Below are 55,457 nucleotides of genomic sequence, written 5' to 3'. Positions count from 1 at the left end.
GCCGCGTTGGTGGAGGCTCTGGTGGGGGAGGGTGTGCGGGCGCGTCTGATCGAGGTCGACTACGCGTCGCACTCCGCGCATGTGGAGGAGGTCCGCGAGCGGCTGCTCGCCGATCTGGACGGGATCACCCCTCTCGCGGGTTCTGTGCCGTTCTTCTCGACGGTGACGGGCGGCTGGCTGGACACGAAGTCCCTGGACGCCGAGTACTGGTACCGCAACCTGCGGGAGACCGTCGAGTTCGGGCAGGCCACGGCGGCGCTGTTGGGGGAGGGCTTCCGGTTCTTCGTCGAGTCCAGCCCGCACCCCGTGCTCACCTTCGGCGTCCAGCAGACCGCCGACGCGGCCGACACCGCCGGCTCCGCGCAGGGCCCCGCCGTGGTCGTGGGCACGCTGCGGCGCGGCGAGAGCGGCCTCGACCGCTTCCTGACGTCCCTGGGAGAGGCCCACGTGGGCGGCCTGCTGCCCGACTGGGACCGGGTGTTCGCCGGACACCGTCCGGGCGGCGTCTCCCTGCCCACCTACCCCTTCCAGCGTCGCCCGTACTGGCTGGAGGACACCGGCCCCGCGGCGGGCGGTCCGTCCGGAACGTCCGCGGCGGGCGACGACTTCTGGGAGGCCCTGGGCGGAGGCGACCTGGACCGGTTCACCACCGCCCTCGGGGTGGCGCCCGAGGACCCGCTGAACGTGGTGCTCCCCGCGCTCGCCGGCTGGCGCACCGAGCGCACCGAGCGTTCGGTGGTCGACTCCTGGCGCTACCGCGTGACCTGGCGGGCCCTGCCCGAGGGTCTCCCGGTCGCCCTGGACGGCAACTGGCTCGTGCTGTCGTCGGACGGCCAGTCCGAGGACGGGACACGCCGGTCGGAGGCGACCGCCCACGCCATGGAGCAGGCCGGGGCCTCGGTGGTCCACCTACGGATCACCGAGGCGGCGGCCGACCGCGCCGTGCTGGCCGACCGGGTGCGCGCGTCCCTCGACGCGCTGCCCGGCCCGGTGACGGGAGTGCTGTCGCTGCTGGGCCTCGACGAGCGCCCGCACTCGGCGCACCCCTCCGTCCCGCTGGGCACCGCGCTCAACCTGGCCCTGCTGCAGGCCCTCGGAGACGCCGGGATCGACGCGCCCCTGTGGTGGGCGACCCGCGGGGCGGTGTCGGTCGGGGGTACGGACACCGGGAGCGCGGTCAGCGCCGCGCAGAACCTGCTCTGGGGCCTGGGCCGGGTCGCCGCGCTGGAGTTCCCGCAGCGCTGGGGCGGTCTGGTCGACCTCCCTGAGGTCCTGGACCCGGACACCGCCGGGCGGCTGTGCCGGGTGCTGGCCGGCCAGGCCGGGGACGAGGACCAGGTGGCCGTCCGGGCCACCGGCTGCCACGGCCGGCGGCTGGTCCGGTCCGCTCTGGGCGACACCGCGCCGCGGCGGAGCTGGCGGCCCGGGGGCACGGTGCTGATCACCGGCGGCACCGGCGGGATCGGCGCGCAGATCGCGCGCTGGCTGGCCCGGCGGGGAGCCGGGCACCTGGTGCTGGTCAGCCGGCGCGGCGCGGATGCGCCGGGTGCGCCGGAGCTCTCCGAGGAACTGGCCGCCCTCGGCACCCGGGTCACCCTGACCGCGTGCGACGTCGCCGACCTGGAGGCCCTGCGCGAGCTCAAGGACGGCCTCGAACAGGACGGCCACCGGATCAGCACCGTCTTCCACGCCGCAGGGGCCGGGCTGCTGGTGCCACTGCCCGACACCGACGCGGACGAGTTCGCCGACACCCTCCACGCCAAGGTCGGCGGGGCCAGGAACCTGGACCTGCTCTTCGACCGGGACACGCTCGACGCGTTCGTGCTGTTCTCCTCCATCTCCGGGGTGTGGGGCAGCGCCGTCCACGGCGCCTACGCCGCCGCCAACGCCTACCTCGACGGCCTCGCCGAGGACCGCAGGAGCCGCGGCCTCGCCGCGACCTCCGTGGTGTGGGGCATCTGGAGCCCCGAGGGCGGGGCCGGCGGGATGGCGGCCGAGCTGGCGGAGGAGACCCTGCGCGGCCACGGCGTGCTCTTCATGCCGCCCGCGGTCGCGATCACCGGGCTCCAGCAGGTCCTGGACCACGACGAGACGGTGGTCGTGGTCGCCGACATCGACTGGGACCGCTTCGCGACGGTCTTCACCTCGGCGCGCCCCAGCCCGCTGATCGGGGAACTCCCCGAGGTGCGCAGCGCGCTGGCCGCCGGACCGGAGACCGGCGGGACCGGGGTCCAGGGAACGCCCTCGGCGCTGCGCGACCGGCTGGCGCCGCTCCCGGCGGCCGAGCGGACCCGGGTACTGGTCGACCTGGTCCGGACCCAGGCGGCCGCCGTCCTCGGCCACGACTCGCCGGACGCGGTCGCCCCCGGCCGCGCCTTCCGCGACCTGGGCTTCGACTCCCTGACCGCCGTGGACATGCGCAACCGACTCAACGCCGCCACCGGCCTGCGGCTCCCGGTCACCGTCGTCTTCGACTACTCGTCGGCGACCGCGCTCGCCGGACGTCTGGAGACCGGACTGCTGGGTGCCGCCGAGGAGCCCGCCACCGTCCGGCAGCCCCCGACGGCGCCACCCGCCGCCGACGACGACCCCATCGTGATCGTCGCCATGAGCTGCCGCTACCCCGGCGGCGTCCGCACCCCCGAGGACCTGTGGCGCCTGGTCGCGGACGGGCACGACGCCGTCTCCGGGCTGCCGTCCGACCGGGGCTGGGACCTCGACACGCTGTACGACGCGGACCCCGACCGGCCCGGCCGGAGCTACGCCGCCGCGGGCGGATTCGTCAGGGACGCGGACCGCTTCGACCCCGGGTTCTTCGGGATCTCCCCGCGCGAGGCCCTCGCCATGGACCCGCAGCAGCGACTGCTGCTCGAAACCTCCTGGGAGGCGATCGAGCGCGCCGGCATCGACCCGTCCACCCTGCGCGGCACCCCGACCGGCGTCTTCGCCGGCGCCTCCTACCAGGGCTACGGCGGCACCCTGCGCGACATCCCCGAGGAACTGGAGGGCCTGTTCATCGCGGGCATCTCCACCAGCGTCCTGTCCGGGCGGGTCGCCTACCAGCTCGGCCTCCAGGGGCCCGCCGTGACCGTGGACACGGCCTGCTCCTCGTCACTGGTGGCGGTCCACCTCGCCGCGCAGTCGCTGCGCTCGGGCGAGTGCACGCTGGCCCTGGCGGGCGGCGCCACGGTGATGGGCACCCCGCTGTCGTTCACCGGCTTCAGCCGGCAGCGCGGGCTCGCCGAGGACGGGCGCTGCAAGTCCTTCGCCGCCTCGGCGGACGGCTTCGGCATGGCCGAGGGCGTGGGCCTGCTGCTCCTGGAACGTCTCTCGGACGCCCGCCGCAACGGCCACCCGGTACTCGCGGTGCTGCGCGGCTCGGCGATCAACCAGGACGGCGCGAGCAACGGACTGACCGCGCCCAGTGGCCTGGCCCAGCAGCGGGTGATCCGCGACGCGCTGGCGAACGCCCGGCTGTCGGCCGCCGACGTGGACGCCGTCGAGGCGCACGGCACCGGCACCCGGCTGGGCGACCCGATCGAGGCCGACGCGCTCCTGGCCGTCTACGGCCAGGACCGGCCGGCCGACCGGCCGGTGTGGCTCGGGTCGCTGAAGTCGAACATCGGGCACACCCAGGCCGCCGCCGGTGTCGGCGGCATCATCAAGATGGTGCTGGCCATGGGGCACGGCGAACTGCCGCGCACCCTGCACATCGACCGGCCGACCCCGAACGTCGACTGGACGGCGGGCGCCGTCGCCCTGCTGACCGAGGCCACCCCCTGGCCCGAGACCGGCCGGCCGCGCCGGGCCGGAGTGTCCTCGTTCGGCCTGAGCGGCACCAACGCCCACGTCGTCATCGAACAGCCGCCCGCCGGGCCCACACCCGCCCTGCCCGCCGGGCCCGCACCCGCCGCCGTCCCGTGGGTCCTGTCCGGGCGGACCGCCGAGGCGGTGAAGGCCCAGGCGGAGCGGCTGCACGCGTACCTGACGGAGCGGCCGGAGCTGCCGTCCGCCGACGTCGGCTACTCGCTGGCCACCACCAGGACCGCCTTCGAGCACCGCGCGGCCGTCGTCGGCGGCGATCGGGCGACCCTGCTGGGCGGCCTGGCCGCGCTGGCCGCCGGAGAGCGCGCACCCGGCCTGGTCCAAGGCATCGTCGCCCGGTCGGCCAGGACCGTCTTCGTCTTCCCCGGCCAGGGAACCCAGTGGGCCGGCATGGCCCGGGAACTGCTCGACCACGCCCCGGCCTTCGCCGACCGGATCGCGGCCTGCGAACGCGCCCTCGCCCCGCACCTGGAGTGGTCGCTGCTCGCGGTCCTGCGCGACGCGCCCGACGCGCCCCCGCTCGACCGGGTGGACGTGGTGCAGCCGGTGCTGTGGGCGGTGATGGTGTCGCTGGCCGAGCTGTGGCGGGCGCACGGGATCGTCCCCGACGCCGTGGTCGGCCACTCCCAGGGCGAGATCGCCGCCGCCTGCGTGGCCGGCGCGCTCTCGCTGGACGACGCGGCCCGGATCGTCGCCCTGCGCAGCCGGGCCCTGCTCGCCCTGACCGGACGCGGCGGCATGCTGTTCGTGCCGCAGCCGGTCGAAGCCGTGCGCGAGGCACTGTCCGCCCACGACGGGGCACTCGACGTCGCCGCTGTCAACGGGCCGACGTCGGTGACGGTCTCCGGCGACCCGGCTGCACTGGAACGGCTGCGCGAGCAGTACGCCGAGGCGGGCGTCATGGCCTGGCCGGTCCCCGGCGTGGACTTCGCCGGACACTCGCCCCAGGTGGAGGAGCTCCGCGAGGAACTGCTCGCCCTGCTCGGCGGCATCGCGCCGCGGACCTCCGCCGTCCCGTTCTACTCGACGGTCAGCGGCGGGCCCGTGGACACCCTGGACCTGGACGCCGCGTACTGGTACGAGAACCTGCGCCGGCCGGTGGAGTTCGGCCGGGCGCTCGACGCGCTCGTCGCCGACGGGCACCACACCTTCGTCGAGTGCAGCACCCACCCCGCGCTGACCGTCTGGATCCAGGAGGCCGTCGAGGCGGCCGGGGTCGGCGACGGGGCCGTCGTCGGCACCCTGCGCCGCACCGAGGGCGGCCCCGGCCGCTTCCTCGCCGCGCTCACCGAGGTCCAGGTCCGCGGACTGCCGGTGGACTGGGACGCGGTGTTCGCCGGAACCGGCGCGCGCAAGCGGCCCCTGCCCACGTACGCCTTCCAGCAGCAGCGCTACTGGCTGGACGCCACCCCCGGCGGGCCCGCCGACGCCGCGGCCGGCACGGCCGCCGCGACCGGCGCCGGCCCGGCCGACTCCGGCTTCTGGGCGGCGGTCGACCGCGCGGACCTGGACGCCCTCGCCACCACCCTGCGGGTCGAGGACGGAGAGCTGCGGGCCTCCCTCGCCTCCCTGGTGCCCACCCTCGCCGAGTGGGCGCGCGGCCGCGCCGACGACCGGACCGCCGACAGCTGGCGCTACCGGGTCGCCTGGAAGCCCCTGCCTGCACCCGAGCGGCCCCGGCTCACCGGCAGCTGGCTCCTCGTCGCCCCGGCCGTCGCCGCCGACGACCCGGCCGTCGCGTTCGCCGCGGACGCCCTGCGCGGACACGGCGCCACCCCCGTCCTGGTCGAGGCCGGCCACGACGCGACCGACCGGACGCGGTTCGCCGCACTGCTCCGCGACGCCCACGACCGCGCCGACGGGCCGCCCGCCGGAATCCTGTCGCTGCTCGCCCTGGCCGAGGAACCGCACGGCGACGGATCGGCGCTCCCCCTCGGCCTCACCCTGACCGTCGCGCTCCTCCAGGCCCTGGGCGACCTCGGCACCGACGCCCCGCTCTGGAGCGCCACCCGGGGCGCGGTGTCGGTCGGCCGCTCCGACCGGATCGACAGCACCCTCCAAGCCCTGGCCTGGGGCCTCGGCGGGGTCGCCGGCGTCGAGTACCCGCAGCGCTGGGCAGGTCTGGTCGACCTGCCGCGACGGCTCGACGACCGGGCCGCGACCCGGCTCGCCGAAGCCCTGACCAACCCCGACAGCGAGGACCAGCTGGCGGTGCGCGCCACCGGCGTCTACGGCCGCAGGGTCGTCCACGCCGGACTCGGCGACACCGCCCCCGCACGCGACTGGACACCCGAGGGCACCGTCCTGATCACCGGCGGCACCGGCGGCCTCGGCGCCCAGATCGCCCGCAGGCTCGCCCGCACCGGCACCGCGCACCTGCTGCTCACCAGTCGGCGCGGCGCACAGGCCCCGGGAGCCGACGCCCTGCTCGCCGAACTGCGCGGACTCGGCGCCGACGCCACCGCGGTGGCCTGCGACGTCGCCGACCGCGACGCACTGGCGGAACTGCTCGCCGGCATTCCGGCCGAGCGCCCGCTGCGCGCCGTCCTGCACACCGCGGGCGTCCTCGACGACGGGGTGATCGATTCCATCACCCTCGAACGCGCGGCCGGCGTCCTGCGCCCCAAGCTCGACGGCGCACGCAACCTCGACGCGCTCACCCGGGGACTCGACCTGACCGCCTTCGTGCTGTTCTCCTCGCTCGCCGGCACACTCGGCGGCACCGGCCAGGGCAGCTACGCCGCCGCCAACGCCTACCTCGACGCCCTGGCCCGGCAGCGCCGCGACCTCGGACTGCCCGGCACCTCGGTGGCCTGGGGCCTGTGGGGCGGCGAGAGCCTCGCCTCCGGAGCGGTCGCCGAACGGCTGATCCGTGACGGCCTGCCCGCCATGGACCCCGCCGTGGCCACCATCGCGCTGCACCAGGCCCTCGACCACGACGACACGGCCGTCCTCGTCGCCGACTTCGCCTGGGACCGCTTCACCCGGGCGTTCACCGCGCTCCGGCCCAGCGCCGCCCTCGGGGACCTGCCCGAGGTGCGGGAAGCGCTCGCCGCCGCGGCCGGGTCCCGGGGCAGCGCCGACGGCGCCGAGCCGCCGGCCCTGCGGCTCGCCGCACTGCCCCCGGCGGAACGCGACCGGGCCCTGCTGGACCTGGTCCGCCGCGAGGTCGCCGCCGTGCTCGGCCACCCCGGGCCCGAGGCGGTGGGACCCGACCAGGCGTTCAAGGACATCGGCTTCGACTCGCTGACCGCCGTCGAACTGCGCAACCGGCTCGCCGCGGCCAGCGGCCTGCGCCTGTCGGTGACTCTGGCCTTCGACTACCCCACGGCCACCACCCTGGCCGGACACCTGCGCGCCGAACTGCCGGGGGCGCCCGTCACCGAGGCACCCGGCGCCCCCGGGCAGCCGCCCGCGGCCGCCGCGGTGCCCGAGGACGAGGCGATCGCCGTGGTCGCCATGAGCTGCCGCTACCCCGGCGGCGTCAGCACCCCCGAGGAGCTGTGGGAGCTCGTCGCGGGCGGACGGGACGCGATCACCGGCTTCCCCACCGGACGGGGCTGGGACCTGGACGGCCTCTACGACCCGGACCCGGACCGGGCCGGCAGCACCTACGCGCGGGAAGGCGGGTTCCTGCACGACGCCGACCGCTTCGACCCGGCCTTCTTCGGGATCTCCCCGCGCGAGGCGCTGACCATCGACCCCCAGCAGCGGCTGCTGCTCGAACTCTCCTGGGAGGCGTTCGAGCGGGCCGGCATCGACCCGCTCTCCCTCAAGGGCAGCGCGAGCGGCGTCTTCGTCGGCTGCAGCCACCACGACTACGGGTCGCGCGTCACCGAGCCCTCCGAGGAGTTCGAGGGCTACCTCGGCATCGGCAGCGCGGGCAGCGTGGCGTCCGGGCGGATCTCCTACAGCCTCGGCCTCGAAGGGCCCGCGGTGACCGTCGACACGGCGTGCTCCTCGTCGCTGGTCGCGGTCCACCTCGCGGCCCGGTCGCTACGGGCCGGCGAATGCTCGCTGGCGCTGGCCGGCGGCGTGACCGTGATGTCGACCCCGGGCGCGTTCGTGGAGTTCAGCCGGCAGCGGGTGCTGGCTGAGGACGGCCGCTGCAAGCCGTTCGCCGCCGCCGCCGACGGCACCTCCTGGGCCGAGGGGGCCGGACTGCTCGTCCTGGAACGCCTCTCGGACGCCCGGCGCAACGGCCACCCGGTGCTCGCCCTGGTCCGCGGCTCGGCCGTCAACCAGGACGGCGCCAGCAACGGTCTGACCGCCCCCAACGGTCCCTCCCAGCAGCGGGTCATCCGTGCGGCCCTCGCCGACGCCGGACTGACCGCCGCCGAGGTCGACGCGGTGGAGGCGCACGGCACCGGGACCAAGCTGGGCGACCCGATCGAGGCCCAGGCGCTGCTGGCCACGTACGGCCGGGAACGCGGCGAGCGGGAGCCGCTGTGGCTGGGGTCGCTGAAGTCGAACATCGGACACAGCCAGGCCGCCGCCGGAGTCGCCGGCATCATCAAGATGGTGCAGGCCATGCGGCACGGGACACTGCCGCGCACCCTGCACGTCGACACGCCGACCCCGCACGTCGACTGGTCGGCCGGCGCCGTCCGGCTGCTCACCGACGACACCCCGTGGCCGGAGACCGGCCGCCCCCGGCGGGCCGCGGTGTCCTCCTTCGGGGTCAGCGGCACCAACGCCCACACCATCCTCGAACAGCCCACCGAACCGGCCCCGGCGCCCACCGCCGTCCCTGCCGCGCCCGCCGCGCCCGCCCTGCCCTGGCTGATCTCCGCCCGCGGCGCGGACGCGCTGCGCGAGCAGGCGGCCCGGCTGCTCCGGCACGTGGAGCAGGCCCCGGCGCTCGCCGTCGCGGACCTGGGGCGCTCCCTTGCGCTGCACCGCAGCGCCTTCGAACACCGGGCCGCCCTCACCGGCACGGACCGGCAGGCCCTGCTCCAGGGGCTCGCCGCCCTCGCCGCCGGCGAGCCGTCGGCGGACCTGGTGCGCGGGATCACCGGCCCGGCCGCGAAGACCGCCTTCCTGTTCCCCGGCCAGGGCAGCCAGCGCACCGGCATGGGCGCCGGACTGTACGCACGGTTCCCGGTCTTCGCCGACGCCTTCGACGCGGTCTGCGCGGAACTCGATCCGCTGCTCGACCGCCCGCTGCGGGAGGTGATCGACGCGGCCCCCGGCGACCCCGGCCACGGCCTGCTGGACCGGACCGAGTACGCCCAGCCCGCCCTGTTCGCACTCGGCGTCGCCCTGTTCCGCCTCGTCGAGCACTGGGGTGTGCGCCCCGACCGGCTGCTCGGCCACTCCGTGGGAGAGCTGGCCGCCGCCCACGTCGCCGGGGTGTTCACCCTGTCCGACGCCGCGGCGCTGGTGGTCGCGCGGGGACGGCTGATGCAGGCCCTCCCGGCGGGCGGCGCGATGGTCTCCCTCGCAGCCGGGGAGGAGGAGGTGCTGCCGCTGCTCGCGGGCCGTGAGGGCGAGGTCGGCCTCGCCGCGGTCAACGGCCCGGCCTCGACCGTGGTCTCCGGCGACGCGGCGGCGGTGGACGAGATCGCCGCCGTGCTCGCCGCGCGCGGCCGCAAGACCCGGCGGCTGCGGGTCTCCCACGCCTTCCACTCGCCCCTCATGGAGCCGATGCTCGCCGAGTTCCGCGAGGTCGTGGCCCGGATCGTCCCGGGGGAGGCCGCCGTCCCGGTGATCTCCGACCTGACGGGCGAGCCGGCCACCGCCGAGCAGCTCGGCTCGCCGGACTACTGGGTGGAGCACGTGCGCGGCACCGTCCGCTTCCAGGACGGCGTACGCCACCTGGAACGCGACGGCGTCACCGCGTTCCTCGAACTCGGACCCGACGGCGCGCTCACCGCCATGGGCCAGGACTGCCTGACCGGCGCCACCGGCAGCCCGGTGCTGGTGCCCCTGCTGCGCAAGGACCGGCCCGAAGCACCCGCGGCGACGGCCGCCCTGGCCCGGCTGCACGTCACGGGCGTCCCCGTGGACTGGGACGCCGTCCACTCCGGCGGCCCGGCCGGCTCCGCCGTCGACCTGCCGACCTACGCCTTCCAGCGCGGCAGCTACTGGCTGCAGGCCGGCCCGGCCGCGGCCGGACTTCCCGCAGCCGGACTTCAGGCGGTCGACCACCCGCTGCTCGGCGCCGGAACGGAACTCGCGGACTCCGACGGCTTCCTCTTCACCGGCAGGTTCTCGGTCCGCAGCCACCCCTGGCTGGCCGACCACGGCGTCTACGAGGGGGTGCTGTTCCCCGCCACCGCGTTCCTGGAACTCGCGGTCCGCGCGGGCGACCAGGTCGGCTGCGACCAGGTCGAGGAACTGACCCTGGAGGCGCCGCTGGTGCTCCCGGCGGGCGGAGCCGTCGCTCTCCAGATCACCGTCGGAAGCCCGGACGCCGCCGGCACCCGTCCGCTGAGCGTCCACGCCCGGGCCGCCGACGACGGCCCCGACGCCCCCTGGACCCGGCACGCGAGCGGCCTGCTCGGCTCCACCGGAGCCGCGGACCCGGCCGACCCGGCCGACCCGGCGGACCCCGAGGCCTGGCCGCCGCCCGGAGCCGTCCCCCTCGACACGGAGGGCCTGTACGACCGCTTCGCGGGCGGCGGGTTCGCCTACGGCCCCGCGTTCCAGGGCCTGCGCGCGGCCTGGCGGCTCGGCGACGAGGTGTACGCCCTCGCGAGCCTGCCCGAGGAGCAGCGGCCGGACGCCGCCGCGTTCGGCCTGCACCCGGCCCTGCTGGACGCCGCCCTGCACTCACTGGTGTTCGACGTCCTGGAGGGGCCCGCGCAGGGCTGGCTGCCGTTCTCCTGGAACGGGGTGCGCCTGCACGCCTCCGGGGCCGCCGAACTCCGGCTGCGGCTGACCCCGACCGGCCGCGACGCCGTCGCCGTACAGGTGACCGACACCACCGGGCGGCCGGTGCTCTCGGCCCGCTCCCTGGTCCTGCGGCCCGTCTCGCGCGACCGCTTCACGGCCACCCGCGCCGGACACCACGAGGAACTGTTCCGCCCCGAGTGGCAGACCCTGCCCGAGCGCGCCGCGACGGCGGCCGGCACCGCCTACGACCCGGAGTCCTGGACCGTGCTCGGCACCGGGACGCTCCCCGGCCGCACGGTCACCGACCTCGCCGCGCTGTCCGCACTGCTCGACGCGGGCGCCCCGCCGCCCCGCCTGGTGCTGGCCGCCTGCCCGCCCGCCCCGGCCCCGTACGCGCCGCCCGGCACCCTCCGCGACGCGGTCCACGACGGACTCGGCACGGTCCTCGCCCTGCTGCGCGACTGGCTGGCCGAGGAGCGGCTGGCCGGGGCCAAGCTGGTCCTGGTCACCTCGGGCGCCGTCCCGGTGACCGGCGACGACGTCCCGGACCCGGCCCCGGCCGCGCTCTGGGGCCTGGTCCGCTCGGCGCAGACCGAGAACCCCGACCGCTTCGTCCTGCTGGACCTGGACACCCACGAGAACCCGCCCGCGCTGCTCGCCGAGGCCCTCGCGTCCGGGGAACCCCAGCTCGCGATCCGGGCCGGAGCCGTCCACGTCGCCCGGCTGGCCCGGGTACCGCTGGCCGTCACCGGGCGCACCCCCGGCTGGGGCGGCGACGGAACCGTCCTGATCACCGGCGGCACCGGCGCCATCGGCGCCCACGTCGCCCGCCACCTCGCCGCCGAACACGGCGTCCGGCAGCTGCTGCTGACCAGCCGCAGCGGCCCCGCCGCCGACGGCGCGGCGGAACTCCTCGCCGAACTCGCCGCCCTGGGCGCACACGCCGAGATCGTCGCCTGCGACGCCGCCGACCGCGACGCCCTCGCGGCCCTGCTGGCCGCCCTGCCCCCCACGCACCCGCTGACCGGGGTGGTGCACGCCGCGGGCGTGCTGGCCGACGGCGTCGTCGCCACCATGACGCCCGCGCAACTGGACCACGTCCTGCGCCCCAAGGTGGACGCGGCGATCAACCTGCACGAACTCACCGCCGGCCTGGAGCTGTCCGAGTTCGTCCTGTTCTCGTCCATCGCCGGGATCTTCGGCGGCATGGGCCAGGGCAACTACGCCGCCGCCAACGCCTTCCTCGACGCCCTGGCCCACCGGCGCCGCGCCGACGGGCTGCCCGGCCGCTCCCTCGCCTGGGGCCTGTGGGCCAACAGCACCGGGATGACCGGCGGGCTCACCGAGGCCGACCTGCGACGGATCGCCCGGGGCGGGATCGTCGCCTTCGACCCGGCCCAGGGACTGGCGCTCTTCGACACGGCCGGCACCCTCGACGAGCCGGTCGTCCTCCCACTGCGGCTCGACACCGCGGCCGTCCGCGCCCAGGCCGCCACCGGCGGCGTCCCCGCCCTGCTGCGCGGCCTGGTGCGCCCCGCCGCCCGGCGCGGCGCCGCGGGCCCCGCGGCCGGCACCGGCCCCGACGGGCCCGAGGCCCTGAAGCAGCGCCTCGGCTCCCTCAACGAGACCCAGCGCGGCCGGGTCCTGCTCGACCTGGTCCGCTCGCACGCCGCCCTGGTGCTCGGCCACAGCGGCCCGGCCGCGGTCGAGCCCGGACGCGGCCTGCTGGAGGTCGGCTTCGACTCGCTGACCGCGGTGGAACTGCGCAACCGGCTGCGCGCCGCAACCGGCCACCCGCTGCCGGCCACCCTGCTCTTCGACCACCCCACCCCGGCCGCGATCGCCGCGCACCTCGTCGCCGAACTGCTCCCCGACGCCGGACCCGGCCCGCTCCCCGGCCTGGCCGAACCGGACCGCCTGGCAGGCGCCCTCGACGGCCTCCCCGACGACCCGGCGGACCGCGACCGGCTGGCCGGGCGGCTCCGGGAGCTCCTGCGCCGCCTCGACGACCCGGCGGCCACCCCGGCCGACGGCGACGGCACGGCGGCCGGAGCGGCCGCCTCCATCGAGGACCGGATGGACGGCGCCAGCGACGACGAACTCTTCGACCTCATCGACAACGAACTCGGCCGGTCATGACAACGACCCGACCCGCGAACCAGGACGGCGGCCCCCGATGGTGAACGACGACAAGCTGAGGGACTACCTCAAGCGCGTGACGGCGGACCTGCACCACACCCGCCGGCGCCTGACCGAGGCCGAGGAAGCGGGCCGCGAACCGATCGCGGTCGTAGCGATGAGCTGCCGCTACCCCGGCGGCGTACGGTCCCCCGAGGACCTGTGGCGCCTGGTCACCGACGGCACCGATGCCATCACCGGCTTCCCCCGCGACCGGGGCTGGGACCTGGACCACCTGGACGATCCGGAACAACTGCGCGAGGGCACCAGCCACACCGCCCTGGGCGGATTCCTCGACGACGTCGGGCACTTCGACCCCGGATTCTTCGGGATCTCCCCGCGCGAAGCGCTCGCGATGGACCCACAGCAGCGGCTCCTCCTGGAGACCACCTGGGAGGCGTTCGAACGGGCCGGTATCGACCCCGCGACCCTGCGGGGCAGCAGGACCGGCGTCTTCGCCGGGGTGATGTACCAGGACTACGCGGTACGGCTGCGCCACGTCCCCGACGACGTGGCCGGCTACGTCGGCAGCGGCAGCTCCGACAGCGTCGCCTCGGGCCGCGTCGCCTACACCTTCGGTCTGGAGGGCCCGGCGGTCAGCATCGACACCGCCTGCTCCTCCTCGCTGGTCGCCATCCACCTCGCCGCCCAAGCCCTGCGGGCCGGCGACTGCACCCTGGCCCTGGCCGGGGGCGCGATGGTCATGTCGACACCCGTTCCGTTCGTGGAGATGAGCCGCCAGGGCGGCCTGGCCCGGGACGGCCGCTGCAAGTCCTTCGCCGCCGCCGCCGACGGTACCGGCTGGGGCGAGGGCGTCGGCATGCTCCTGCTGGAGCGCCTCTCGGACGCCCGGCGCAACGGCCACCCGGTCCTCGCCCTGATCCGCGGCACCGCCGTCAACCAGGACGGCGCCAGCAGCAGGCTCACCGCCCCCAACGGCCCCGCCCAGCAACGCGTCATCCGCCACGCCCTGGCCAACGCCGGACTCACCCCCGCCGACGTGGACGTCGTCGAGGCGCACGGCACCGGCACCCCGCTGGGCGACCCGATCGAGGCCCAGGCCCTGCTGGCCACCTACGGGCAGGACCGCGCGGACGGGCAGCCGCTGCTGCTCGGCTCGCTGAAGTCCAACATCGGGCACACCCAGGCGGCGGCCGGCGTCGGCGGCGTCATCAAGACCGTCCTCGCCATGCGGCACGGTACCGTCCCGCCCACCCTGCACGCGCAGGACCCGTCCCCGCAGATCGACTGGACCGCGGGCGCGGTACGCCTGGTCACCGCGAACACCCCCTGGCCCGAGACCGGACGGCCGCGCCGGGCCGCGGTGTCCTCCTTCGGCGTCAGCGGCACCAACGGACACGTCGTCCTGGAACAGGCGGACGAACCCGTCCTGGAACAGGCCCACGAACCCGCCGCCCCCGCCGTCCTCCCCTGGGTGCTCTCCGGACGCACCGCCGAAGCGCTGCGCGCCCAGGCCGCACGGCTCCGCGACCACCTCGACGCCCACCCCGGACCCGGCCCCGCCGAGGTCGGCCACGCCCTCGCGACGACCCGCGCCGCGCACGAGCACCGGGCGGTCCTGATCGGCGCCCACCCCGACGAGTTCCGGGCCGGCCTCGACGCCCTGGTGGCCGACCGCACCGCCCCCGGCCTGGTCCTCGGCACCGCCGGAACCGGCGGCGAAGTCGCCCTGGTGTTCCCCGGACAGGGATCCCAATGGGCCGGCATGGCCGTCGAACTCCTCGACTCCGCCCCCGCCTTCGCCGCCCGCATCGCGGACTGCGAGCGTGCCCTGGCCCCCTTCGTCGACTGGTCCCTGGAAGCCGTCCTGCGCGGCGCCCCCGGCACCCCGCCGGCCGAACGCGTCGACGTGGTGCAGCCGGTGCTGTGGGCCGTCATGGTCTCCCTGGCCGAACTGTGGCGCTCCCACGGCATCACCCCCGGCGCGGTCATCGGCCACTCCCAGGGCGAGATCGCCGCCGCCGTGGTGGCGGGAGCGCTGAGCCTGGAGGACGGGGCGAAGGTCGTCTCCCTGCGCAGCCGCGCCATCCGCGCCCTGTCCGGCCGCGGCGGCATGGCCTCGGTGGCCCTGCCCGCCGAACAGGTCTCCGAACACCTCGCACCCTGGGACGGCCGGCTCTCCGTCGCCGCCGTCAACGGACCCGCCTCCACCGTGGTCTCCGGCGACACCGACGCGCTCGACGCGTTCCTCGACCGGACGACGGCCCTGGACATCCGCAGCCGGCGCATCCCCGTCGACTACGCCTCGCACAGCGCCCACGTCGAGGACATCCGCACCGAAGTGCTCGCCCGGCTCGACGGACTGACCCCCCGCCCGTCCGCCGTCCCCTTCTACTCCACCCTCAGCGGCGGCCTGCTGGAGGACACCACCGCCCTGGACGCCGACTACTGGTACCGCAACCTCCGCGGGACCGTCCGCTTCGAACAGGCGACCCGCGCCCTGCTCGCCGACGGCTACCAGGTCCTCCTGGAAAGCAGCCCGCACCCCGTCCTCACCGTCGGTGTCCTGGAGACCGCCGAGGACGCGGGCGCCGACGCCACCGCTGTGGGAACCCTGCGCCGCGACGACGGCGGCCCGCGCCGGTTCACCGAGTCCCTGGCCGAACTCCACCTGCGCGGAGTCTCCCCGGACTGGGACACCGTCTTCGCCGACCGCCGCCCCGGACGGGTGGAACTGCCCACCTACGCCTTCCAACGCGACCCGTACTGGCTGGAGGACGGCGCCGCGCCCGTCGGCGACGTCACCTCTGCCGGGCTGACCCCCGCGGACCATCCGCTGCTGGGCGCCGTCGTGGTCCTCGCGGACAGCGACGGCCTGCTCCTCACCGGCCGCCTGTCGGCCCGCACCCACCCGTGGCTCGCCGACCACGCCGTCGGCGGCCGGGCACTGCTCCCGGGCACCGCCTTCCTGGAACTCGCGCTCCAGGCCGGAGCCCGCGTCGGCTGCCCCCGGGTCGAGGAATTCACCCTTGAGGCCCCCCTGGTGCTGCCCGAACACGGCGGCACCGTGCTGCGCCTCACCGTGGGCGCCCCCGACTCCCTGGGCCACCGCCCGCTCAGCCTGCACTCCCGGCCGGACACACCCGTCGACGGTGACCCCGACGGCGACGAGTGGACCAGGCACGCCGAAGGCGTCCTGGCCCAGGACGGCGCGGACGGCGCCGAGGCCGACGGGCCGATGCCCTGGCCGCCGCCCGGCGCCGAACCCCTCGCCCTCGACGGACTGTACGACCGCTTCGCGGCGGGCGGATTCGCCTACGGTCCCGCCTTCCAGGGCCTGAACGCGGTCTGGCGGCGCGGCGACGAGCTGTTCGCCGAGGCCGTCGTGCCCGCTGGGCCCGCACCCGATGCCGCCCGCTTCGGCCTCCACCCGGCCCTGCTGGACGCGGCCCTGCACGCCACCGGTGTGCCCGGCACCCCCGGCGCGGAAGCCCACCCCGAGGGACGGCTGCCGTTCTCCTGGAACGGCGTGACCCTGCACGCCACCGGCGCCGGCGCGATCCGCGTCCGGCTCGCCCCGGCCGGGCCCGACGCGGTGACGCTCGCCGTCGCCGACGCGACCGGCGCCCCCGTGGCGACCGTGGACGCACTGGTCCTGCGGCCCGCGGGCACCGTCGGCCTCGGCGCCGACCGCGCCCCCCACGGCCGCCGCCACCAGGACCTCTATGCGACGGAGTGGGTCACCACACCCCCGCGCGGCAGCGGTGCACCCGTTCACCGCACCGCGGACCTGGCCACGCTGCTGGCCGCCGTCGACGCCGGAGCCCCGGTGCCCGACACGGTCCTGCTCGCCTGCGCGGAGCCCCCGGCCGCGGCCGGACCGGCCGCGGCGGTCCGCGCGGTCGTCCACCAGGCCCTCAGCGACGTCCGGACCTGGCTCGCCGACGACCGCTTCGCCGGCTCTCGCCTGGTGTTCGCCACCCGGGGTGCGGTCAGCGCCGGGGAGGGGGAGGACGTACGCAACCCCGCGCACAGCGCACTCTGGGGCCTGGTCCGTTCGGCCCGGTCCGAACACCCCGGGCGCTTCGCCCTGCTCGACCTCGACGCCGACGACGAGCACGGCACCTCCGCAGGCGTCGCCGCGGCCCTCGCCTCGGGAGAACCGCAGTCCGCGGTCCGCGGCGACGACGTCCGCGTACCCCGGCTGGCCCGGGTCCTCAGGAACGACCCGGACCTCGCGGACGACGCGGCAGGGCCCCTCCGGGCCTTCGACCCGGACGGCACGGTCCTCATCACCGGCGGCACCGGCCTGCTCGGCTCCCACGTCGCCCGCCGCCTGGTCACCGGGCACGGCGTCCGGCACCTGCTCCTGCTCTCCCGCGGCGGCCCGGCCGCCGCCGGAGCCGACGAACTGCGGGCCGAACTCGCCGCGCTGGGAGCCGAGACCGCCATCGTCGCCTGCGACGCCGCCGACCGGGTCGCCCTGGCCGCCGTCATCGCGGACCTGCCGCCCGCGCACCCGCTGACCGCCGTGGTCCATACCGCGGGCACCCTCGACGACGGCGTCGTCACCGCACTCACCCCCGAACGGGTGGACGCCGTGCTGCGCCCCAAGGTCGACGCCGCCCTCCACCTGCACGAACTGACCCGCGACCTCGATCTGACGCACTTCGTGCTGTTCTCCTCGGCCGCGGGTACCTTCGGCGGCCCCGGACAGGCCAACTACGCCGCCGCCAACGCCTTCCTCGACGCCCTGGCCGTCCAGCGTCGGACGGCGGGCCTGGCCGGCCAGGCCCTGGCCTGGACCCTGTGGGAGCAGGCCAGCGCCCTCACCGGACACCTGGACGAGGACGACGTACGACGCCTCGCCCGGTCCGGGATGCCGCCGCTCTCCACCGAGCGGGGACTCGCGCTCTTCGACACCGCCCTCACCGTGGACCGGGCCGCCCTGGTCCCGATGCGCCTCGACACCGCGGCCCTGCGGTCCGCGGCGGCGGAGGGCACTCTGCCGCCGCTGCTGCGCGGCCTGGTGCGCACACCGCCGCGCCGGGCGGCCACGGCCGCGCAGGCGACGGCCGACGACAACGCCCTGCGCCGGCGCCTGGCGGCCCTCGACGGCACCGGACGGACCCGGCTGCTCGTCGAACTCGTCCGCACCCACGCGGCTGCGGTCCTCGGCCATGCCTCCCCGGACACCCTCGACCCCGGACGGGCCTTCCGCGAACTGGGCTTCGACTCACTGGCCGCGGTGGAACTGCGCAACCGCCTGAACGCCGCCACCGGCCTGCGGCTTCCCGCCAGCCTGGTGTTCGACCACCCGACCCCGGCCGCGCTCGCGGACTTCTTGGGCGCCGGACTCACGGACACGGAAGCGGCCAGGGCCGTCATGCCCTCCGTACCCGCAGGGCCGGCCGACCGGAACCGGGACGCGGACGACGACCGGATCGCGATCGTCTCCGCGGCCTGCCGCCTCCCCGGCGATGTCCGCTCACCCGAGGACCTGTGGCGGATGCTGGCCGAGGGCCGCGACGGCATCTCCGGGTTCCCCACCGACCGGGGCTGGAGCCTCGACACGCTCTACGACCCCGATCCCGACCGCATCGGCACCTCCGTCACCCGCGACGGCGGCTTCCTCCACGACGCGGCCGAGTTCGACGCGGAGTTCTTCGGCATCTCGCCGCGCGAGGCGGCGGCCATGGACCCGCAGCAGCGGCTGCTCCTGGAAACCACCTGGGAACTCTTCGAGCGCGCGGCCATCGACCCGTCCACCCTGCGCGGCGCCCCGGTCGGCACGTACGTCGGCCTGATGCAGCAGGACTACGCGGCCCGGCTGCTGCCCTACATCCCCGAGGACGTCGAGGGATTCCTCGGCACCGGCAACTCGGGAAGCGTCGTCTCCGGTCGCCTGGCCTACTTCTTCGGCCTGGAAGGCCCCGCGGTCACCGTGGACACGGCGTGCTCGTCCTCGCTGGTGGCCCTGCACCTCGCGGTCCGGGCGCTGCGCTCCGGCGAGTGCTCGCTGGCGCTGGCCGGCGGCGTCAACGTGATGTGCAGCCCCGAACTGTTCGTCGAGTTCAGCCGGCAGGGCGGACTCGCTCCGGACGGCCGCTGCAAGTCCTTCGCCGCGGCGGCCGACGGTACCGCCTTCGGCGAAGGCACGGGCATGCTGCTGGTGGAGCGGTTGTCGGATGCGCGGCGCAACGGGCATCCGGTGCTGGCGGTGGTGCGTGGTTCGGCGGTGAATCAGGACGGTGCGAGCAACGGTCTGACGGCGCCGAACGGTCCGTCGCAGCAGCGGGTGATCCGTGCGGCGTTGGCGGATGCGGGGCTGACGGCGTCCGAGGTGGACGTGGTGGAGGCGCACGGTACGGGGACGCGGTTGGGCGACCCGATCGAGGCGCAGGCGCTGCTGGCCACGTACGGGCAGGACCGGCCCGCGGACCGGCCGGTGTGGATCGGCTCGCTGAAGTCCAACATCGGCCACGCCTCGGCTGCGGCCGGTGTGGCGGGGGTCATCAAGTCGGTGCTGGCGCTGCGGCACGGCGTGATGCCCAAGACGCTGCACGTGGACGGTCCGACGCCCGAGGTGGACTGGTCGGCGGGCGCCGGCCGGCTGCTGACGGAGGCCCGTGCGTGGGACGACACGGGCCGTCCGCGCCGGGCGGGGGTGTCCTCCTTCGGCGTCAGCGGCACCAACGCCCACGTCATCCTCGAACAGGCCCCGACCGACCCGACAGCCCCCGCAGACGGGCTCGTCGACGGGTCCGGGACACCGGGGACCGTACCCGCCGCCGTCCCCTTGCTCCTCTCGGCGCGCACTCCGGAGGCGCTGTGCGCCCAGGCCGCGGCGCTGTCGGCCCGGATCGGAGACGGGTCGGGCGTCCGCACCGCGGACGTGGCCTTCTCCCTGGCCACGGGCCGCAGCGCGCTGGGACACCGCGCGGTGCTGGTGGGCACGGAGGAGAACCTCGCCGAGCACCTGGCCGCGCTGTCACAGGGTGCCGCGGTGTCCGGCGGCGGGTTGGTTTCCGGTCGGGTGGCGCTGGTGTTCCCGGGTCAGGGTTCGCAGTGGGTGGGGATGGCCGCGGAGTTGCTGGCTGGGTCGGAGGTGTTCGCGGAACGGATGGCGGAGTGCGGGCGGGCGTTGGCGCCTTATGTCGACTGGTCGTTGACGGAGGCGTTGGGTTCGGAGGCGCTGCTGGCGCGGGTCGATGTGGTGCAGCCGGTGTTGTGGGCCGTGATGGTTTCACTGGCGGAGGTGTGGCGTTCGTTCGGCGTCGTTCCGGACGCTGTGGTGGGCCACTCCCAGGGCGAGATCGCCGCGGCTTGTGTGGCGGGCGGTCTGAGTCTGGAGGACGGGGCCCGGGTGGTCGCGTTGCGTTCCCGTGCGGTGGGGGTGCTGGCGGGCCGTGGCGGGATGGCGTCGGTGCCTCTGCCGGTGGACGCGGTGCGGGAGCGGGTCGCCCCGTGGGCGGGGCGGCTCTCGGTGGCGGCGGTGAACGGCCCGTCGTCGACGGTGGTGTCGGGCGACGCCGACGCGGTGGCGGCACTGGTCGAGGCCTTGGTCGGGGAGGGGGTGCGGGCGCGTCTGATCGAGGTCGACTACGCGTCGCATTCCGCGCATGTGGAGGAGATCCGTGAGCGGTTGCTCTCCGATCTGGCCGGCATCGTTCCTGTCTCGGGTCCGGTGCCGTTCTTCTCGACGGTGACGGGTGGTTGGCTGGACACGAAGGCTTTGGACGCGGAGTACTGGTACCGCAATCTCCGGGAGACCGTCGAGTTCGGGCAGGCCACGGAGACGTTGTTGGGGGAGGGCTTCCGGTTCTTCGTGGAGTCCAGCCCGCACGCGGTGCTGTCGGTTGCGGTGGGGGAGTCGGTGGAGGCCGCGGGTACGGATGCCGCGGTGCTGGGGACGCTGCGTCGCGGGGAGGGCGGCCTGGCCCAGGTGCTGCGTGCGGTGGGCCGTGCGTGGGAGCGCGGGCTGGGGGTGGACTGGTCGGGTGCGTTCCCGGGGGCGCGGCGTGTCGAGCTGCCGACCTACGCCTTCCAGCGCAGCCGCTACTGGCTCGACGTTCCGACCACGAGCTGGGACGTCGCCTCGGCGGGTCTCGCCACGACCGGGCACCCGCTGCTCGGTGCGGCGACGCAGGTCGCGGACTCCGATGAACTGCTGCTCAGCGGCCGGATCTCGCTGCGCACCCACCCCTGGCTCGCCGACCACGCGGTGTCGGGCGTCGTCCTCTTCCCCGGCACGGCGTTTCTCGAACTCGCGCTGCGCGCCGGGGCCGAGGCGGACTGCCCGGTGGTCGAGGAACTCACCCTCGGATCGGCGCTCGTGCTCCCGGAGGAGGGAGCCGTCCACCTGCAGCTCCGGGTGGCCGCACCCGACGGCGACGGTCGGCGCAGGCTCGGCGTGTTCGCCCGTACGACACGGGACGCCGACGCGCCCTGGACCGAGCACGCCACCGGCACCCTGGCGCCCCGGCCCGCCGGGGACCCGGCCGGAGCCGCGGCCGGTCTGCTGAGCTGGCCGCCGTCCGGTGCCGAACCCGTGGACACCGGCGACCTCTACGAGCGCTTCGCCGAGGCCGGCTACCACTACGGCCCCGCCTTCCGCGGCATCCGTGCCGCGTGGCTCCGCGGCGGCGAGGTGTTCGCCGAGGTGGTGCTGCCGGAGCCGCAGCACGCCGACGCCGCCGGATGCGTGCTGCACCCCGCGCTGCTGGACGCGGCCCTCCAGATCGCCGCACTGCTGCCCGACCAGGACGGCCGGGCCCGGCTGCCCTTCAGCTGGAACGGCGTGACCAGCGGGATCACCGGGGCCACCACGCTGCGCGTGCGGCTCGCCACCGACACGCCGGACACCGTGGCCCTGCACGCCCACGACCTGTCCGGACGGCAGGTGCTCGGCGTGGAAGCCCTGCTGCTGCGGCCTCCGGCCGCCGGCGGGCCGCTCGCCGCGACCGCCCACGCCGACCTGCTGTACCGCCTCGACTGGACCCCGGCCACCGACCCGGCCGACAGCGCCGTGCCCACCTGGGCCGCCCTCGGCGGTGCCGTCCCCGGGGCGGTGTCATGGCAGGACATCGGCGCCCTGGGGGCCGCCCTCGAAGCGGGCGCCGCCCTGCCCGAGGTGATCGTGGCGGCCATCGCCACCGCCGACCTGCCCCACCCCGCCGACCGGGTCCGGGCCACCGCACACCAGGGCCTCGCCCTCGTGCAGCAGTGGCTGGCCGACGAGCGGTTCGCTGCGGCCAGGCTGGCCCTGCTCACCAGGGACGCGGTCCGTACCGGACCGGTCGACCGTCCCGTCGATCCCGCCCAGGCCGCCCTGTGGGGCCTGGTGCGCAGCGCGCGGGCCGAGCACCCCGGGCGCTTCGTCCTCATCGACGCGGCCGGGACCGGCGAGCCGGCGGACGCCCTGCCTGCGGCGCTCGCCGCCGGGGAACCCGAGCTGGCGCTGCGGACCGGCCCGCCGCTGCTGCCGCGGCTGGTCCGCGGCGGACGGCCGGACGGCACGCTGTCCCTGCCGGACGGCGCCGCCTGGCGGCTCACCACCGACGGCCGGGGCTCCCTCGAGGACATCGCGGCGGAGCCCGCTCCGGCGGCCCTCGCCCCGCTGGGCAAGGGGGAGGTACGGATCGCGGTGCGCGCCGCCGGGCTGAACTTCCACGACGTCATCGCCGCGCTCGGCCTGGACCCCGACCCCGAACAGCAGGGCCTGGGCAGCGAGGGCGCCGGAACCGTCATCGAGGTGGGCCCGGGTGTGGACGACCTGGTGCCCGGGGATCGGGTGATGGGGATCTTCGGGGGCGCGTTCGGCCCGACCGCCGTCGCCGACCGCCGTACCGTCGCCCGGATACCGGCGGGCTGGTCCTTCGCCCGTGCCGCATCCGTGCCGGTGGTGTTCCTCACCGCCTACTACGGTCTGTTCGATCTCGGCGGACTGCGGCGCGGGGAATCGGTACTGGTCCACGCCGCGGCCGGAGGTGTCGGCATGGCGGCGGTGCAACTCGCCCGGCACGCCGGTGCGCGGGTGTTCGCGACCGCCTCCCCCGCCAAGTGGGACGTCCTGCGGGCCGGCGGACTGGACGCCGCGCACATCGCCTCGACCCGTACCACCGACTTCGCCGAGACGTTCCTGACGGCCACCGGCGGGCGGGGCGTCGACGTCGTACTCGACAGCCTGGCACGGGAGTTCGTCGACGCCGGTCTGCGGCTGCTGCCGAACGGCGGACGGTTCGTGGAGATGGGCAAGACCGACGTCCGCGACCCCGAGACGGTCGCCCGGCAGCACCCCGGGGTGCGCTACCGGGCGTTCGACCTGATGGAGGCCGGTCCGGAGCGCATCGGCGAGATGCTCGCCGATGTCCTGGACCTGTTCCGGCAGGGAGTGCTGCGTCCTCTGCCCGTCACCGCCTGGGACGTCCGGCAGGCCCCGGCCGCCCTGCGCTCGCTCAGCCAGGCCCGGGGCGTCGGCAAGAACGTCCTGCTGCTGCCCGCTCCGCCGGACCCCGAAGGGACTGTCCTGGTCACCGGGGCCACCGGCACCCTGGGACGGCTCCTGGCCCGGCACCTGGTCGTCGCGCACGGCACCCGGCACCTGCTGCTGGCGGGCCGCCGGGGCGGATCCGCCGACGGCATGCCGGAGCTGGTACGGGAACTGACCGGGCTCGGGGCGTCGGTGACCGTCGCAGCCTGCGACGTCGCCGACCGCGCCGCGCTCGCCGCCCTGCTCGGGTCGGTGCCCGCCGCGCACCCGCTCACCGCCGTCGTCCACGCGGCCGGTGTCCTGGACGACGCCACGATCGCGGGGCTGACTCCGGACCGGCTCGACCGCGTCCTGCGGCCCAAGGCGGACGCGGCGCTGGCCCTGCACGAACTCACCCGGGGCCTCGACCTCGCGGCGCTGGTCCTGTTCTCCTCGGGCGCCGCCCAGTTCGGCGCGGCCGGGCAGGCGAACTACGCCGCCGCCAACGCGGTCCTCGACGCCCTCGCCGCCGAACGCCGGGCCGAGGGGCTGCCCGGCCTGTCCATCGGCTGGGGCCTGTGGGAGGAGCGCAGCGAGATGACCGCCGCGGTCACCGCGGGCCGGGGCGCCGGGGCGGGCGCGCTGACCTCGGCGGAGGGCCTCGCCCTGTTCGACGCGGCACTGGACTCCCCGTACGCCTACCGGCTCGCGGCCAGGATCGCCCCGTCCGTGCTGCGGGCGGACGACCGACTGCCCGCCGTGCTCCGCGGCCTGGTCCGCCCCGCCCGTACCGGTTCCGCCTCCGCCGCGGCGCCGGCCCGCTCGATGGCGCGGCAGCTCGCCGAGCTGCCCGAGGCCGAGCTGTACCGGACCCTGCTCGACCTGGTGCGCGGCAACGCCGCGGCGGTGCTCGGCCACAGTTCGCCGAACCTGATCCGCCCGGCCCGCCCGTTCAAGGACGTCGGCTTCGACTCCCTCACCGGGGTCGAACTGCGCAACCGGCTGGTGTCCTCGACCGGGCTGCGGCTGCCGGCCGCGCTCGTCTTCGACCACCCCACCCCGGAGGCACTGGCACGCCACCTCGCCGAGCGGGCCACCGCCGCCCGCCCGACGGGCGACGCGGCGGTCCGGGCCGGGCTCGACACCCTGGAGGCCCTGCTCGACGCCCTGCCGCCGGACGGCGTCAGCGACGAACTCGCCGCCCGGATACGGGAAGTGTTGTCCCGCCATCTGCCCGGCGGGACACCGGCCACCACCGCCCGCCCCACGGGCGACGTGGACGACCTGGCCCCCCACCTGATCGAGGCGGCCAGCGACGACGAGGTGTTCGACTACATCGACCGGCAGTTGGGATCCGCATGACCAGGGCACCGGTCCACGCCGTCCGCGCACCCCGAGCAGCCCGAGCAGCCCGAGACGAGACCCGAGCAGCCCGAGACGAAAGCAGCGGTGTCCAGTGAGCGACCAGAGGATGCGCGACTACCTCAACCGGGTGACCATCGACCTGCGGGACACCCGGCAGCGGCTCCGGGAGGCCGAGGCCCGCACGGGCGAGCCGATCGCGATCGTGGCGATGAGCTGCCGCTTCCCCGGCGGCGTCCGCACCCCCGAGGACCTGTGGGAGCTGCTCGCCGAAGGCCGCGACACCATCGCGCCGGTCCCCGGCGACCGGGGCTGGGAGACCGCCTGGCCGTCCGGCGGCACGGTCCCCGGGCGAGGGGCGTTCCTGGACGGCGCGGCGGATTTCGACCCGGAGTTCTTCGGCATCTCGCCCCGTGAGGCGGTCGCGATGGACCCGCAGCAGCGGCTGCTGCTGATGGCGTCCTGGGAAGCCGTCGAGCGGGCCGGCATCGACCCGCTCACCCTGCGGGGCAGCCGTACCGGGGTGTATGCCGCGGCCATCGACCAGGGGTACGCGACGCTGGGCTCCGGCGCGGCCGAAGCCGTCCAGGGGTTCCTGATGACGGGGAACTCGATGAGCGTGATGTCCGGGCGGGTGTCCTACGCGCTCGGTCTCGAAGGCCCGGCCGTCACCGTGGACACCGCCTGTTCGGCCTCGCTGGTGGCGCTGCACCTCGCGGCGCGGGCCCTGCGGGCCGGTGAGTGCTCGCTCGCGCTCGCCGGCGGGGTCAGCGTGATGGCGCTGCCGGCGGTGTTCGTCGAGTTCAGCCGGCAGGGCGCGATGTCCCCCGACGGCCGCTGCAAGCCGTTCGCGGCGGCCGCGGACGGCACCGGCTGGGGCGAGGGCGTGGGGATGCTGCTGCTGGAGCGGCTGTCGGACGCGCGCCGCAACGGCCGTACGGTGCTGGCCGTGCTGCGCGGCTCGGCCGTCAACCAGGACGGCGCCAGCAACGGCCTGACCGCCCCCAACGGCCCCTCCCAGCAGCGGGTCATCCGGGCGGCCCTCGCCGACGCCGGACTGACCGCCGCCGAGGTCGACGCGGTGGAGGCACACGGCACCGGGACCACCCTCGGCGACCCGATCGAGGCCGACGCGCTGCTGGCCACCTACGGCCAGGACCGGCCCGCCGGGCGTCCGTTGTGGCTGGGGTCGCTGAAGTCGAACATCGGGCACACCCAGGCCGCCGCCGGGGTCGCCGGGGTCATCAAGACGGTGCTCGCGCTGCGGCACGGCGTCCTGCCCCGCACCCTGCACGTGGACGCGCCCACCCCGCACGCCGACTGGTCCTCGGGCGCCGTCGAACTCCTCACCGAGGCCCGCGACTGGCCCGCCGTCGACCGGCCGCGCCGGGCCGGGGTGTCCTCGTTCGGCATGAGCGGCACCAATGCGCACGTCGTCCTCGAACAGGCACCGGAGCCGGAACAGGCCGACGGACCGGAAGCAGCGACCGACGGCCCGGACACCGCAGCCGGGGCGGGCGCGCCCGGGGCCGTGCTGCCCTGGGTGCTGTCCGGCCGCACCGCGTCCGCGCTCGGGGACCAGGCGGCCCGGCTGCGCGCCCGGCTCGCCACGGACGCGCCCGCACGGGCGGCCGACATCGGGCTCTCGCTGGCGACCACCCGGTCCGCCTTCGAACACCGGGCCGTGGTGATCGGCGACGGGCGCCCCGCACTGCTGGACGGCCTCGCCGCCCTGTCCGGGCCGGGCACGGACCCCTCCACCGCCCCGGCCACGCCCGCCGACGTCGTCGCGGGCACCGGCCGGGTCGTCGAGGGCCGGACGGCACTGGTGTTCCCCGGCCAGGGCTCCCAGTGGGCCGGCATGGCGCGGGACCTGCTCGCCACCAGCCCCGTGTTCCGGGACCGCCTCGCCGCCTGCGACACCGCCCTCCGCGCCCACGTCGACTGGCGGCTCCCCGCCGTCCTGGAGGGCGCGCCCGGGGCACCCTCCCTGGAACGGGTGGACGTGGTGCAGCCGGTGCTGTGGGCGGTGATGGTGTCACTGGCCGCGCACTGGGAGTCCTGGGGCGTCCGGCCCGACGCCGTGGTCGGGCACAGCCAGGGCGAGATCGCCGCCGCCGTGGTGGCGGGAGCGCTGAGCCTGGAGGACGGGGCGAAGGTCGTCGCCCTGCGCAGCCGGGCCATCCGGGCGCTGGCCGGACTCGGCGGCATGGTCGCGGTGTCCCTGCCCGAGGACCGGGTCCGCGCCGAGATCGCCCCCTGGGCCGAGAAGCTGTCGGTGGCCGCCGTCAACGGGCCCGCCGCCGTGGTGGTCTCGGGCGGGACCCAGGCCCTGGCCGACCTGCTCGCCCACTGCGCCGCACAGGGCGTACGGGCCCGGTCCGTACCCGTGGACTACGCCTCGCACTCGGCCCAGGTCGAAGGGATCAGGTCCGAGGTGCTGGCCGCGCTGGCCGGCGTACGCCCGCTCCCGGCCCGGATTCCGCTGTTCTCCACCGTCACCGGCGACCGGCTCGACACCACGGTCATGGACGCCGACTACTGGTACCGCAACCTCCGCGGGACCGTCCGCTTCGACGCCGCCGTCCGCTCCCTGATCGAACAGGGCCACGAGGTCTTCGTCGAGGTGTCGCCGCACCCGGTGCTGACCATGGCCCTCCAGGACACCGCCGAGGCCACCGGCGCCGAGGAGCCGCCCGTGGTCGTCGGCACCCTGCGCCGCGACGACGGCGGACTGCGCCGGGCCCTGCGCTCGGCCGCCGAACTCTGGGTGGCCGGCGCGGCCGTCGACTGGTCCGCGGTGTACGCCGGCACCGGCGCCCGCCCGACCGCCCTGCCCGGATACCCCTTCCAGCTGCGGCGCTACTGGCTGGAGCCGGAGGCGGCGCCCGGCACCGGACCGGCCGCCGCCGACCCGCACGACACGGCCTTCTGGCACATGGTCGACCACGACGCCCCGGCCGAGATCGCCGCCCACCTCGCCGTCGACGAGGACGCCCTCGCCCCTGTCCTGCCCGCCCTGCGAGGCTGGCGCAAACAGCGGCGCGACGAGAGCGTCATCGACTCCTGGCGCTACCGCATCGGCTGGCAGCCCCTGCCCGACCCGCCGGCCGCCACCCCCGCCGCCGGCACCTGGCTCGTCGTCCTGCCCGCCGGACACGACGACGACGCACGGGTACGCGGCCCGCTGCTCGCCCTCACCGAAGCGGGCGCCACCGTCGTCACGGCCGAACTCACCGCCGACGCCGTTCGCCGCACGGACCTCGCGGACACGCTCGCCACCGCCCTCGGCGACCGCGTCCCGACGGGCGTGCTGTCGCTGCTGGCCGCCGACGACCGGCCCCACCCCGACCACCCGGCCCTGCCCACCGGGACGGCACTCACCGTCGCCCTGGTGCAGGCCCTGGGTGACCTCGCCCTCACCGCACCCCTGTGGTGCGCCACCGCCGGGGCCGTTTCCACGGGCCAGGACGACCCGGTCACCCACCCCCGCCAGGCACTGGTCTGGGGCACCGGACTGGTGGCCGCGCTGGAACTGTCCGCCCGCTGGGGCGGACTCATCGACCTGCCGACGAACCTCGACGCCCGCGCCAGGACCCGCCTCGCCGCCGTCCTGACGGCCCCCGGCACCGGCCCGGACGGCCCCGGCCGCGAGGACCAGCTCGCCCTGCGCCCCACCGGCCTGCTGGCCCGCCGCCTCCGGCGCGCCCCCCGGAACGACAGCCGTACGAAGCACTGGAAGCCCCGCGGCACCGTCCTGCTGACCGGCGGCACCGGAGCGGTCGGCCCGCACCTCGTCCGCTGGCTGGCCCGCAGCGGCGCCACCCACCTCGTCCTGCCCGGCCGCCGCGGCCCCCAGGCACCCGGCGCGGCCGAACTCGCCGCGGAACTGGCCGCCCTCGGCGTACGACTGACCCTGCCCGTCTGCGACCTGGCGGACCGTCGGGCCGTGGCGGAACTGCTCACCGGCCTGGACACGGCGGGCGACCCGGTCACCGCGGTCGTCCACGCGGCCGCGTTCGTCGCGCTCGCCCCCCTGGACGGCACACCGATGTCCGCGTTCGAACAGATCGTCGCCGCCAAGGCCGCCGGCGCCGAACACCTCGACGCCCTGCTCGACCGCGAACTCGACGCCTTCGTCCTGTTCTCCTCGATCGCCGGAGTCTGGGGCAGCGGCGACCACGGCGCCTACGCCGCAGCCAACGCCTACCTCGACGCCCTGGCCCAGCACCGCCGGGCCCGCGGCCTCACCGCCACCACCGTCGACTGGGGCATCTGGCAGGCCGAGAACCCCTTCCAGGATCGCATCGCCGGAGCGGACGCCGATCTGTTCAACCTGGAGCAGCACGGCCTGCCCCGGATCGCCCCCGACCTCGCGGTCCACGCCCTGCAACAGGCACTCGACGACGACGAGACCGTACTCGCCGTCGCCGACGTCGACTGGGAGCAGTTCGCCGCCGTCTTCACCTCCACCCGCCGCAGCCCGCTGCTCACCGGCATCCCCGAAGCCCGCCGCGCCCTGGAAGCCGCGACCGGCGACACGGAGGCACCCGCCGCCGCACTGCTGCGCCAACGGCTCGCCGCCCTCGCCGAATCCGAACAGCACCGCCTGCTGCTCGACCTGGTCCGCACCCACGCGGCAGCCGTCCTCGGCCATCCCTCGGTGGACGCGATCCGGCCCGGCATGGCGTTCCAGGACATGGGCTTCGCCTCCCTCACCGCAGTCGAACTCCGCAACCGGCTCAACACCGCCACCGGACTGCGGCTGCCGTCCACGCTGATCTTCGACCACCCGTCGTCCACCGCGCTCGCCCGGGAAATCCGCGCCGAACTGCTCGGCCGGCAGGCCACCGCCCCGGACCCCGCCGCCCCGGACACCGCCGCGCACCCGCCCGCGCCCGACGACGAGCCGATCGCGATCGTGTCCATGGCCTGCCGCTTCCCCGGCGGCATCGGCACCCCCGAAGACCTGTGGCGCCTGCTCGCCGACGGCGGCGACGCCGTCTCGGACTTCCCCACCGACCGCGGCTGGGACCTGGAGGGCCTCTACGACCCCGACCCCGACCGCCCCGGCACCTCCTACACCCGGCACGGCGGCTTCCTGCACGACGCCGCCGAGTTCGACGCGGAGTTCTTCGGCATCTCGCCGCGCGAGGCCCTGGCCATGGACCCCCAGCAGCGGCTGCTCCTGGAAACCACCTGGGAGGCGATCGAACGCGCCGCCATCGACCCGGCCGCCCTGCGCGGCAGCCGCACCGGAGTGTTCACCGGCGTCAACTACGCCGACTACGCGGCCGTCGTCGCCCAGTCGGAGGAAGGAGACGGCCACCTGCTCACCGGCAGCGCACCCAGCGTCGTATCCGGCCGGGTCGCCTACACCCTGGGCCTCGAAGGCCCCGCCGTGACCATCGACACGGCCTGCTCCTCCTCGCTCGTCGCCATGCACTACGCCGGCCGGGCCCTGCGCGGCGGCGACTGCTCCCTCGCCCTGGTCGGCGGCGTCGCCCTGATGGCGACCCCCGGCGCCCTGATCAGCTTCTCCCGGCAACGGGGACTCGCCGAGGACGGCCGCTGCAAGGCCTTCTCGGACGACGCGGACGGCATGGGCATGGGCGAGGGCGTCGGTGTCCTGCTGCTGGAGCGGCTGTCGGACGCCCGCCGCAACGGACACCCGGTACTGGCGGTGGTACGCGGCTCCGCCGTCAACCAGGACGGCGCCAGCAACGGACTCTCCGCCCCCAACGGTCCGTCGCAGCAGCGGGTGATCCGGGCGGCGCTCGCGGACGCGGGCCTGACGGCGTCCGAGGTGGACGTGGTGGAGGCGCACGGCACCGGCACCACCCTCGGCGACCCGATCGAGGCGCAGGCCCTGCTGGCCACCTACGGCCAGGACCGGCCCGCCGAACGGCCCCTGCTGGTCGGCTCCCTCAAGTCCAACCTCGGCCACGCCCAGGCAGCATCGGGTGTGGCGGGGGTCATCAAGACGGTGCTGTCCATGCAGCACGGACAGGTGCCCCGCACCCTGCACGTCAGCAGGCCCTCCGGCCACGTCGACTGGACGCGTGGAGCGCTGGCCCTCGCGACCGAGCAGCAGCCCTGGCCGTCCCACGGCCGCCCCTTCCGGGCCGGAGTGTCCTCCTTCGGCCTGAGTGGCACCAACGTCCACACCATCCTCGAACACACCCCCCCGGAGGAGGACGGCCCGCCGGCCGAGCGCACCCCCCTGCCGGCGGTGCCCTGGCTGCTGTCGGCGAAGAGCCCGCAGGCACTGCGCCTGCAGGCCGACCGGCTGCGCCGCCACCTGGACGGCAACCCCGGGGTCGACCCGCGCGACATCGGATCCGCCCTGCACACGCGCACCGCCTTCGAGTACCGGAAGGCACTGGTCGGGGACCGGGACCAACTTCACACCCTGCTGGGCCGGATGGCCGACGACGACTCGGGAGCGTGGGACGGCGGTCGCCCGGTCGACGGCCGTTCGGTGTTGGTGTTCCCGGGTCAGGGTTCGCAGTGGGTGGGGATGGCCGCGGAGTTGCTGGCCGGGTCGGAGGTGTTCGCGGGGCGGATGGCGGAGTGCGGGCGGGCGTTGGCGCCTTATGTCGATTGGTCGTTGGCGGAGGCGCTGGGCTCGGAGGCGCTGCTGGCGCGGGTCGATGTGGTGCAGCCGGTGCTGTGGTCGGTGATGGTGTCGCTGGCGGAGGTGTGGCGCTCGTTCGGGGTCGTTCCGGACGCGGTGGTGGGCCACTCGCAGGGCGAGATCGCCGCGGCCGTGGTGGCGGGTGGTCTGAGCATCGACGACGGGGCGCGGGTGGTGGCGCTGCGTTCCCGTGCGGTGGGGGCGTTGGCGGGCCGTGGCGGGATGGCGTCGGTTCCCCTGCCGGTGGAGGCGGTGCGGGAGCGGATCGGCGGCCGGTTGTCGGTGGCGGCGGTGAACGGTCCGTCGTCGACGGTGGTGTCGGGTGACGCGGACGCGGTCGCCGCGTTGGTGGAGGCTCTGGTGGGGGAGGGTGTGCGGGCGCGTCTGATCGAGGTCGACTACGCGTCGCACTCCGCGCATGTGGAGGAGGTCCGCGAGCGGCTGCTCGCCGATCTGGACGGGATCACCCCTCTCGCGGGTTCTGTGCCGTTCTTCTCGACGGTGACGGGCGGCTGGCTGGACACGAAGTCCCTGGACGCCGAGTACTGGTACCGCAACCTGCGGGAGACCGTCGAGTTCGGGCAGGCCACGGCGGCGCTGTTGGGGGAGGGCTTCCGGTTCTTCGTCGAGTCCAGCCCGCATGCGGTGCTGGGTGTGGCGGTGGGGGAGTCGGTGGAGGCCGCGGGTGTGGATGCCGTGGTGCTGGGGACGCTGCGTCGTGGGGAGGGTGGCCCGGCGCAGGTGTTGCGTGCGGTGGGTCGTGCGTGGGAGTGCGGGTTGGGGGCGGACTTCTCGGGTGCGTTCCCGGGAGCGCGGCGGGTGGACCTGCCGACGTACGCCTTCCAGCGCAGCCGCTACTGGCCCGAGCCGGCGCCCACCGCGGCGGCCGATGTGGGCGCGGCCGGGCTCGATCCGGCCGACCACCCCGTCCTCGGAGCGGCCATCGAACTGGCCGACACGGGTGAACTGCTGCTCACGGGCCGGATCTCGCTGCGTACCCACCCCTGGCTCGCCGACCATGCGGTGGCCGGCACGGTCCTGCTGCCCGGCGCGGCCTTCGCGGAACTCGCGGTACGCGCCGCGGACGAGGCCGGCTGCCACACGGTGGAGGAACTGACGCTCCAGTCACCGCTGTTGATACCCGCCGACACCGCCGTCCGCCTGCAGGTTCGGGTCGGCGCCACGGACGCGCACGGCAGCCGCTCACTGGACCTGTTCTCCTGCCGCGAGGACGCGGCGACCCCGCACTGGACCGCGCACGCGACCGGCAGGCTCACCGCCGACGCCACGACCCGCGAGCCGTCGTCCTCAGCCGTACCGGACGACGCCGGCTCCTGGCCCCCGCCCGGCACCGTCCCGATCCCCGTCGACGACCTGTACGAGCGGTTCCGTGCCTCCGGTTACGGCTACGGACCCGCCTTCCGCGGGCTCACCGCTGCCTGGCGCCGGGGTGACGAGATCTTCACCGAGGTACGTCTGCCCGAGGACCAGCACCGGTCCGCCTCTGCCTTCGGCGTGCACCCCGCCCTCCTGGACGCCGCCCTCCAGGGGCTGTTCCTGCGGGCTCGGCCGGACACCGAACCGGGCGCGGACCGGCCGTCCGCCGGACTGCCGTTCTCCTGGAGCGGAGTCGGGCTGCACGCCTCCGGAGCCACCGCGCTCAGGGTACGGCTCGGCTTCCGGCCGGACGGATCGGTGTCGATCGACGCGACCGACTCGAACGGCCTCCCGGTCGCGTCGGTCGAGGCGCTCGCCGTCCGCCCGGTCGACCTCGACACCCTCCGCCCGGGCGGCGGCCCGGAATCCCTCTACCGGGTGCAGTGGTCGGCGGTGCCCGCCACCGCACCCGCCGACCCCCTCGGACACTGGGCTGTCCTCGGCGGCCGGGAACTCTTCCCGGACAGCCATCCGGACCTGGCCGCCCTCGGTGCCGCGCTGGACGGGGGAGCGCCGTCGCCCGCCGCCGTGCTGGCCTGGTGCGACCACACCCCGGACCTTTCGTCCCCGCCCGACGCCGCATCCGTGCACACCGCACTGGACGACGCCCTGCGGCTCGTCCAGGACTGGCTGGCCGACCCGCGGTGGGACGACGGCACCCGGCTCGTGCTCGTCACCCGGGGTGCGGTCTCCACGGCAGCCGGCGAGGAGGTCACCGACCTCACCGGCGCCGCGGTCCGCGGCCTCGTCCGCTCCGCCCAGTCCGAGCACCCGGACCGCTTCCTGCTGATCGACACCGACGACCCGGCCGCCGTGGCCGGCCTGCTGCCCCGGGCACTGGCCGGAACGGAACCCCAACTGGCGATACGCGGCGGAGAGCTCCTCGCCGCCCGCCTCACCAGGGCCACCGTCGCCACGGACCCGAACCCGGCCCCGGACACACCGTCCGGTATCGCCGCGGCCGGGGGAACCGTCCTCGTCACCGGGGCTGGCGGCGCGCTCGGCGGCCTGGTGGCACAGCACCTCGTGACCGCGCACGGCGTACAGAACCTGCTGCTCGTCGGCAGGCGCGGCACGGACGCCCCGGGCCTGGCCGACCTCGCCGCCGAACTGCGCGGCCTCGGCGCCCGGGTGGACGTGGAGGCCTGTGACGTCGCCGACCGGGACGCGCTCGCCGCGCTGCTCGCCGGCATCCCCGCCGACCGCCCGCTGAGCGCGGTCGTCCACGCGGCCGGCGTCCTGGACGACGGGACGATCGAGTCGCTGACCCCGGAGCGGATGCGCCACGTCCTGCGACCCAAGGTCGACGCAGCCCTCAACCTGCACAACCTCACCCGTGACCTTGCGCTGTCGGCCTTCGTCCTGTTCTCCTCCGCGTCCGCCACGGTCGGCAACGCCGGGCAGGGCAACTACGCGGCCGCCAACGCCTTCCTCGACGCGCTCGCCCAGCACCGCCGTGCCCTGAAACTGCCCGCCCAGTCGCTCGCCTGGGGCCTGTGGGCGCGCCGCAGCACCATGACCGGCACGCTCACCGCCGCCGACCTGCGGCGGATGTCCCGGGGAGGCACCGCGGCCATCGGCAGCGAAGAGGGCCTGGCCCTGTTCGACGCGGCGCTCACCCTGGACGAACCGCTGCTCGTCCCGGTCAAGATCGACCTCGGCCGGCTCCGGACGGCAGCCCGGACCGGACCCGTCCCGGCCCTGCTCGCCGCCCTGGTCCCCGGCACCGCACGCCGCCCCGCCTCCGGGGCGGACGCCGCCGAAGCGGACTCGCTGCGCCGCCGGCTGACCGGCCTCACCCCGGAGGAACGCGTCGCCACCCTGCTCGACCTGGTACGGAGCCGGGTCGCCGACATCCTCGGCCACGGCGGACCCGAGGCCGTCGACCCGGACCAGGCGTTCAAGGACCTCGGCTTCGACTCGCTCACCGCAGTCGAACTCCGCAACCGGCTCGGCGCCGCCACCGGCCGCCGGCTGCCCGCCACCCTGGTCTTCGACCACCCCACCCCGGCCGCCGTCGCCGCCCACCTCACCGGGCGCCTGGTACCCGACGGGCCGGGCGACCCCGCCGGCACCGGGAAGGCCGCCGGGGCGCACCTCGCCGACCGGCCGGAGACACCGGAGACGCCGGCTCCCGCCGCCGACATCAACGCCATGGCCGTCGACGACCTCGTCCGGATGGCCCTGGGCGGCGAACGTGACTGACCGACAGCCGCAGAAGGAGAAGTCCAACCCCATGCCCACCGACACGGACCAGGTGGTGGCCGCCCTGCGCGCCTCGCTGGTGGACAACCAGCGCCTGCGGCAGGAGAACCGACGGCTCCGCGACGACTCCGCCGAGCCCATCGCCATCGTGGCGATGAGCTGCCGCTACCCCGGCGGCGTACGCACCCCGGAAGACCTGTGGGAGCTGCTGGTCAAGGAACGCGACGCGGTCTCGCCGTTCCCCACCGACCGCGGCTGGGACGTCGAGGGCGGCTTCGACGCCGACCCCGACGCCCCCGGCACCTTCTACGTCCGGGAAGGCGGCTTCCTCCACGACGCGACCGGCTTCGACCCCGGCTTCTTCGGTATCTCGCCGCGCGAGGCCCTGGCCATGGACCCGCAGCAGCGGCTGCTGCTGGAAGCGTCCTGGGAAGCGGTGGAACGCGCGGGCATCGACCCGACGACCCTGCGCGGCAGCCGCACCGGCGTCTACACCGGAGTGATCTACAGCGAATACGGGTCCCGGCTCGGCCGGGTGCCCGACGAAGTGGAAGGCTTCCTCGGCACCGGCACCATCCCCAGCGTCGCCTCGGGCCGGATCGCCTACACCCTGGGCCTGGAAGGCCCGGCGGTCACCCTGGACACCGCCTGCTCGTCCTCCCTGGTCGCCGTCCACCTCGCCTGCCAGGGGCTGCGCTCCGGCGACACCACCCTCGCCCTGGCCGGTGGGGTGACTGTGATGTCCACCCCCGGCCTGTACGTCGGATTCAGCCGCCAGCGCGGCCTGGCACCCGACGGACGCAGCAAGTCCTTCTCGTCCGCGGCGGACGGAGCCGGGTTCGGGGAGGGCCTGGGCCTGCTCCTGCTGGAACGGCTCTCGGACGCCCGGCGCGCGGGGCACCCCGTCCTGGCCGTCATCCGCGGCTCGGCCGTCAACCAGGACGGCGCCAGCAACGGGCTGACCGCCCCGAACGGGCCCGCGCAGCAGCGCGTCATCAACGGGGCGCTCGCCCGTGCCGGACTCGACCCGTCCGAGGTCGACATGGTGGAGGCGCACGGCACCGGCACTGTCCTCGGCGACCCCATCGAGGCGCAGGCGCTCATGGCCACGTACGGGCAGGACCGGCCCGCCGGGCGGCCGTTGCGGCTGGGCTCGCTGAAGTCCAACCTGTCCCACACCCAGGCCGCCGCGGGAGTCGGCGGGGTGATCAAGTCGGTGCTCGCGATGCGGCACGGCGTGATGCCGCGCACCCTGCACGTCGACTGTCCCTCGCCCCAGATCGACTGGACCGAGGGAGCCGTCTCCCTGCTCACCGAGGCCGCCCCCTGGCCGGAGACGGGACGTCCGCGCCGGGCCGGGGTGTCCTCCTTCGGCGCCAGCGGCACCAACGCCCACGTCATCCTCGAACAGGCCCCGGCCGACCCGGCAGCTCCCGACGGGCCCGCCACGCCGGAACCCGTGCCCGCCGCCGTCCCCTGGGTCCTGTCGGCGCGTACTCCGGACGCGCTGCGCGCCCAGGCGACGGCGCTGTACGAGCGGGTGGTGGCGGAACCGGGCCTGAGCGCGACGGATGTCGGCCATTCGCTGGCGGCGGGGCGTTCGCGGTTCGCGGAGCGCGCGGTGGTGGTGGGGGCGGGCCGGGGCGAGCTGCTGGCCGGTGTCGCCGCCCTGTCGCGGGGCGTGCGTGCGGCGGGCGTGACGGTCGGCAGCGGGCTGCCCCCGGGCCGTTCGGTGTTGGTGTTCCCGGGCCAGGGTTCGCAGTGGGTGGGGATGGCCGTAGAGCTGCTGGCCGAATCGGAGGTGTTCGCGGGGCGGATGGCCGAGTGCGAGCGTGCGCTGGCGCCTTACGTCGACTGGTCGTTGGCGGAGGCGCTGGGCTCGGAGCGGTTGCTCGCCCGGGTCGACGTGGTGCAGCCGGTGCTGTGGTCGGTGATGGTGTCGCTGGCGGAGGTGTGGCGTGCGTTCGGGGTCGTTCCGGACGCGGTGGTGGGCCACTCGCAGGGCGAGATCGCCGCCGCGGTGGTGGCGGGTGGCCTGAGCATCGACGACGGGGCGCGGGTGGTGGCGCTGCGTTCCCGTGCGGTGGGGGCGTTGGCGGGCCGTGGCGGGATGGCGTCGGTTCCCCTGCCGGTGGACGTGGCACGGGAGCGCATCGCCCCGTGGGCGGGCCGGCTCTCGGTGGCGGCGGTGAACGGCCCGTCGTCGGTGGCGGTGTCGGGCGACGCCGACGCGGTCACGGCCCTGGTGGAGGAACTCCTGGAGGAAGGGGTGTGGGCGACTCGCATCGAAACCGACTTCGCGTCGCACTCCTCGCACGTGGAGCAGATCCGCGAGCGCCTGCTCTCCGACCTGGACGGGATCACCCCCCTCGCGGGTGCGGTGCCGTACTACTCCAGCGTGACCGGCGGTCTCCTGGACACGAAGTCCCTGGGCGCCGCGTACTGGTACCGCAACCTCCGGCAGACCGTCGAGTTCGAGCGGGCGACCCGCTCGCTCCTCGCGGCCGGGCACCGCGTCTTCATCGAGTCCGGCCCCCAGCCCGCCCTGATGTACGCGATCGAGGACACGGCCGCCGACGCGGGCGCCCCGGAGACGCTGGTGCTCGACACCCTGCGGCGCGGGGCCGGAGGGCTCCGCCGACTCCAGCTCGCGCTCGCCGAGGCACACGTCCGGGGCCTGCGCGTCGCCTGGGAGCGACTGTTCGCGGGAACCGGTGCCCGGCGGGTGGACCTGCCCACCTACGCCTTCCAACGACGCCGCTACTGGCTGGACGCCCTGCCGGCCGACCGGGACCAGGCGGCCACCGGCCAGTCCGCCGCGGACCACCCGCTGCTCGGTGCCGCGGTCGAACTGCCCGACGACGCGGGCACCCTCTTCACCGGCCGGCTCTCCTCGGCCACCCACCCCTGGCTCGCCGACCACGCCGTGGCCGGAGCCGTGATCCTGCCCGGCGCGGCCCTCGTGGAGCTGGCCGCGCACGTGGGCCGCCGCCTCGGCTGCGCCCTCGTGGAGGAGCTGACCCTCGCCGCCCCGCTGCTGCTGCCCGACGATCAGGCCGTGCAACTGCGCGTACGGGTGGGCGCCGAAGACGGCACGGGACGGCGCCCGGTGGAGTTCCACTCCCGGCCCGAGGCCGCCCCCGGCTCCGCCGACCGGCCCTGGACCCGGCACGCGACCGGCGCGGTCGGCCCCCGGGACCCCTCGGCCGACCGGGACGGCACGACCGAACCGGCCGGCACGTGGCCCCCGCCCGACGCGGTCCCCCTCGACGTGGACGAACTGTACGGGCTGCTCGAAACCCGGGGCGTCGCCTACGGCCCGGCGTTCCGGGGCCTGCGCGCCGCATGGCGCACCGCAGACGCGATCCACGCCGAAGTGGCCCTGCCCGACGGCCTCCCCGCCGGCGGAGCGGGCGGCTTCGGCGTGCACCCGGCCCTCCTGGACGCGGCCCTCCAGACGACCGGTCTGCGCGAAGGCGCCGCGACTGCGGAGCCCGCCGACGGCGTCCCCCTGCCGTTCTCCTGGCAGCGCGTCGCGATCGAAACCTCCGACGCGCCGGTCCTGCGCGTCCGGCTGCGCCCCGACGGCCCGGACGCCGTCACCGCGCGGATCACCGATCCCTCGGGGCGCACGGTGGCGACGGTCGGCTCGCTCACCCTGCGCACGGCGTCCACCGCCGCACTGCGGTCGTCCTCCGGCTCCGTCTTCCACGTCGGCTGGACGCCGGTCACCGCCGGGCCCGGCCCGCGCCCGGTCACCCGCTGGGGCCTCCTCGGCCCGCAGGACGAGCGGCTGCTGCCGGCCGCCTTCCCCACCGAACCCCCGTCCGCGACACCCGACGCGGTGCTGCTGACCTGCCCCCCGTCCACCGACACCGTGACTGCGGACGCCCCCGCCCGGGACGCGGACCCCGCGGCGGTGCACGCGGTCGCGTCCGGGGTCCTGGACCGCCTCCAGGCCCACCTGGCCGACGACACCGCCGCCCGTACGCCCCTGGTGGTGCTCACCCGGGGCGCGACCGGCCCGACCGGCGCGCAGCCGCAGCCGGCGGACCCTGGTGCGGCGGCCGTCTGGGGCATGCTCCGAGCCGCTCAGCTCGAACACCCCGACCGGTTCGTGCTGCTGGACACCGAAGGGCCGGACCCGGACGGTCTCGGTGACGCGCTCGCCGAGCTCCTCGCCACGGGCGAACCACAGGCGGCCCTGCGCGGTGGCGTCCTGTACGCGCCCCGACTGATACGGCCGCCGGTCACCATCGCCACGGCCACCGCCACGGCCACGGCCACCGCCACCCGGCAGGCCGGCCCGTTCGGGCCGTCCGAAGGGACGGTACTGGTGAGCGGGGGCGGTGCTCTCGCGGCCGTCCTGGCGCGCCATCTGGTCGCCGCGCACGGGGTACGCCACCTCCTCGTGCTGAGTCGCCGCGGCGCCGACGCCCCCGGCATGCCGGAGCTGACGGCGGAGCTGGCCGAGGCCGGAGCCGAACTGGCCGCCGTCAGCTGTGATGTGTCCGACCGTCAGGCACTGGCCGCCGCCCTGGCGGCCATCCCCGAACGCCATCCGCTGTGCGCCGTGGTCCACACCGCCGGAGTGCTCGACGACGGTCTGCTGGACGGGCTGACGGGGGAGCGGATGACCGCCGTCCTGCGGCCCAAGTTCGACGCCGCCCGGCACCTCGACCAGCTGACGCGCGGAGCGGACCTGTCCGCGTTCGTCGTCTTCTCCTCCGCCGCGGGCGTGCTGGGCAGCCCCGGCCAGGCGTCCTACTCGGCCGCCAACGCCGCGCTCGACGCCCTCATCGCGGAACGCCGACGGCTCGGGCTCCCCGGCCTGTCCCTGGCCTGGGGCCCCTGGGAGCGGGTGAGCGGGATGACGGCCGAGCTCGGCGGCGCCGAACGGCGGCGCATCGACCGGCGCGGCGCCCGCGGCCTCTCCGACGAGGAGGCCATGGCCCTGCTGGACACGGTGTGCGCCGCGGAAGCCGCCCCGCCGGGAGACGGGAGCCCCGTCGTCCTGGCCCACCTCGACCTCACCGTGTACGGCGACGGCCCGGTGCACCCGATGCTGCGCTCCCTGGTCCGGCGCAGCCCGACCGCGACGACCGGAGCGAAGGGGACGCCGACCGCCGCCGCGGCGCTGCGGCAACGGCTCGACGCCGCCGCCGACGTACAGGAACGCGGGCTGGTCCTGCTTGACATCGTCCTCGCCCAGGCCGCCGAAGTCCTCGGCCACACCGACTCCGGGGCGCTGTCCGCGACGGTGCCCTTCCTCTCCGTCGGATTCGACTCGTTGACCGCGGTCGAGCTCCGCAACCGGCTGGCCGCCGCCACCGGACTGCGGTTGCGGCCCTCCGCCGTCTTCGACAGCGGCACCCCCGCCGCGCTCGCGGCGCGCCTCGCCGCCGAGGCCCCGAGGGACAACACCCCTCGGCCCGAAGCGGCACCCGCAACCGGAACCGCCGCAACCGGAACCGCCGCAACCGGAACCGACACCGCCGACACCGACCCGGTGAGCGTGCTGTTCCGCCGGGCCTGCGCACTCGGCCGGATCGACGAGGGCATCGCCCTGCTCAAGCACGCCTCCGCCCTGCGCCCGGCCTTCCCCAGCGGCAGCGACCTCGCGGCCGCCGGCACCGGCCCGCGGCTGCTGCGCCTGAACGAGCGCGCCGACGCCCCCGTACTCGTCTGCTTCGGCTCCATCGTCGCCCTCGGCGGTGCCCACCAGTACGCCCGCTTCGCGGCCCGCTTCCGGGACCGCTACGCCGTCGCCGCCCTGGACGCCCCCGGATTCACCCCCGAGGAGGAACTGCCCGCCGACATGTCGGCCCTGCTGGACTTCCAGGCGACGACACTGCTCCGGGAACTGCCCGGACGGACGCTCGTCCTGGCCGGCTCCTCCTCCGGCGGCACGCTCGCCCACGGAGTGGCCGCCGCGCTGGAGCAGCGCGGCGAGGGCCCGGCGGCCGTGGTGCTGCTGGACACCTACCTCTCCGACAACGAAGGCATCACCCAGTTCAACGACGTCCTGCTGGGCGGCATGTTCGACCGCGAGGACCGGGCGGCACCGATGGACGGGACCAGGCTGACCGCGATGGGCGGCTACTTCCGTCTGCTCGACGACTGGAACCCCCCGGCGGTCCGCGCCCCGCTGCTGCTGGTCCGCGCCTCCACCCCGCTCGGCCGCCCGTCCGCCGAAGCCGGTGACTGGCGCTCGTCCTGGGCCGGTGCCGACACCGTCGTCGACGTTCCCGGAGACCACTTCTCGATCATGGAACGGCATGTCGCGACCACCGGCGACGCCGTCGCCGACTGGCTCGGCACCACCCTCCGCACCCCCGAAGACCTGTGAAACCGAAGGAGAGCCCGTTGACCACAGCCCCGTACGACGATTCCCCCCCGCGACACGCCCTCACCGTGCTGGGAGCCGGGGTGATGGGCGTCGGCATCACTGTCCTCGCCCTCGGACACGGCCTGCCGGTCCACCTGGTCGACATCGACCGGGAACAGCTCGACCGGGCCGCGGACCTGATCGACCGCGACCTCCGGCTGGCCGAGCTGATGGGCGCCCTGCCCGCCGGGACGCCCCTCGGCGCCCTGGCCACCGGTACCTCGCTCAAAGCCGCCGCCGGAGCCACCGCCGTCGTCGAGGCGGTCACCGAGAACGCCGCGATCAAGGCCGCCGTCCTGTCCGAGGTCTCCGGACTGGTCCGGCCCGGAACCCTGCTGATCACCAACACCTCCTCGATCCCCGTCGACGAACTGGCCGGGGCCGTGGATCGGCCGGAGGATCTGGTCGGCACCCACTTCATGAACCCGCCCTACCTGATCGGCACCGCCGAAGTGGTCCGCGGCGACAAGACCGGGGACCCGGCGATGGCCGCCGTGGCGGCCCTGCTCACGGCGCTGCGGCGGCGGGCGGTGGTCGTCCGGGACGCACCCGGCTTCGTGACCAGCCGCATCCTGCACCCGATGATCAACGACGCGGCCCGGGTCGTGGAGGAGGGCACGGCGACCGCGGAGGACGTCGACGCCCTGATGCAGGGCTGCCTGGGACACCCCACCGGCCCGCTGCGCACCGCGGACCTGATCGGCATCGACAACCTCGTCGACTCCCTCACCGTGCTCCACGAACGCACCGGCGACGACGGCTGCCGCCCCGCCGAACTGCTGCTCCGGCTGGTCCGCGAGGGCAGGCTGGGCCGCAAGTCCGGGCGCGGCTTCTACGACTACACCTGATCACCCCGACAAGGAGACGGCCATGACCACAGCGAACACGCCCGACACCCACGACCTGGAGAAGGAACTGCTGGGATTCCTGGAGGGACACACCGGAACCGCCTGGGACGCCGACACCGACCTGTTCGGCGCCGGCGGCCTGTCGTCCCTGTTCGCCATGCAGTTGGTGGTGTACCTGGAGAAGACCTACGCCATCGCCGTCCGCGGCGCGGACCTGCGGCTGGACAACTTCCGCACCGTACGGCGGATGGCGGAGCTGGTGGACCGGCTCCGGGTGCCCGCCGCCGGGGGCCGGCATGAGTGAGGACCTGAACAGCGCCACGACCTCCGTCACCCTGCGGGTCGGCGACCGGGCGGGGGAGTGGGACCGGACCGGCCTCATCCCGCTGGACCTGCTCCGCGAACTGGGCGCCGAGGGCCGACTGTGCGCCGAAGTCCCGGAGCAGTACGGCGGCTGGGGGCTCAGCAGCATGCGCAGCGGCGCGTACACCGCCCACGTGGGCGGCCTCTGCAGCTCGCTGCGCAGCGTGATGACCTCCCAGGGCATGGCGGCATGGACCATCCAGCGCCTCGGCACCGCCGAGCAGTCGGCCGCCCACCTCCCCCGGCTGACCGGCGGCGGACTGGCGGCGGTCGGCTTCAGCGAGCCCGGCGCCGGCAGTGACCTCGCGGCGATGACGACGACCGTCCGCCGCGACGGCGACGCGGTCGTCGTCGACGGACACAAGAAGTGGGTGACCGCCGCCCACTACGCCGACCTGCTGGTCGTCGTCGGCCGCTACGAGGACGGCGCGGCGGCCGTCGTGGTGCCCGCCGACACGCCCGGCGTCCGGATCGAGCGGATCGCCGACCCGCTCGGCTGCCGCGCGGCCGGACACGCGGACGTACACCTCGACGGGGTGCGGCTGCCGGTCGACAGCGTCCTGGGCGGTCACGGACTGCCGCCCGCCCTGCTGGTGACGACCGCGCTGGCCTACGGGCGGATGTCCGTCGCCTGGGGGTGCGTGGGCATCCTGCGGGCCTGTCTGGCGGCGGCCACCGCGCACGCCTCAGGGCGGGAGCAGTTCGGCAGGCCGCTCGCAGAGCACCAGCTCGTCGCCGGGCACCTCGCCGACCTCTACACGGCCGAGCAGGTTGCCTCGCGGGTCTGCGAGCACGCCAGCCGCTGCTGGGACGAAGGGTCGCCGGACCAGGTGGCGGCGACCGTACTGGCCAAGCACGTCAGCGCGACGCAGGCCGCTCGGGGCGCGGCGACGGCCGTCCAGGTACTGGCCTCGGCCGGGTCCCGGGACGGGCACGCGGTGGCCCGGGCGTACCGGGACGCCAAGTTGATGGAGATCATCGAGGGCAGCAACGAGCTGTGCCGGCTGATGCTGGCACAGCACGCCCTCTCCGCTCCGGGGGCACGGTGAGCGGGCCCACGGTCGACGAGACGAGGAAGGACGGCATGGTCGAGATCGTCAAGTGCCTGGTCTGGGACCTGGACGACACCCTCTGGCAGGGCACCCTGCTGGAGGACGGCGAGGTGCACCTGCCGGACGAGGTGCGCAAGGTGGTGATCGAGCTCGACTCCCGCGGCATCCTCCAGTCCGTCGCCAGCCGTAACGACCACGAGCACGCCTGGGCCCGGCTGGAGGCGTTCGGCGTGGCCGAGTACTTCGTCCTGCCGGAGATCGGGTGGGGCCCCAAGTCCGAGTCGGTGCGCCGGATCGCCGACCGGCTGAACTTCGCGCTCACGACCATCGCCTTCGTCGACGACCGGCCCGCCGAACGCGCCGAAGTGGCCTTCCACCTGCCCGACGTACGGTGCTACCCGGCCGAGCAGGTCCTCGCACTCCCCGAACTCGCCGAGTTCACCCCTGCGGCCAGCACCGTCGACTCCCGGCGCCGCCGCCAGATGTACCAGGCGGGCTTCCGCCGCGAGGCCGAGCGGGCGGCCGCCCCCGGCCCCGACGAGGAGTTCCTGCGCTCCCTGGACCTGCGGATGCGCATCGGCCGGGCCACCGGCGAGGAGCTGTCCCGGGTCGAGGAACTCACCCTGCGCACCAGCCAGATGAACGCGACCGGGGTCCACTACCCGGACGCGGTGCTGCGCGGCCTGATCACCGACCCCCGGCACGAGGTCCTGGTGGTCACCCTCACCGACCGGTTCGGCCCGCACGGCGCGGTCGGCGTCCTGCTGCTCGAACGGCACCCGGGCCTGTGGCACCTCAAGCTGCTCGCCACCTCCTGCCGGGTCGTCGCCTACGGCGCCGGCGCGACCCTGCTGAACTGGCTGGCCGACGCCGCCGCCCGGTCCGGAGCCCACCTGGTCGCGGACTTCCGGGCGACCGAACGCAACCGGATGATGGAGATCGCCTACCGGTTCGCGGGCTTCGAGGGCTTGGACGAAGCCCCGTGCCCGTGTGCCGCCGCCCTCGCGCCGGCTCCGGAGGACACCGGACTCCAGCGCCTCCACCTGGTCCCCGGCCCGCGCGTGGTGTCCACCGTCATCAGCGTGGACGCACCCGACCTGAACGTGCCGGAAGGGAGCCCGGGAGCGTCGTGACCGCGGCGGCGGCCGGCGCTCCCGGGCTCCGGCCCGCCGCCCTCAGCGCTTGCGGACGAGTGTGATCCCGTCGGCCATCACCAGCAGCGACAGCTCCACCCGAGGGTCCTCGTGCAGCAGCCGGTTCAAAGCCCGGACCCCGGCGGTCTCCGGGTCCACGGCGGCCGGATCGGCGACCCGGCCGAAGAAGAGGGTGTTGTCGACCACGATCAGACCGCCGGTGCGCAGCAGCGCCAGCGAACTCTCGTAGTAGCGGACGTAGTTGCTCTTGTCCGCGTCGATGAACACCAGGTCGAAGCTCTCCGGCCCGCGCTCCGCCAGCAGCGCGTCCAGGGTCGCGGTGGCATCGCCGATCCGCAGGTCGATCCGCGAGTCGACCCCGTCCCGCTTCCAGAAGTCGGCGCCGATGGCCGGCCACCGGTCGTCGATGTCGCAGGACACCAGCACCCCGTCGGCCGGGAGCGCGCGGGCCATGCACAGGGTGCTGTAGCCGGTGAAGGTGCCGATCTCCAGCACCGCCCGAGCCCCCGTCAACCCGACCAGCAGGGAGAGCAGTTGGCCCTCCTCCGCCATCACCTGCATGGCGGTCCCGCCGGGCAGGTCCGCGGTGGCCTCCCGCAGCTCCCTGAGGAGATCGTCGTCACGGAGGGAGACCTCCCGGACGTAGGCGAGCAGGTCGTGGGTGGCTTCTGTCTGGTGGGCCATGGCGCTGGGGTCCTCTCGAAGGAGATCGGATCGAAGGAGATCGAGTCGAAGGAGATCGAGTCGAAAAGCATCGGGGGAAGGGGAACCGGGCCGCGGGGTGCCCGTCGCCGGGACGGTCACCCGGCGCGCATGTACGGGTGATCGTGCTGCCGTACGGCGACCGCCTGCGCCCGCTCGCGGGCGTACGCCCGCAACAGCGCGTCCAGCCGGTAGCGGCCCCCCGCCGGCTCACCCAGCAGATTCGCCTCGACCAGGGCGTCCAAGGCCTCCTCGGCCTGCGCCTCGGAGCAGCCGAACATCACCGCGACCCTACTGCTGGAGACCGAACGCGATCCGGCGGCTCCCAGCGCGGTGAACACCTCGGCCGGGTCGACCCCGGCCGGAGCCGTCCGCCGGAGCCCGGCGTGGTCGGCGTCGAGGCAGGGCCGGACACCGAGGTCGCCCGCGTACAGTTCGTCCAGCAGCCGCGGGGCGTCCGTGAGCCGCCGGGCGAAGTGCCCGATGGTCCAGTGCGGGCGCTCCAGCAGCCGGGTCCCCGCGATCCGGATCGCCAGCGGCAGGCCCGCGCAGACCGTCAGCACCGAACGGGCCGACCGCGGTTCGGCACCGACCCTGGCCGGGCCGACGATGCTGCCCAGCAGCTCCAGCGACCCGGCCTCGTCCAGCGGGCCGAGTACGAGCGGGGACGCCCCCTCCAGATCGGCCAGCCGCCGTCGGCTGGTCACCAGCAGCCTGCTGCCCCCACTACCCGGTATCAGCGGCCGCACCTGCGCGGCGCTGGAGGCGTTGTCGAGTACCACCAGCAGACGGCGGCCCGCGGTGAGCGAGCGGTAGAGGCTCTCCCGTTCCGACTCCTCCTCGGGTATCTCGTCCCGGGGCACACCGAGGTCCGCCAGGAACCGCGGCAGCACCGCCCGGGCGGTCAGCGGCTGTGCGGCTCCGCCGAGATCCGCGTAGAGCTGGCCGTGCACCGAGGAACCGCGCACGGCGTGCGCCGCTTGCAGGGCCAGCGCGCTCTTGCCGACACCGCCCCGGCCGGTCACCACCGCCGTCGCCACCATGCCCGCGGGCATCGTGCCGGTCGTGAGGAAGTGCTGCAGCCGCGCCAGTGCACCGGAGCGGGCCGACAGTGGCAGCGGCACCGAGGGCAGCTGCGCCGGGCTCGGCCAGCAGGACCTTTCCCAGGAGGCGGCCGGCGCCGGCGCGACGGCCGCCTCCTGGGCCTTCGCGGTCTGCTCCAGCGGGTCGGGCGCGCGGGGCCGGTCGTGGGCCGAGAGGATGTGCCGGTGGACGTCGCGCAGATCGGTGCTCGGCTCGGCGCCGAGCTGCTCGACGAGCAGCGCCCGGGTGTGCTGGTAGAGGTCCAGGGCCTCCGACTGCCGTCCCGAGCGGCCCAGCGCCAGCATCAGCTTGCCCACCAGGGCCTCGCGCAAGGGGTGCCTGCGCACCAGCCGTACCAGCTCCGGCACGACCTCGGCGTGCCGCAGCAGCGCCAGCTCCGCGTCGAACCGCATCTCCATGGTCTGCAGGCGAAGCTCCTGGAGGTAGCGGCCCTCCACATCGCGCAGCGTCTGCGACGGGATGTCCGCCAGCGGCTCCTCGCGCCACAGGGCGAGCGCCTCGGCCAGCTCGGCGGAGGAACCTTCCAGGTCTCCGCGCTCGGCCAGCTCCGCCGCGCGCCGGCGATGGGCCGTGAACTGCCCGAGATCGCTCTCGTGCTCGCCGAGTTCGAGGAGGTAGCCGGGCGCCCGGGTGAGGATCCGGGCGGAGGCGTGCTCGCCCAGCGACTGCCGCAGGCGCATCACATAGGTGCGGACGGTCGCGGCGGCACTCGGCGGCGGGGCGCCGTCCCAGACGTACTCGGCGATCCGGTCGACCGAGATCACCCGGTTGGCGTTGAGGAGGAGGGCTGCCATGACCACGCGTTGCCTCGGCGCCGACACGTGCACCTCGCGCGCGTTCAACCGGACGGAAAGCGGGCCCAGCAACAGGAAGTTCAAGGGGGAGTCCTCTTCATCGCACGACCGGTGGGCAAGACTGCCTCCAGCGTCTTGGGTGACCATGAGCGGGTCAACGCGGTCCTGTCGTATCTAGAGGTATTCCTAGAGCACAGGTCTTGCGCGCATGCCGGGTTTACGCTGCGCGGCACCGTCACAGTGGTCAGGACCAGGCCGCCCACCACGGCCCACCGGCCGCAGGAGCTCGTCGCCGCACACCACGCCGGAACAGCCCCTCGACGATCGCCCTGTTCTCCGGGCGGGCGACATGGAGGTCGCTGACGGCGTACAACCGTGCCATGAGGTGCCCTCGCCCCCTCGCCCGGATCCGCGGTGCGCGGTCCGGCCGGACCGTTGCTGCCGAGTCGGAGCCAAGTAAATCCCACAGGGTTGCTCCGCACTGCAACGTTCTTACCAATCGCCGAAGAAACGGCCGGTTTTGAACCCGGACATGAGTGCCGGATGCGCTCCGATGCGTACTTGCTGACATTCCCGGAGGCATGGCAGGCTGTCATATGCGACGCCCGTGACCCGCCGGTCGTCGCCGATCGGGGATCCCCGTATTAGTGCGTACCGGCCGGCCCACCGGTGCGGCGGGTGTCCGACGTGATCACCACACCCCGCCCGCCGGCACCACGCGGATTTCGCGAAAGGAATGAAAGGCCGACATGACCTCCCTCTCTTTGGACAGCGACCTGTGGTGCCGTCGCTTCCATCCCTCGCCGACGGCCACGCGCCGACTGGTCTGCTTTCCGCACGCCGGCGGCTCGGCGAGTTTCTACTTCCCGGTATCCGCCGCACTGCGCGGTCCGGTGGACGTCCTGGCCGTGCAGTACCCCGGCAGGCAGGACCGCCGGGAGGAACCCGGTGTCCAGGACCTGCACCGGTTGGCCGACGAAGTGTCCGAAGCGCTGCGCCGCTGGGACGACCTCCCCCTGACCTTCTTCGGGCACAGCATGGGTGCGCTCGTCGCCTTCGAGGTGGCCCGGCGGATCGAGCGCACGGGCGGTCGGATCGACCACCTCTTCGTCTCCGGTCGGAAGGGGCCGTCCGCAGACCGGCCCGGGCCCTCCCGCCCACTCGACGACGCGGGCATCGTGGCCGAGGTCAGGGCCATGAGCGGCACCGACGCCCGGCTCCTGGAGGACGAGGAACTGCTGGGGATGGTGATGCCCGTGCTGCGCGGCGATCACCGGGCGCTGGGGGCCTACCGGACCGACCGTGACGCCGTGGTCACCTGCCCGGTCACCGCCGTGGTGGGGGACCAGGACGCCTGGACACCGGTCCCCGAGGCCGGGCACTGGCGCGACCGCACGACGGCCGCGTTCGACCTCAAGGTCTTCCCCGGCGGGCACTTCTACCTCAGCAGCCGGGCGGACGAGGTGACCGGCATGCTCCGCGACCACCTCGCCGGTACGCCGCGCGCCTGAGACCGTCGACAACAGGGAAGGGGGACCGAGGAGTGACACTGTCAGCGACCTCTGAGGAGATCGAGCCCACGCAGCGGCCGCCGCGGTCCGGGCCCGCCGGCGACGCCCGTCCGGCAGTCGGGGGCCCTGCCGGCGGCGCGGGCGTCCGTCGGCTGACCGCCGTGGACGCCCGCATCCTGGAAGGCGTCGCGGTCGGCACCCCGACCGTCCGGCTGGCGGCATCGCTCTATCTGAGCCCGCAGGGCATCGATTACCGCATCGGGCTGATGATGCGCCGTTTCCAGGCTGCGAACCGGCCGGCTCTGGTCTCCCGGGCGCACTCCCTCGGTGTGCTGAGCGTCGGAGCATGGCCACCCCGCGTCCTCCCGGAATTCCTCGAGTCCCAGCAGAGCGCGGCGCGCACCGCTCCCTGATCTCCCCCGTGGGTTCCCTCCCGGAGGACGGGCCGAAAAATTCATTTTCCGAAATCGGAAAGTTCACTCCGCCGGTATGCTGTCGGATATGTTCCCAGACCCGGATATCGTATCGATATAGCGCCACGAGACGGGTTCCCGGGTGTCCGGTCTAACGCCGGATTCTGCGGCATTCTGCTGTCGGGCCCACTTCTGCTGCACTACGCTCGGGCCGTACTGGCACCCCTCCGTTCGCTCCGATTCACAGGAGCTGTCATGAGTTCGAGGTGCCTGTTCGGCGGCGTCGGGACCGAGCCATGCCGACGGTCGTCCTGTGGATGTCGTGGCCGAGCAGGCCGTCGAGGCGGAAGTCGAACCTGCGGGTGCGGGTGGTGGCGAGGGTGAGTCGGCGGTCCACGGCGAGGGCCCAAGCGCGACCGTCACCTCCGACATCCACACCCCGCGGGCCGGGCGACCTGGCCGATCCCGTCCCCATGTGGGGCTGACCCCCAAGACCCCGCCGCTCGGGCGGCTGCGCGCCCTTGTAGTCCTCCCACGTGGCGAACCCCTCCGGTGGCGGCACGACATACCCGAACACCTCGCCCAGAAACGGGCGAGGCGCTCGGGTTCCGCACAGTCGAAGGTGACCTGGAATTGCTTGATCGATGACATCGGCCCACCATGGTGGCGCGCACCGCCCACCGGGACCCCTGGGCGGCCGCTGATCGTTCCGCTTCTCGTCGGGGACGCCGGGCCCGGTGGTGGGATCAGGCCGTGCGCTTCAGGTAGGCCTCGATCTCGTCGGCGGCGCGGGTGGCACCGCCCGCTTCCCGGGTGAGCCGCTGCGCCTCGGCGCCCCGCTCCTGCACGGCCGCGTCGGCGGCCACCTCGGTGATCGCGGCCCGCAGCAGGCTCACGTCGGCCTCCGCCGGCAGCAGTTCCCGGCCGAGGCCCAGCTCGGCCACCCGCGCGGTATTGGCCGCGACGTCCGGCCAGGACGGCACTCCGAGTATCGGGCAGCCGGCGTCCAGGGACTCCAGCACGCCGCCCATGCCGCCGTGGGTGATCACCAGCCGGGCGTGCCGGAGCACCGCCAGGTGCGAGACCCAGCGGTGGACCTCGACGTTGTCCGGCAGCGGATCGAGGTCGGCCGGGTCCATCCCCTCGCCGACCGAGATGACGGCGTGCCAGGGCAGCTCGGCGAAGGCGTCCACGCACAGCCGGAAGAACTCCGGATGCTTGTTGTGCACGGTCCCCATCGAGACCAGCGCCACCGGCAGGCCGCTCGCCGGGGGCTGCCACTCCCCCAGGAAGGAGCGGTCCGTGAGGCACGGCCCGACGAAGGCGAAGCGCTCGTCGAAGCTTTCGCCGTGCGGCTGGAAGAACCGCGGCACGTGGACGAGGTTGAGGCTCTCGGTGCGCATCATGAACTCGTGCGCCGGCTCGTCGATGCCGTGCGAGGCCAGCAACTCGGCCATCCGGACGCCGAATTCGACCATCACCTCCTCGGTGAGCGGGACCGCGCCGTCCGCCTCCATCATCTGCTGCACGAAGGAGTAGGTGTCGTTGGAGGCGAAGAACGGCGTCGACTGGACGGCCGGGAGCCCCCAGGTGTGGGCCAGTATCCGGCCGGCCTGGAAGGCCACGGCGTCGTAGACCACCGCGTCGGGCCTGGCATCGCCGAACCACTCCTGGACCGCGCGCAGGATGGCGATGTTCTCGTCCAGGAAGATCAGCGGGGTGCGCCCGTTCTCGGGACCGCCCACGCTGCCCAGCGGCTGGGTGGAGTCGTAGCGCAGGTGTTCGGCGCCGACCTCGGCCAGGGCCTGGGCGAAGTCGTCGACGGCCGCGTAGGTGACCCGGTGCCCGCGGCGTACCAGTTCACCGACGACCGCCAGAGTGGGGAAGACATGGCCGTGGGCCGGGATGTTGAGCATCAGGATGTGGCTCACTGCTACTCCGTCGGTATCGGGAAGAGGAACGAGGGAAGAGGGAGGCACGAAGCGCGATTCGGGAAGGGAGAAGGGGCGAGGCAGGCCGCGCGGCTCAGCTGGGGTCCTGGCCCGGGCCGGCCTCGGGCTGCGGCTCGGACTGCTGCTCGGCGGCCCACTGGGCGCCCGCGATCTCCTCGGCGCTCAGCTGCCGGCGCGGGATCCAGGCGGGGACGGTGCCCTCCTCGTTGCGGCCTTTGTCGAGGATCGCCAGGTTGTGGTAGAAGTGCGCGCCTGCCAGCGTCCGGTCGGTCCCGCTCGGGCCGTGCGCGGTCGGCGGCTCGTGCTCCTCGTGGTTGAGGCCGTCGAGCAGCTGCTTGAGGAAGCCCATGCTCGTGGTCGGGTCGTCGAGCCGCTCCGAACTGCCGCCGTAGCCCGGCCAGTAGGAGGTCTGCAGGTCCTCGATCACGTAGAGCCCGCCCGGGACCACGTGCGGGAAGAGCGCGCCGAAGGCGGCGATGACGTCCGGGCAGTAGTGGCTGCCGTCGTCGATGACGATGTCGATCGGCCCGATCCGCTCGGCCAGCGCGGTGAGGAAGGCCGGGTCCGCCTGGTCGCCCTGGACGGTGTGGATCCGCTGCTCGCGCAGCGCCGTCTTGTCGTAGACGTCGACCCCGTAGACGAGGCCCCGCCGGAAGAAGCGCTTCCACATCCGCAGCGAGCCACCGCCCGCCGCCGGGTCGGCGTAGCCGCCGATCCCCAGCTCCAGAATGGTGAGCGGCCGGTCCCGCAGCGGGGCGAAGTGCCGGGCGTAGTGGTCGGTGTAGTAGTGCAGCCCCCACTTGTCCGAACCGTGGCGCAGCGACAACTCGGCCAGGTCGAGCGGCTGTTCCACCAAGCCGCGGAGCAGCTGCTGGACGACCGGGAAGGCCGCCAGTGCGGACATCAGCCGAGCCGGGTCCTCGATGCCGTGCCAGGTGATCCCGGGCGTGCGGTGGCCTGCGGTGTGCCGGGCGCCGAAGACGGCGCGGGCCAGGTCCAGCAGGTCCAGCTCGACGGTGGCGCTGGGCTCGTCGGCCGGCCCGGTGCGGTGCTCGGCCTTGGGGCCGGTCAGCAGGTGGTGCCGGAGCACCTGGCCGTCGAAGGCGAGCTCGAACTGCACCACCACCGCGGCGGCGGCGAGTTGCTCGCTCAGGTCGGCCCGGCTGACCAGTTCGTCCACCAGGTCGGTGGCCGTCTGCTCGGCGCCCGCCGACCTGATCACCGCCGCAAGCTGCTCCTCGGGCCCGTCCGCAGCCAGGATCAGGGCGCGGATCCGGCGCAGGTCGGTCTCATGCGGGTCCGAGTCGTGGCCCGACGGGCTGTTCACGTGCCGGCCGTTCTCGTGCTGTCCGGTGAGGGCGGTCATGCGTGAGCCTTTCCACGAGGGAGTCGAGAGGACGGGGAACGGATCGGGGCTTCTTCCAGGCCGGGGTGACGTCGTCGGTCATCGCCGGCGGCGGGATCTCCACCCGACCGGGAAAGAGAGCGTTGTCCACCACGATCGGACCGCCGGGCACCGAGTTCACGGCGGGACGCCGTTGCCACTCTCAGCTACTGGATCGACACGTCGTGAATCTAGGTGCGCATCCCTCCCGCCACAAGCACTACCTGGGGCCACGGGGCGCCGAGTGCGGGAAACGAGCCACAATCGGGGCACCGCTGTTCCGCATGTTTGAACCCGCCACCCCGGTGTCGTTCGTGGCAGCGGCGGAGTCGGTGATCGTCGGGCGACCGGGCCCCGGCCCCGGATCCACCGGCTCCCGCGGCCGGCCCCGGGCGGGACCGTCCCGCTCGGCCGGGTCGGCCCGCAAGGACACGAGGGGCAGTTCCACCCCATGACCAGTGACCGAGCCGCCCGGATCCGGCCCGGCCCCGAGGCCGGAGCGCCGCAGGTTCGGCTCCCGGGTCCGCACTGTGGATCGTGGCCGAGTACGACGCCGCCGGGAACGAGAAGGGCACGATCCCGCGGTGCGGCCTTCGCGTCACGTCCTCGCCCGCTCGGCGGAGTCCAGGATCACGCGAAGGCCGCAAGGTCGTCCCGGAGGATTCCCGGGCATCAGGCCGAGGTGGCCAGGTCGGCGAGCAGGTCCTGTTCCGCGGTGTCGTGGACGGACTCGTCGACCAGGCCGGCGACGACGGAGCCTCCGCCCTGTCCCACGGTCATCAGCCGGCGATGGGCCTGCCCTCGACCGAACTGGATGCCCGGCACGGAGGACGACCGCAGACAGTTCCCACGTTCACCACGGAGCCGATCGACGGGTGAGGTGCCCAGCTCTACCCCGGCAGCATCGCCACACCTACGCCGCAGACCTTCGGCGTGGCCTCCCCACCGATGAGTAGAGTCGGCTTCGGAGTCGATCACCGACACGCGGCGATCGCGTACTGCGTCCGGCCCAGATCCGCCAGGTTGGAGCCGGTCTCGTCATTACGGGGCGTCAAACGCTGGTTCCTCGCGTACACCTTCCCGTCTCGCCAGCCGGACCCGAACCGTCTGGCAGTTCCGGTCCGTCCCGGCGTTGTCGGGGTTGCCTACCCGCCCGCCTCGGCATCCCCCGAGACGAACTGCCCCCAGCTTCAACCAAGTTGCTACGACAACCGGCAGTGCAGGTCTCTCACCTCACTCGACTCCACAGCGCCTCGCGGCGCACCCACCCGCTACGAGAAGACCGCCACCGTCTTCCGGGCCGGACTCCACATCGCCGGCATCTTCATCTGGTCCGCCCGCTGATCCAAAAGATAGGACCTAAGCCTGTGCCGTTGCCTCGGGGCCGGCGGCAGGTGTCGGGGTGCGGCGGCGGAGGGTCGCACCGTCGGGGTCGGCCGGTTCGAGTGCGATGGCGCGGCGGAGCTGTTCCATGCGTTGGGGCACGGGGTGCCAGCCGGGTTCTGCGGCCATGTCGGTGTTGAGGTCGTGGATCGCGCGGGCGTAGGCGCGGGCGAGGCCGCGGAAGTGCAGGGGCAGGCCGGGGCGGGGGTGGCCGCTGGGGGCGATGCTCACCCACAGGGCGTCGGTGGTCTCGTTGCCCGGGCCGGCGGGTTGGGTGGTGTCGCGTGCGACGAGGTGGCCGCGGACGGTGAGCCAGTGGCGCATCGCGGCCCGGGTGGGGCCGGACAGGGCGACCGTTTCGGTGGCGGGCGTGGTGTGTGGGTTGCGGTGCTGGGGGAGGCGGGTGAGGCGGATCGTGCCGCGGTGCAGGTCGACGTCGTCCGTGCGCAGGGCGCAGAGTTCGCCGGCGCGGCAGCCGGTGTCCAGCACGGTGCCGATGATGGCGAGGATCCGGCTGCGGGAGTCGGACCGGCCGGGGCGGGCCGAGTGTTCCAGGTGGCCGAGGAGGATGCTGCGCGGGCGGGCGGCGACCACGGGCCGGAGCGCGACCCGCGGCGGGTCGCGCTCCGGGAGCGTGACGGCGATGCCGGCTCGGGCGCCGAGGATGCGGAGGCAGTCCTCCCGGACGCGCAGGGACGCGGCTGAGGCTTGGCCCGGTCGGGCGGCGGGCTTGCGCCGCAGCAGGCCCCGCTCGGCGGCGGCGAGGTAGTCGGCGAGGGTGTCCGGCGCGAAGAGCTGGGCGAGTGAGCCGGCGGCCGTGGGCACGATCGCGCCCCGCTCCAGGGCGGTGCGCAGTTCGCCGGCGACCCAGCGCAGCTGCTTCGCCCGGGACATGCCGGTCGGCGGTTCGCAGGTGCGCTCGACGAGGGCGTCCAGCGCGTCGACCGAGGATGCTGCTGTCGTCGGGGCGTCCGCCATGAGGTCACCCTAGCGTGGGGTCGGGGCGGGTCGCCGGGCTCTTACCGGGGGAGGGGGCTCGGAACGCCTCGCAGGAGGTCTCGGGTCTAATAACTGGCTTGAAGCAAGATCGTCGCCGGGGGTGCGGGCGGCATGGTGGCCGCTTTCTCCGGCCTGCCCCATTCCGGTGGTGACCGTCCTTCGGCAACCGGCGAGGGGGCGCGCCAGGGCATTCGTTGGTTCTCGCGGCGGCACCCGGCGATGACTTCCCGGACTCCGCGAGTGCCCCGGTCGGATCTGATGGGCCGTCAGCAAACGCGGCATGGAGTCAGCGTTGGTCCTGTCGGACGTTGTCGCGGATGGTCGAACCGTGTCATGCGTCGAGTGCGGAAGCGAGTGCCGACGAGGGCACTTCGAGGTGAGCGCAGGGGTACTTCGGGTCGGGGGGGGGGGGGGGGGGGGGCCGCCCGGGGGGGGCCGCCGCGCTCGCCGGGGGGGCGGCCGCGGCCGCCGCCGCCACCGCCACCGAGGCGATCAAC

General features: G+C 74.9%; 15 protein-coding genes and 2 pseudogenes. 10 read left to right on the top strand and 7 right to left on the bottom strand.

Features of this window, described 5'->3' with window-relative positions; translation table 11 throughout:
- The 8 genes from ACWGKU_RS17855 to ACWGKU_RS17820 form a co-directional block, all read left to right on the top strand.
- Positions 1-12,801: type I polyketide synthase (locus ACWGKU_RS17855; protein ID WP_452177839.1), on the top strand; the 12,801-nt coding region annotated here is incomplete at its 5' end.
- Between the two features lie 37 nt (positions 12,802-12,838).
- The gene (locus tag ACWGKU_RS17850; protein WP_452191478.1) at positions 12,839-24,634 is read left to right on the top strand and encodes an SDR family NAD(P)-dependent oxidoreductase; all 11,796 of its coding nucleotides are present in this window, start codon (positions 12,839-12,841) and stop codon (positions 24,632-24,634) included.
- 94 nt (positions 24,635-24,728) lie between these two features.
- Positions 24,729-34,913, top strand: coding sequence for a type I polyketide synthase (locus tag ACWGKU_RS17845; RefSeq protein WP_452177838.1), 10,185 nt, complete (start codon positions 24,729-24,731; stop codon positions 34,911-34,913).
- A gap of 31 nt (positions 34,914-34,944) precedes the next feature.
- The gene (locus ACWGKU_RS17840) at positions 34,945-41,262 is read left to right on the top strand and encodes a type I polyketide synthase (protein ID WP_452177837.1); all 6,318 of its coding nucleotides are present in this window, start codon (positions 34,945-34,947) and stop codon (positions 41,260-41,262) included.
- A 17-nt stretch (positions 41,263-41,279) separates the two neighbouring features.
- The gene (locus tag ACWGKU_RS17835; RefSeq protein WP_452177836.1) at positions 41,280-42,149 is read left to right on the top strand and encodes a 3-hydroxyacyl-CoA dehydrogenase family protein; all 870 of its coding nucleotides are present in this window, start codon (positions 41,280-41,282) and stop codon (positions 42,147-42,149) included.
- Between the two features lie 22 nt (positions 42,150-42,171).
- Positions 42,172-42,453, top strand: coding sequence for an acyl carrier protein (locus ACWGKU_RS17830; protein ID WP_401049832.1), 282 nt, complete (start codon positions 42,172-42,174; stop codon positions 42,451-42,453).
- Positions 42,446-43,561, top strand: a complete 1,116-nt coding sequence (locus ACWGKU_RS17825; RefSeq protein ID WP_452177835.1) for an acyl-CoA dehydrogenase family protein — start codon at positions 42,446-42,448, stop codon at positions 43,559-43,561. The genes ACWGKU_RS17830 and ACWGKU_RS17825 overlap by 8 nt, the downstream gene beginning before the upstream one ends.
- 35 nt (positions 43,562-43,596) lie before the next feature.
- Positions 43,597-44,697, top strand: coding sequence for an HAD-IIIC family phosphatase (locus tag ACWGKU_RS17820; RefSeq protein ID WP_401049828.1), 1,101 nt, complete (start codon positions 43,597-43,599; stop codon positions 44,695-44,697).
- 42 nt (positions 44,698-44,739) lie between these two features.
- On the opposite strand, the gene ACWGKU_RS17815 is transcribed toward ACWGKU_RS17820, so the two are convergent.
- Together ACWGKU_RS17815 and ACWGKU_RS17810 are read right to left on the bottom strand one after the other, a co-directional pair.
- The gene (locus tag ACWGKU_RS17815; protein WP_401049827.1) at positions 44,740-45,402 is read right to left on the bottom strand and encodes a class I SAM-dependent methyltransferase; all 663 of its coding nucleotides are present in this window, start codon (positions 45,400-45,402) and stop codon (positions 44,740-44,742) included.
- A gap of 116 nt (positions 45,403-45,518) precedes the next feature.
- Positions 45,519-47,345, bottom strand: a complete 1,827-nt coding sequence (locus ACWGKU_RS17810) for a BTAD domain-containing putative transcriptional regulator (RefSeq protein ID WP_452191480.1) — start codon at positions 47,343-47,345, stop codon at positions 45,519-45,521.
- A gap of 722 nt (positions 47,346-48,067) precedes the next feature.
- On the opposite strand from ACWGKU_RS17810, the gene ACWGKU_RS17805 reads away from it, so the two are divergent.
- Both ACWGKU_RS17805 and ACWGKU_RS17800 read left to right on the top strand, forming a co-directional pair.
- A complete protein-coding gene (locus tag ACWGKU_RS17805) occupies positions 48,068-48,829 on the top strand; it encodes a thioesterase II family protein (protein WP_452177833.1) in 762 nt (253 codons plus the stop codon).
- 161 nt (positions 48,830-48,990) lie between these two features.
- Positions 48,991-49,242 (top strand): hypothetical protein, encoded by a 252-nt coding sequence (locus ACWGKU_RS17800; RefSeq protein WP_452177832.1) that lies wholly within the window; start codon positions 48,991-48,993, stop codon positions 49,240-49,242.
- Positions 49,243-49,537: 295 nt separating this feature from the next.
- On the opposite strand, the pseudogene ACWGKU_RS17795 reads toward ACWGKU_RS17800, so the two are convergent.
- The 5 genes and pseudogenes from ACWGKU_RS17795 to ACWGKU_RS17775 form a co-directional block, all read right to left on the bottom strand.
- Positions 49,538-49,654 (bottom strand): annotated as a pseudogene (locus tag ACWGKU_RS17795) (2-hydroxyacid dehydrogenase); the annotation flags it as partial.
- 81 nt (positions 49,655-49,735) lie between these two features.
- Positions 49,736-49,893, bottom strand: a pseudogene (locus tag ACWGKU_RS17790) (VOC family protein); the annotation flags it as partial.
- A gap of 95 nt (positions 49,894-49,988) precedes the next feature.
- The gene (locus tag ACWGKU_RS17785) at positions 49,989-51,173 is read right to left on the bottom strand and encodes a macrolide family glycosyltransferase (RefSeq protein WP_452177831.1); all 1,185 of its coding nucleotides are present in this window, start codon (positions 51,171-51,173) and stop codon (positions 49,989-49,991) included.
- 94 nt (positions 51,174-51,267) lie between these two features.
- Complete coding sequence (locus ACWGKU_RS17780) at positions 51,268-52,560, bottom strand: hypothetical protein (protein ID WP_401049186.1); 1,293 nt, start codon at positions 52,558-52,560, stop codon at positions 51,268-51,270.
- Positions 52,561-53,937: 1,377 nt separating this feature from the next.
- On the bottom strand, positions 53,938-54,939 hold the full coding sequence (locus tag ACWGKU_RS17775; RefSeq protein WP_452177830.1) for a site-specific integrase: 1,002 nt from the start codon (positions 54,937-54,939) through the stop codon (positions 53,938-53,940).
- Positions 54,940-55,457: the final 518 nt, after the last annotated feature.

It is taken from the genome of Kitasatospora sp. NPDC054768 (assembly GCF_053612025.1).
Note: the sequence above shows the minus strand (reverse complement) of the source record. Positions and strands in the feature narration are given on the sequence as shown.

Bases quoted from the DNA above. Each gene is read 5' to 3' on its own strand.
- ACWGKU_RS17850 (WP_452191478.1), top strand. From the start codon at position 12,839: ATGGTGAACGACGACAAGCTGAGGGACTACCTCAAGCGCGTGACGGCG.
- ACWGKU_RS17840 (WP_452177837.1), top strand. From the start codon at position 34,945: ATGCCCACCGACACGGACCAGGTGGTGGCCGCCCTGCGCGCCTCGCTG.
- ACWGKU_RS17830 (WP_401049832.1), top strand. From the start codon at position 42,172: ATGACCACAGCGAACACGCCCGACACCCACGACCTGGAGAAGGAACTG.
- ACWGKU_RS17825 (WP_452177835.1), top strand. From the start codon at position 42,446: ATGAGTGAGGACCTGAACAGCGCCACGACCTCCGTCACCCTGCGGGTC.
- ACWGKU_RS17820 (WP_401049828.1), top strand. From the start codon at position 43,597: ATGGTCGAGATCGTCAAGTGCCTGGTCTGGGACCTGGACGACACCCTC.
- ACWGKU_RS17815 (WP_401049827.1), bottom strand. From the start codon at position 45,402: ATGGCCCACCAGACAGAAGCCACCCACGACCTGCTCGCCTACGTCCGG.
- ACWGKU_RS17805 (WP_452177833.1), top strand. From the start codon at position 48,068: ATGACCTCCCTCTCTTTGGACAGCGACCTGTGGTGCCGTCGCTTCCAT.
- ACWGKU_RS17780 (WP_401049186.1), bottom strand. From the start codon at position 52,560: ATGACCGCCCTCACCGGACAGCACGAGAACGGCCGGCACGTGAACAGC.
- ACWGKU_RS17775 (WP_452177830.1), bottom strand. From the start codon at position 54,939: ATGGCGGACGCCCCGACGACAGCAGCATCCTCGGTCGACGCGCTGGAC.